We start from the raw sequence: 40590 nt of genomic DNA on the forward strand, positions 1-40590 counted from the left end.
CCGCCATGTCGGTCTCCGCACCGAACGTCGTCGTCTCCGCCGAGGAACTCCTCACCCTGCTCCCGCTGGTGCGCCGCACCGCCGACGCCATCAGCCGGGAGTACTCCGGCAGTACACCGACCAAGGAAGCACGCGCATGAGCGAGAAGACCGCCCTCACCCCGGCCACCCACACCACCCCGCCCGCGAAGTTCTCCCACGGCGTGAAGAAGGGCAACATCCTCCAGGTCGCGGGCCAGGTCGGCTTCCTCCCCGCGGCCCCGGGCCAGGCCCCCACCCCGGCCGGTCCGACCCTGCGCGAGCAGACCCTGCAGACCTTCGCCAACGTCCGGGCGATCCTCGAAGAGGGCGGTGCCACCTGGGACGACGTGATGATGATGCGCGTCTACCTCACGGACACCGACCACTTCGCCGAGATGAACGAGATCTACAACCAGTACTTCGAGGAGCAGGGCCTCACCCAGCCTCCCGCCGCCCGCACGACCGTCTACGTCGGTCTCCCCGCGGGCCTGCTCATCGAGATCGACGCGCTCGCGGTCCTCGGCTGAGCCTCCCTACCCCACCAGCAAGCCGTACGTCGTCACGGCCCGGCACACCAGCGCGGTGTGCCGCGCCGCGATCCCTCCTGCCCTCCTGCGAAAGACTCATGGAATTACGAGGTCCCCCCGCATGCCCCTGTTCCCCCTTGCCGCGGCCGCCCCCGCGCCGGCTCCCGCGCCACCCCACACCGGCGGCATCCTTCCCCTGATCGGCGGCACCGCCGGGCTGCTGACCGTGGCCGCGCTCGGCATCGTGCTGCTGCTCCTCCTGATCATCAAGGTCAGACTCCAGCCGTTCGTGGCCCTCCTCGCCGTCTCCATAGCCGTCGGACTCGGCGCCGGCCTCTCCGTCACCGAACTCTTCGGCACCGTCCAGAAGTCCGACGCCGTCTCGCTCATCGAGTCCGGTATGGGCGGCACCCTCGGCCATGTGGCGATCATCATCGGCCTCGGCACCATGCTCGGGGCGGTGCTCGAAGTCTCCGGCGGCGCCGAGGTGTTGGCGTCCCGCCTGCTGAACCTCTTCGGCGAGCGGCGGGCGCCGCTCGCCATGGGCCTGACCGGCCTGATCTTCGGCATCCCGGTCTTCTTCGACGTCGGCATCTTCGTCCTCGCACCGATCGTCTACGCGGCCGCCAAGCGGGGTGGCAAGTCGATCGTCCTCTACTGCATGCCGCTGCTCGCCGGTCTGTCCATGACCCACGCCTTCCTGCCGCCGCACCCGGGCCCGGTGGCGGCGGCGGGCCTGCTCCACGTCGACCTCGGCTGGGTCATCCTCATGGGCATCGTCTGCGGCATCCCCGCCGTGCTCGCCGCCTGGGGCTGGGCCGCCTGGATCGGCAAGCGGGTCTTCGTGCCCGTACCGCAGGACATGGTCGAGGCCGCGGCGGAGGCGAAGGCCGCGCTCGCCGAGGAACAGCGGAAGGCCGGTGTCACGCCGACCGAGAAGCCGGTCCCGCTCGGCACCGTCTTCGCCATCATCGGCACCCCGCTCGTCCTGATCCTCCTCGCCACCTTCTCCTCGATCGCCTTCGGCCCTTCCCCCGGCTCTCCGGCCGGCTCCGAGCCGGGGATACCCCGGACCGCCCGCTCGGTCGTCGAGTTCTTCGGCCACCCCTTCGTCGCCCTGACGATCGCGCTGCTGCTCGCGTACTACCTGCTCGGCATCCGCCGCGGCTGGTCCCGCAAGTCCCTGGAGACGGTGTCCACCGCCGCACTGAAGCCGGTCGGCAACATCCTGCTGGTCGTCGGCGCCGGCGGGATCTTCGGCGCGGTCCTCAAGGGCAGCGGTGTCGCCCAGGCGCTCTCCGACACCTTCAAGGGCATCGGCCTGCCGGTGATCGTCCTCGCGTACCTGATCTCGCTGGTCCTGCGGGTGGCGCAGGGCTCGGCGACGGTCGCCATCGTCACCACGGCCGGTATCGTCTGGCCGCTGATCGAGGCGGGCCACCACTCGCAGCCCTTCGTCGCCCTCGTCATCATGGCGATCTCGGCGGGCTCGATCTTCGCCTCGCATGTGAACGACGGTGGCTTCTGGATGGTCAGCAAGTACTTCGGCATCACCGAACGCGACACGCTGAAGACCTGGACGGTCCTGGAATCCGTCCTCTCGGTCGCGGGGTTCGCGGTGGCGGCGCTGGTGAGCCTGCTGGTGTGAAGCGCCGGTGAGCCTGTGGGTGTGACGGGTACGGGCCGCCGCGTGCGCTCGGCGACGCGGCGGCCCGTACCTGCCGTACGACCTCCCGGCTCAACTGCCCTTGCAGTACTGCCCTTCCTTGCCGATCACGCGGTACATGCAGTCCGCGGTCTCCAGCAGCTGGAGCACCGGCTCACGGTTGCGCGAGGTCTCCTTCGCGATCACCGAGTCTTTCGGATAGAAACCGCCGTGGCCCGACGACGGATACATCTCGAAGGTGTAGGCGAAGACCTTCTGGTCCCCCCACAGCCAGTCGTCGATGGAGCCGTCGGTGATGTAGAGCTCGCTGGACTGCTCCGGGGTGTAGCCGTTGGCGGCGGCCATCTTCTTGCCGAGGGTGGCGAAGGTGTCGTGCTCGTCCTGCGTCATCCCGGGGCCCGTGGGGTCGTTGGTGAACCCGAAGGGCCACAGGACGAGTTCGCTGTACGTGTGGAAGTCGATGGCGGCCTTGATCTGCTGCACACCGCCGACGACGCGGCTGTGGACGAACTTCGAGACGACCTGCACCTCGGGGGCGGAGGCGGGGGAGGCGCCGCGGTAGGTCTCGTCGCCCGGGTCGTCGGAGGATCCGCCGCAGCAGCCCCACTTGAAGTCCCAGTTGCGGTTGAGGTCGGTGCCGACCTCGCTGCTCCCGGCGTTGGGCTGCCGGTTCTTGCGCCAGCTGCGGAACGACCCGGAGGCGATGTCGTACTCCCCGCCGTCGGGGTTGAGGTCCGGCACGATCCAGACCTCCCGCGAATCGAGGATCTTCGTGATGCGCGGATCCGAGCCGTACTTCGAGGTGAATTCGTTGAGGAGGTAGAGGGCCATCTCGACGGTGAGGTGTTCCCGGGCGTGCTGATGGGCCGTGAAGAGCACCTCGGGTTCGTTCTCGTCCTTGCTGACGTTCTTGCTGAGCTTGAGGGCGAGGATGTCGCGGCCCTCGTGGGACCTGCCGATGACCTGCTTGGACAGGATCTGCGGGTACTTGGCGACGAGGGTGTTGATCTCCTTCGTGGCCTCGGCGTAGGTGTGGTAGCCGGTGTAGCCGGGTGGGAAGTCCTTGACGCGGGCGCCGGGAGCGGTCGGTGCCGCCGCCGGATTGTCCGGCAACTGCCGCACCGAATAACCGAGTTGGCGTACGGCGGCGGCCTGGGTCCGGTCGGCCGTGATGACGACGGCCCGGGCGTGCACCTCGTCGATGCTGACGCCGGTCGCCGCCAGCGCGGTACGGGCGGCCGGCGTGGCCGGCCCGGTCACCTCGTACTGATGGGGCTGCCGGTCCGGTGCGTTCTGCTGCTCCGCGCCACCCGTCGCCGTGGCATCGACGGCGGCTCCGGCCGGAGAGTCCAGGGCCTGCGCGGCGGTGATCGGGGCGGCGAGCGCGAGGGAGAGCAGCGCGGCGAGGACGGTCGTCCGTCCGCCGCGTATCCGTGGTCGCATGCGGTCTCCTGTGGGGGTGTGAGTCGAAGCGACGCCGCCATTGTTTGGGGTTGGCATGGGCGGGTCAAGGTGTGGGATGGCCAGATGTGGCGGGGCAGGCGGAGCTCGGGGTCGCCGTCGAGTCCGTCAACTTCCCATCGTTATGGGGGAATTGCTTGCCGTGGTGGGGTCTGGCGCTGACAATGCGCACGACAAAACCGAGGGTTCGTGCGGACCCCCGGTGACCGAAGCTGAGAGGACCCCCACATGAATCGACCTCTCGTCGGCACCCTGGCCACGGCCGTACTGGGAGCCGCGGCCCTGGTGGGCACCGTCGGAACGGCGCAGGCGGCGCCCGAGCGGACGGCGTCGCACCACGGGCAGCACACGACCAAGGCGGTGGACTTCGCCGGCACCGTGGCGCTGAGCAACTGCTCCGGCTCGGTGGTGCGGATGCCCACCTCGCAGGCGAACGACCCGGCGCTGGTGATGTCCAACGGCCACTGTCTGGAAAGTGGTATGCCCGGCGCGGGCGAGGTGATCGTCGACCAGCCGTCCCGCCGCAGCTTCACCCTGCTCGACAAGTCGGCGCGCGGCGTGGGCACGATCAAGGCCACCAAGGTCGCCTACGCGACGATGACCGACACCGACGTCACGATCTACCAGACCAGCTCCACGTACGCCCAGATCCAGCAGAAGTACGGGATCAAGCCGCTGGAACTGGCCACCGAGCACCCGGCCAAGGGTGCCGGGATCAGTGTGGTCTCCGGCTACTGGAAGAAGATCTACACCTGCAGCGTCGACGGGTTCGTGCCCACCCTCAAGGAGGGTGACTGGACCTGGAAGGACTCGGTCCGCTACACCCCGGAGTGCAAGACCATAGGCGGCACGTCCGGTTCGCCGGTGGTCGACACCACGACGGGCAAGGTCGCGGCGATCAACAACACGGGTAACGAGGACGGCGAGAAGTGCACCGTCAACAACCCGTGCGAGGTCGACGAGAACGGCAACGTCACGGTGCACCAGGGCACCAACTACGCCCAGGAGACCTACGGGATCCCGAAGTGCTTCGGCGCCGGGAACAAGCTCGACCTGAGCGCGGAGGGCTGTGCGCTGCCGAAGCCGGCGGGCGCGCGGAGGTGATCCACCGCAGGCGCTGACAGGGCAGCACGCCAGGTCCCGGGCACGGTGTGCGCGGGACCTGGCCGTGGGGGGTGGCGGCCGAGGGTCTCCTCAGGGCCCTGTATCCCCTACGGGAGGCCGTGGACGTGGGCGCCCACCTGTTGGGCGAACTCATTGCCGTTGGCGGCGTCCCAGTTGGTGGACCAGGTCATCGCGCCGCGCAGCCCGGGGTACGTCTTCGCGGGCTTGAACGCGCCGCAGCCGCTGCCCTTCGTCAGGCAGTCGAGCGCGTCGTTGACGACGGACGGGGCGACATGCCCGCTGCCGGCCGCCCGGTCGGACGCCGGGACGCCGATGCCGACCTGCGACGGGTCCAGGCCGTTTTCGAGCTGGATACAGGCGAGCGAGGTCAGGAAGTCCACCGAGCCCTGGGCGTAGACCTTGCCGTCGCAGCCGTTCATGGAACCGCTGTTGTAGTACTGCATGTTGACGGCGGTGAGGAAGTCCTTGATGCCGAGCGCCGTCTTGAAGTACTCGTTCCGCGGTGACTGCATGTCGACGGTCTGCGGGGCCATGGTCACCACGACGTCGCCGTGCGCGGCGTGCACGGCCTTCAGCGCCTGGGTCATGTACGTCGCGTTGAGGCCGTTCTCCAGGTCGATGTCGACGCCGTCGAAGCCGTACTCGTCCATGAGCGTGTTGATCGAGTCGGCGAAGTTCTTCGCGGAGGCGTCGTCGTTCACCGAGATCGCCCCCTTCTCGCCGCCGACCGAGATGATCACGGACTTGCCGGCCGCCCGCTTGGCCTTGATGTCCGCCTTGAAGTCGTCGACGGAGCCGTAACCGACGGCCGGGTCGAGGTGGAAGGTGACGGCCCCGGGCCGGTCGGTGGCGTCGGCGAACGACACCGCGATGATGTCGTAGGCGTCGTCGACGTCCTTGAGTTTCTGCACCGTGGCGCCGTTGTTGAAGTTCTGCCAGTAGCCGGTGAGGGCGTGGGCGGGGACGGCGGCGGGGTGCGCCGCGGGGCCGGCGGCCGGGGCGGCTGCCGCGGCCGGGTGGCCCTCCGAGGCCCGGGCGGTGCCGGCGGCGACCAGACCGGCCGAGGTCAGCAACGCCGCGGCCAGTCCGGCGAGCAGCCTCCTCCTGACCTTGCGTCCGTCCGTACCTGACCGGGCGCCAGAAGCGCCCGGCCGAACGCCGGACGGACCTGAACCTGGGCGAACCGCATCGGATCGTGCGCGAACCACGACTGCCTCCGTGTGGGGGGAGTGGGGGGTGAAGGTGGGGGGTGGTGCGGATGCGCGTTCAGGGGCCCCTGTACGTGTGCCGTACAACGTGGTCCAGACCAATGCGCCTGTCAAGGGCCTTGCCGGAAGCGGGAGTTCCTGCCTTTGCCGTTCGCGGCGGTATGCGCGCTTTCCCGCCGGCCCGAAGACCATCACGAAGGTCATCGCGAAGGTCGTCGCAATGGTCGTCGCGAAGGTCATCACGGCGGTCGTCACGTGGGTCACCGCGACGGTCATGACGAGTAGCCCAGAACGTGTTCTCCGGGACGTATCTCTGTGGATAAAGTGCTGAGCGTATGGCGCCGATGGCGCAGAGCTGTGCCGATCCGCGGTCCCGGGACCCCCGGCGGCCGGAGGGAGTGGGGGAGCGACGTGCCGACCGCGATTGCAGTCACCAGCCCTGACCTCACGCTGCCGGTGACCGATCGGAAGACACCCGCCGCCGTCGTCCTGCCCGCCCCACACCTGGCGCCCCTGGACGACGCGCTCACGGAGACCAGCGCGGTGCTGGAGCACCACGGCCACCTCGTCGCCCTGTACTCCTCCGCCTGCCCGCCCGAGCACATCCGGCGGCTGCACACCCTGCGCGCCGTCCTGGAGAGCGACCGGATCGCCATCGTCCCGGTGTCCCTGCCGCCGCTCGGCGTCGCCCTGCTGGCCCGCCAGCTACGGCAGTTGTCCCTGTGCGACTTCAGCCCCGGCGTACTGGCCAGCGCGGCCCGGCTGCTGACCCATTACATCCACGCCGGTGCCCTGCTGGGCAGCGTCACCGGGCTGGACCACATCGAGGTCGATCTGCGCGCCCATGTGAAGTCCTGGCTGCCCGGCGCCCACTTCGCCGTCCTGGCCCACCCCGAACCGCAGCTGGTGCACCTGGACCGGCACGCCACCGAGGCCGGACTCCGGCCGCCCGGCTTCGCCACCGAACTCGCCGTCGCCCGCGGCCAGCTCACCACGGACTGGGTCACCGGCGCCCTCGCCCCGGCCTGGCAGGTCCAGGGGGCGTACGAGGTGCGGCTGCCCGCCGAGTCCGCGCGGTGGTGGGGCACCCAGAAGCTGGTCGAATTCGCCGCGGGCATCCCGGACCCGGCGGTGCTCCGCCAACTGGTCGCTTCGGTACGGCGCGAGGAGTGCGGCTGGTGCGGGCTGGAGGTGCTGGGCGACCGGTGCGCGTTCTGCACGGCACCGCTGGCCAGGGACCGGGCGGCACGGGGCGGCGGCCCGGCCGGTCGCGGCCCCGCGGCCATAGCCGGGCCGGGAGCGGGGCCGGCCAACGCCCCGCGCCCGGCGGCCGATCAGCTGCCGGCCCGGGGCCCGGAGCCGCAGCCGCTCGCGGCCCCGGACCCGGCGGGTGAGGCGCCGGCGGCCCCGGCCCCGACCCCGGCACAGGAGCCGCCCTCGGCCCCGGCCCCGTCCCCCGACCCGTATCCCCACCCTTCCGCCGCCCCCTCTCCGTCCCCCTCCCCGTCCCCGGCACCGCCGTCCGGTCCGTCGCCGTCCGCGCCCTGGACCGAGCGGGGGCTGTCACGGGTCGCGCCGTCGGGCGTGCCCGGCGCCCCGGGGATGACGGACGGCTACGGTGACGCGCCCGCCGGCTGGGGCGTACCGGGGCAGCTGGACGTCCGGGGGCCGGACCTCCCGAACGGCGTCCCCGGCACCGGAGTTCCGGGGAACCCCTACGGGTCCGGCCGTCCCGTCCCGGGGAACCCGTACGCGACCGACGGGCCGTGCGCCGCGCCCGGCCGCCGCCACCTCCCCGGCCACCCCGACTTCGCCGGTGAACCGGACGTGCCCGGTGCCTCCGGAGCTGCCGGCACCCCACGGACGGTGGCCCGCGCCCGCTGACACCCTTCCCCGTCCCCTCCCCGCCCCCGTCCCGATCGAGGTCCCTCCCCCATGAACTCACGCCAGCGCCGCGGAGTGATCCTGCTGCTCCTGTCGGTCCTCTGCGCGGTCGGCGCGTTCGTCGGCGTGCTGTCGGTGATCAGGAACGTCGAGTCCAAGGTCGGTCCCGAGAAGACCGCCTACCGGCTGAAGACGAACGTCGCGGCCTATAAAGCGCTGGATCCGGGGCAGTTCGAGAGGGTGAAGATGCCGCAGCGCTGGCTGCCGCCCACCGCCGTGACCGATCTGGACCAGGTCAGCGGCAAGATCGCGGTGACCCCGCTGAAGAAGGGGTCCCTGCTCCAGGACGACATGATCGTCGAGCGGCCGGCGCTGAAGGCCGGCCAGCAGGAGATCGCCATCATGATCGATGCCGCGACCGGTGTGGCCGGCAAGATCAACCCCGGTGCCCGGGTGAACATCTACGCCACCTTCGAGGGCAAGCGCCCCGAGGACAAGCCGGTCTCCAAGGTCATCGTGGCCGGCGCCCAGGTCATCGACGTCGGCAAGCTGACGCCCCTGGAGGCCAAGGACCCCGGCGACACCCGCGCGACCGGCCGGCAGGCCGGCGAGGCGGTGCCGATCACCTTCGCGCTCAACACCCAGGACGCCCAGCGGGTCGCCTACGCCGAGTCGTTCGCCTCCCACGTACGGCTGGCGCTGCTCGCGCCCGGCAGCGAGGCCGCCATCCCGCCGAGCCAGCGCACCTACACCCTCGACGGCGACAAGTGACCCGGAGGCCCAGGTGACCATCCGCATCCTCCCGGCGATCGGCGACCCGGACGCCGCCCGCGCGGTGACCTCGCTGCTCAACCAGCTGCCGGACGCCGAGCCGGCGCCCGCGGTCGGCGACGCCACCGCGCTGCTCGACGCCCTGGCCGGCGCCGCGGCCCGGCCCGCCGTGGACACCGGCCCGGGCCCCGCCGTCGAGGCGCTGCCCGAGGTCGTCCTGGTCCACGAGCGGATCGGGCCGACGCCGGCACTGGAGCTGATCCGCGAGATCGCGCTCCGTTTCCCCGCCGTCGGCGTCGTGCTGATCACCACCGACGCCGGACCCGCGCTGTTCTCCGCGGCGATGGACGCCGGCGCCCGCGGCGTCGTCGGACTGCCGCTCGGCTACGACGAGTTGGCGGCCCGGGTGCAGGCCGCCGCCCAGTGGGCCGCCGGCGTACGGGTGCACCTGGGGGGAAACCCGGAGGCCCGGCCCGGACCGGCCGGCCGCCTGGTGACCGTGACCGGCGCCAAGGGCGGGGTCGGCACCACCGTCGCCGCCGTCCAGCTGGCGCTGGCCGCCCGGGCCGCTGGCCGCAGCGTCGCGCTGGTGGACCTCGACCTGCAGTCCGGGGACGTGGCCTCCTACCTGGACGTCCAGTTCCGCCGCTCGATCGTCGACCTGGCGGGCATCCAGGACCTGTCCGTACGGGTCCTCCAGGACGCGGTGCACGACCACCACACCGGCCTGGCGCTGCTGCTGGCGCCGGAGGAGGGCGAGCGCGGCGAGGAGGTCGACGACCGGGCGGCCCGGCAGATCCTCGGCGCGCTGCGCTCCCGCTACGAGGTCGTGGTGGTCGACTGCGGCGCCCAGATGCAGTCGGCGAACGCCGCGGCCGTCGAACTCGCCGACGTGGCCCTGCTGGTGACCACCCCCGACGTGGTCGCCGTACGGGCCGCCAAGCGGCAGGTCCGGCTGTGGGACCGGCTGCAGATCCGCAAGGCGGAGGACACCACCACGGTCGTCAACCGGCTCACCCGCAGCACCGAGATCCAGCCGCCGGTGGTCGCCAAGGCCACCGGCACCCGGACGGCCCGGGCGCACGTCCCGGCGGCGTACAAGGAACTCCAGCCGTGCGTGGACGCCGGCCGGATCCAGGACCTGGACGCCCGGTCGACCGTCAAGCAGGCGCTCTGGGCGCTCGCCGGTGAGCTGGGGCTGGTCGAGTCGCCGGCCGCGCGGCAGGGCCGGGGCAGCCACCGGGCGCGTCCGACGCTGACGGGGCGCAAGCGCAAGGCACTGACGACGGGGGCGGCTTCCGGTTCCGGGACGGGTCCGGGCACGGCCTCCGGGACCGCGTCGGGGTCGGCCTCGGGGTCGGGCGCCGGACGCTTCGGCGTCCGGCGGGGGCCGGCGACGGCGGCCGGCGGGCCCGGGCCGTTCGACCCGGCCGGCCCGTACGAGGAGGGCTGAGCGGTGCGGCGCCCGCTGGGCGGCGACGACCGCGGGCAGGTCTCCGTGGAGTTCCTGGGACTGCTGCCGCTGATCCTGCTGGTGCTCGTGCTGCTCTGGCAGTTCGTGCTGGTCGGGTACTCCTACTCGCTCGCCGCGCACGCCGCCGACCGGGGCGCGCGGGCGGCCACCGCCACCCGGGACGGCGGCGCGGGCGCCTGCCGTACCGCCGCCGAGGACCAGCTGCCGCCCGCCTGGCAGGCGGGCTCCTCGGCCTCCTGCACCACCGAGGCCGGTCTGTGGAAGGCCACCGTCCGGATCAGCGTCCCGGTGCTCTTCCCCGGCCTGGCCAGCTTCCCGGGGCAGGTCACCGGCTCGGCCGGCGCCGCGAAGGAGGACAGCCGATGAGGACGGTACGCCGCCCCCGAGCCGTATCCCGTCGTCGTGCCGCCGGGGCCCCTGGTCCGCGCCGGGCCCCCGGTCCGCGCCCGGCCCCCGCCCGGCCGCGCCGCCCAGGGACCGGTGGCCGCGACCGGGGCCAGGTCTCCATCGAGTTCCTCGGCTTCCTGCCGATCCTGCTGGTCGTCGCCCTCGCCGTGGTCCAGCTCGGCCTGGCGGCCTACACCGTCCAGCAGGCCGGCACCGGCGCGCGGGCCGCGGCCCGGACCGCCTCGATGGACCGGGCCGACCGCGAGACCGATCCGCGGTCCGCCGGCCGGGCCGCGATGAGCGGCTGGGTCGCCGACCGCGCGACGATCTCCGTCAGCGAGGGCGGCGACGCGGTCAGCGCCACGGCCGAGGTCACGATCCCCTCGATCATCCCCGGCGTCGACGACTTCGGCTCGGCCAGCCGCAGCGCCACCATGCCCCGCCCCGCCGACACCGGCGCGCCGGGCGCGGCAGCGATGAGCACGTACGAAGGAGCAGCCCCGCGATGAGTCTGAAAGCCCGGATCGTCGCGCCCGAGCCGGCCGGCGAGCCGCGCCACGACAGCCACTTGGTCGCCACCTACCGCGCCAAGCTGCTGGAGGAGATCGACCTCGCCGAGATGTCCTCGCTGGCCGCCGCCGAGCGCCGGTCCCGGCTGGAGCGCGTCCTCGGCCACATCATCAGCCGCGAGGGCCCGGTGCTGTCCACCGCCGAACGGGCCCAGCTGATCCGCCGGGTGGTCGACGAGGCGCTGGGCCTGGGCGTCCTGGAACCGCTGCTGGAGGACGCCTCGATCACCGAGATCATGGTCAACGGCCCCGACCAGGTCTATGTCGAACGCGCCGGCCGGGTCGAACTCGTCCCGGTCCGCTTCGCCTCCCACGAACAGCTGATGCAGACCATCGAGCGGATCGTCTCCACCGTCAACCGCCGCGTCGACGAGTCCAATCCGATGGTCGACGCCCGCCTCCCCTCCGGGGAACGCGTCAATGTCATCATCCCGCCGCTCGCCCTGAACGGCGCCACCCTCACCATCCGCCGCTTCCCGCGCGCCTACACCCTGGCCGAACTCATCGGCCGGGGGACGCTCGACGAGCAGATGCTGATGCTGCTGGCCGGGCTGGTGCGCGCCAAGTTCAACGTGGTGGTCTCCGGTGCCACCGGTGCCGGCAAGACCACCCTGCTCAATGCCCTCTCCGGCCTCATCCCGGACGGCGAGCGGATCATCACCGTCGAGGACGCCGCCGAACTCCAGCTCCAGCAGTCCCACGTCATCCGGCTGGAGGCCCGGCCGCCCAACGTGGAGGGCAAGGGCCGGATCACCATCCGCGACCTCGTACGCAACTCCCTGCGCATGCGCCCCGACCGCATCATCGTCGGTGAGGTGCGCGGCGGGGAGACCCTCGACATGCTCCAGGCGATGTCCACCGGCCACGACGGCTCGCTCGCCACCGTGCACGCCAACAGCGCCGAGGACGCCCTGATGCGGCTGCAGACCCTGGCCTCCATGTCGGACGTGAAGATCCCCTTCGAGGCGCTGCGGGACCAGATCAACAGCGCCGTCGACTGCATCGTCCAGCTCACCCGGCACGCCGACGGCTCCCGCCGGATCAGCGAGATCGCCCTCCTCGACTCGCGCGGCCACGAGGACTACCGGATCGCGACGGTCTGCCGGTTCGACGCCGAACCGATGGGCGCCGACCGGATCGTGCACGGCCGCTTCCGCTACTTCCCGCTGCCCCGACGGGTGGCCGAGCGCCTCTTCATGGCGAGCGAGCCCACCCCGCCCGCCTTCGGGGTGGCCGCCACCGACGACCAACTCGCCACCCGGAAGGCCACCTCATGACCGGCTGGGCCCTGACCACCGCCGCCGGGGGGCCGAGCGCGGCCTCCTTGAGCCCCCTCGTCCAGCTCACCATCGGGGCCACGCTGCTGTGCGCGCTGCTCGCCGTCGCCGGCGTCCGCACCTTCGCGGCCGGGCGCGCCCAGCGCCAGGCCGTCGTCGACCGCCTCGCCGACGCGCACGGCCTGCCGGAGACCGGGAAACGCCGCCGCTTCCCGTCCGTGGACCGCGCCCTGCGCGGCACCCGCTTCGGCCGGCGCCTGGAACTCCGGCTGGCCGCCACCGGACTGGACGTCACGCCCGGCGAGTTCTTCGTCGGCATGCTCGTCGCGGTCGTCGCCCTGTGGCTGGTCGCGCATGCCGTGCTGGCCCCGTTCTTCGGGCCGATCGCCGCGCTGGTCGCCGTCTGGGCGGCCTTCGCGTTCCTCAACTGGCAGCGCCAGAAGCGCATCGAGAAGTTCATCAACCAACTCCCCGAACTCTCCCGGATCCTGGCCAACGCCACCCAGGCCGGGCTGGCCCTGCGCACGGCCCTGGGGATGGCGGCCGAGGAGCTGGAGGCCCCGGCCGGCGAGGAACTGGCCAAGGTCGCCGCCAAGCTCGCCGTCGGCCACTCCATCGACGAGGCCCTCGGTGAACTCGCCGAACGCCTGCCCTCCCGCGAGCTGGTCGTCCTCGTCACCACCCTCGTCCTCTCGAACCGCGCCGGCGGCACCGTCGTCGGCTCGCTGCGCAACCTCACCACCACGCTGGAGGAGCGCAAGGAGACCCGGCGCGAGGTCCGCACCCAGCTATCCCAGGTCACCGTCACCGCCTACGTCGTCCCGCTCCTCGGCGTCGGCACCCTGCTGCTGATGAACCGCATCGCCCCCGGCGCCATCGACCGCATGACGTCCTCCTTCCTCGGCCAGCTCGCGGTCGTGGTCGCCTTCGTCCTCTACGGGCTGGGCTTCTTCTTCATCCGCCGGCTGTCCAAGATCGACGTCTGAGGGGACCGGGATGGGAATCGGAATTCTGCTGGCCGGGGCCTTCGCCCTCTCGGTCGTCGGCATCTGCTGCGGGGTCGCCCTCTACCGCCGCGAGGCCCGGCTGCCGCCCGACCTGGCGCTGTCCCTGGAGGTCGGCGCGACCCGGACGACGGCCGTCGGCTCGGCCGTGGACCGCCTCGGCATGCGCTACGCCCCGCTCGTCCTGCGCCTGATGGGGGAGAAGCGCACCGCCCGCATCCGCCGCCGGATCGACCTGGCGGGCAACCCGGGCGGCCTCACCGTCGACCGCTACGCCGCCCGGCGCGCCGTCTACGGAGCCCTCGGTTTCCTCGGCGCCCTGGTGATGTTCCTGCGCGGTCAGCCGGTTCTCGGCGTCCTGATGGTGCTCTTCGGCCTTTTCTGGAACGAGGTCGGCATCTGGGCCGCGATCCGCCAGCGCAAGGACACGATCGAGCGGACCCTGCCGGACTTCCTGGACGTGCTCGCGGTCGTCGTCAGCGCCGGGCTGAGTTTCCGCCAGGCACTCGACCGGGTCGCGGACAAATACGAGGGCCCGTGGGCCGATGAACTGCGGATCACCCTGCGGCAGATGGACATGGGGGTCAGCCGCCGCGCCGCCTTCGAGGAACTGCGCAAACGCAACGACTCCGAACAGGTCGCCCAGTTCGTCACCGCCCTCCAGCAGGGCGAGGAGCTCGGTTCCCCGATCGTCGACACCCTCATCCAGATCGCCAACGACATGCGCCGGACCGACGCCCAGAACGCCCGCCGCCGCGCCGCCCGGGCCGTCCCCAAGGCCACCATGGTCGTCACCACGTTCATGGTGCCGGCGACGATGATCCTGCTCATCGCGGGTTTCTTCCTCGGCTCCGGCACCAATTTCGGTTCGCTGATGGGCGATTGAGGCGGCGCCCGCACGGCACCGCGGAAGGCGGACGGTCCCCGCGTGCGGCCGGCGCCGGAGTGCCGTGCCGGGCCCGGCCGGATGCGTGCGGTGCGCGGCCCGCTTTCCCGTCAACGCCTTCGCAACAGCAACGAGTTGTGTCACAGTGGGTGGGCCGGCGGTCACCACCGTGCTGGGGCGCGGAGCGGCCGGCCGGTCCGCATGGGCATCGGCGCGGGAAGCGGTCCGGAGGGGGAGCGGGGTGGACGAGGTGCGTAAGCCTGGCCGAAACGCGCCGTTGTATCTTCCGCCTGTGTCCCCGAAAGAGGATTGGGTACGGAATCCCTGTCCGGGGAACACCGTTCCGGCGTACTTTTCTGGTGTCATGAGCGCGGCCGAACGCGCCGACACCACGGGGGCAGACCAGCCGGACCAGAGCGGTGCGGCCGCCCATGGAGGGGAAGACGATGGCGAAGCGGATTTTGGGGAACGACCGGGGACAGACCTCGATCGAGTACCTCGGCATCATCGCGGTGGTCGTGGCGATCGTCCTGGTCCTGTCGACCACGGACTTCGGCAGCCAGATCGCCAACGCCATCGCCAACAAGATCTCCGACGTCGTCGGTATCTAGGGCCCCGAGCCGCCTCCGCCATGACGGTCGCCAATCCGCGCCGCGGCGCGCGTGACGCCGGGCAGGCCTTCCCGCTCTACCTCGTGGCGGTCGCGGGCCTGCTCTTCCTCGCGCTCGCCTTCTTCGCCGTCGGACAGGCGGCGGCCACCCGTAACGGCGCCCAGACCGCGGCCGACGCGGCCGCGCTCGCCGCCGGGCAGAAATACCGCGACCTGCTCACCAAGGGCCTGCTCGACGGCGTCCGCGACGGCAGTTACGAGACCGACAAGGCCGCCTGGGAGGACCTGCTGAACGGGCGCGGCGCCCCCTCCGGGGCGGCCTGCGAGAACGCGGGCTGGTTCGCCGGGCGCAACGACGCCGAGGTCTCCGGCTGCGTTCCGGACTCCTGGCCGACCTCGTTCGCCGTCACCGTCCGGACCCGGAACACCGTGGGGGCCTCGGTCATCCCCGGCACCGCGGGCAAGCACGCGTCGGCCGAGGCGACCTCGGTGATCGGCCCGCGCTGCACGCCCGCACCGGCCGGGAGCGACCAGGGCGGAAAAGGCGAGAAGGACGGCGAGGGCGGCAAGGGCGGCAAGGACGGGGGAGTGGGCAAGGGCGGCGGCAAGGACGGGCCCGCCCCCGTCACGATCACCTGCGACGGCAAGGAATGGACACTCGACGCCGGCGACCTGACGCACCTCCCCGAGGCCTCCGACCTCTTCTCCGTACGGCTGGCCCACTGACCGCCCACCGACCACCACACCGACCCGCACCGGGCACCCGACGATCGAAGGAATCGCATCCATGAGCATTCGGCGCAGCACGAAGGCCGCCAGGGGAGCGGTCGCCACGGCGAGCGCTGTCGGCCTGGCTCTCGTCGTGGCCGGCTGCGGTGGGGGCGGCGGGGACGGCGGCGGGCGGCCGGACGACAAGAAGCCGCCGGCCCGCAGCAGTACGCCCAAGGACGGCGGCCCCGGGACCCCGGCGGCCGACTCCAGCAAGGTGATCGGCGAGATGAAGGGCCCGGACGGCGTCGTGGTCACCCTGAACTCCGTGGTCCGCGACTCCGGCGGCTTCGTCACCGTCAACGGCACGGTCACCAACCACGGCTCCCGCGCCTTCAACGCCATCGACTGGCGCTCCAACGAGACCGAGCTGCGCTCCCGTTCGTCCATCTCGGGCGCCACCCTCGTCGACAAGGCGGGCAAGAAGCGCTATCTGGTGCTGCGGGACACCAACGGCGAGTGTCTGTGCACGACGGGCCTGAGCGGGCTGATGCCGGGAGCGAGCCGCCCGATATTCGCGCAGTTCCCGGCGCCACCGGCCAAGGTGACCGAGGTCGACTTCCAGTTGCCGACCATGCCGCCGGCGACCGTGCAGATCACGGACTGAGCGGGCCGCCCGATGACCGTGAACCCCGCGCCCTGTCACCCCCGTTCGCGCCGCATGCCCCGTGGCGCCGTCACCGCGACCGTCGCGGTACTGCTGGCCGCCGTGCCGTCGGCACCGCCCGCCCATGCCGATCCCCCGGGGGTCACGGAGGACTCCAGCCCGCCGGTCCGCATCGACCCCAACGATCCCGATCTGCGGATGGTGCAGGGCGCCAAGCTGGCGCCGGCGAAGGTGCTGAACATCAAGTCGATCGTGGAGACCGACGACGGGTCGGAGCGGCGGCAGGACACCAACGACAACGTGACGTTCGCGCTGCAGGCCGAGGTGCTGTTCGGCAAGGACAGCGCCGAGCTGACGGCGGACGCGCTGGCCCGGATCGGCACCATCGCCGACGAGGTCAGGAAGCAGCACGCCAGCAGCCTGCGGGTCTTCGGGTTCACCGACAACCTCGGCTCGGCGAGCCACGGGCTGGTGCTGTCCAAGAAGCGGGCCACCGCCGTCCAGCAGGAGCTCGCCAAGGACCTGGGCTCGGAGGTCAGCTTCCAGATCCGCGGCTACGGCGAGCAGTACCCGATCGCGGACAACACCACCGAGGACGGCCGCAAGAAGAACCGCAGGGTCGAGGTCAGCTTCCCGCGGGCGAATTGATAGCCCCCGACGGATGGTTGGCCGACGGCGGGTACGGCGGCAGGACCGACGGGGCGGGCACCCGGGTGCGCAGGACCAGGGTGCCCACGGCCTTGTCGTGCAGGCACTGCCGGTACGGCCGGTCCCAGACGCAGAACAGCGCATCGAGCTGACTGAGCACCGGCACCACCCACATCCCCAGGTGCGCGAGGTGCCGTGCCAGGGCCGTCCCGTAGGACGGCCGGCAGCCGTCGGCCACCCGGACGACGGTCATCCCGCAGATCAGCTTGCCCACCGTGCCGCCGCAGGTGGCCGTCAGCAGCGGCGAGTAGAGGAACACCATCGCCACGGCCGTCACGAGGGTGAGGTAGAACGGCGAGTTGTCCGCCGAGCCGCCGAAGGTGACGAACAGGCCGATGGCCGCCGAAATGACCGACAGTGCGACGGCGGCGAGCACGGTGTCGATGAGGACGGCGAGCAGCCGCCGGCCCGGGTTGGCGATGACGGGGCGTGAGGCGTTCATGGCGCGCATGTGATCACCCGCGGGCGTGGGGCGGCAACTCGGGGCGCCGCGCCGTGCGCGGAGGAAGGGTCCGGACAATATTGGACCGAGCGATTCAATTGGTGTTATGTTGCTGTCATGGCGCGACCCAGGCAGTTCGACGAGGACCGGGCGCTCGATGCCGCGATGGAAGCGTTCTGGATCACCGGCTATGAGGCGACGTCCACCCAGGACCTCTGTGACGCCACCGGGCTGGGACGCAGCAGCATCTACAACACCTTCAAGAGCAAGCACGACCTCTTCGAACGGGCCCTGGCCCGGTACATGGAGCGCAAGAACGGCGAGATGCGCGCGCTGCTGGAGAGTGAGCTGCCGACCCGGGAGAAGATCCGCGCACTGCTCCAGCGGACGATCGACGACGAGTGCGCGGCCGGTGCGGACGGCCGCGGCTGCCTGGTCGTCAACACCTGTATCGAGGTGTCGGCCCATGACCCGTCGGTCGCGGCCACGCTGGAACGGGACTACGGCGCACGGCTGGAGTCGGTCCGGGCGGTGATCGAGTCGGGCCAACGGGCCGGCGACATCACCGCGCGGACCGACGCCGGCACGCTCGCCCACCTCCTCATCGCCACGATCGGCGGGCTCCGGGTCTCGGCCCGCGCCGGGCTCGGACGCGCGGCGCTGGAGGGCGTGGCCGACGCGGCGATGAGCGCGTTCTGAGCGGACGGTTGCGGGGGATGGCCGGTACGGGCCGGAGGCCGGACCGTACCCTCCCCCTTACGCCCCCGGACCACCCCGCCCCGCTCGCTACCGCGCGTCCCCGCCCCGTAGGGCCACCAGCGCCGCACCCACCGCGGCCAGTGCGGCGACGGCGATGCCGAAGGTGGTGGCCGCCGCCGGCAGGCCGATGGCGTCGCTGAGGTAGCCGTCGGCGACCGGGAGGGCGCCCGCCAGGAGGTAACCGCCGGCGTTCAGCGCGGCGTTGGCCTCCGCCCGGCGGGCGGCCGGGACCTCGCGGCTCAGCAGCGTCAGCCCGCCCAGCTGGCCCGCGCCCTGGCCCGCGCCGGCCAGCAGTACCGCGACGACCAGCGGCGCCAGGGTGCCGGTGTGGATCGCGGTGACCAGGGCGAGCGTGCCGGTGACGGTGGCCGCGCCGGACGCCAGCAGGACGGTACGGACCGCCGGGCGGCGCAGCGCGAACTGCACGCCCGTGGCGGACAGGAACATCGCCAGCGCCAGCCCGCCGGCCAGCGCCCGGTCGGTCGTACCGAGCAGTCCGGCGAGCAGCGACGGGCCGAGCGACAGGACGAAGGCGGTGGCGCTGATGCCCGGCGCGAACGCGGCCAGTCCCAGGGCGAGATGGCGGCGGTTGGCGCGCGGCACGGCGGGCAGCCGTACCCAGGCGCCCGGCGCGCCGCCGGCCGTACCGCCGCGCCGCGGCAGCGGCATCCGGACCACCGCCGCCAGCGCCGTGACCAGCAGGACGCCCTCGACGACGAAGACGGTGACGGTCGGCGCGGGTGCGGTCTCCGACAGCACCCCGGCCAGTACGGGGCCGATCCCCGCGCCCAGCACCATGGCGGTGGAGGCCAGCAGCGGGCCGATCCGGCGGCCGGCGGCCAGGTCGGTGACCGCTGCCATCCCGGCCGAGACGGCGGCGCCGGTGGCCATGCCGGTCAGCAGCCGGGCGAGGGCGAGCGCGGCCACCGAGGGTGCGGTGGCGTAGACGAGGCAGGCGACGAGGGCCAGCAGCAGCGCCGGGACCAGCACCGGCTTGCGGCCGAGCCGGTCCGAGGCGACGCCCGCCACCAGCAGCGCGCCCAGCAGTCCGACCACGTACGCGGCGTAGATCAGCGTCAACGTGCCGGAGCTGAAGACGAGTTGGCGCTGCCAGACCGCGTACAGCGGCATCGCGGCGTTCGACAGCACGAAGATCGCGACCACCGGCCAGGCGGCGAACCACACCTCCCGGACGGGCGGTACGACGGTGGTGGCGGCCGGTGCCGGGCTCGCGGTGGGCCTGGTCCCGCGCTGCGCGGTGGGTGTTCCGGGCATGGGTGTCCCCTCCTCATCCATGACTGTACGAATCGAGTCGTACAGTCAGTACGAAGAGATTCGTACAGCCATACCGCAGTACGATGCAAGTCGTACTGCAAGATGGGTCGTGCCGGGAGCGTCGAATCGGCCCGTCAACTGCCGCCCGACCGCCCCGCATCGGAGGAGTACCGGATGTCGTCCACCACACCCGCCTGGATCGAGCGCGCGCAGCGACCGGTGCCCGCCGGGGCGCCCGAACCGCTGCCGGAACCGGCGCGGGACGCGCTGCGGCTGGAGGTCGTCATGGGCGCGCTGAGCGATCCGCTGCGGATGCACATCGTGCGGACGCTGCTGCTGGAGTCCGAGGAGTTCGACCACACCTGCGGCTGGTTCGGCCTGGACCGGCCCAAGTCCTCGCTCACCCACCACTTCCGCACGCTGCGGGAGGCCGGACTGATCCGGCAGCGGCAGTACGGGCTGGAGCGGCGCAGCCACGTCCGGGTGGACGACCTCCAGGCGCGCTTCCCCGGGCTGCTGGCGCTGGTGGCCGACTGGCGGCAGTGACCGCGGCCTGCCGGAACGGGGTCAGCGCCCGGCGGCCTCCGGCGCGGGCGTCGGCTCGACGCGCAGCCGCATCCCCGGGCGCAGGCCCCAGTCCGTCATCGCACCGGCCGCCGCCTCCAGGACGTGCCGGGCGCGCAGCCGCGGGCGGCCCAGGCGGCCCGGCGGCATGGTGCGGACCGCCAGCACCCTGAAGTCCCGGCCCAGATAGGCCACATCGATGGCGAACCGCATCCGGAAGGTGTGCACCCCGCTCGCCGGGGTCAGCAGCAGCGCCCCCTCGATGCCGTCGCGGCCCAACAGCCCGCGGGCGCGGGCACGGTAGGAGGCCGCGATCTCCACCGGAACCGCACGGTCCGCGCCGTAGAGCATCCCCGGTCCGTTCCTCCAACGCGCCATGCCCCGCGTTCTATCAGCTCCCGGCGTGCCGGGGGAGAGGCCCCCGTAGGGTCGACGCGTGTCATGGACGCTGATGGTGCTCGCCGCCGCCTACGGGGCCGCGGCCGGGCTGCTCATACCGCGACCCGCCCACCGGATGGCCGTGGAGCCCGAGGAGGAGTGGCGCGCACACTGCCCGGGGGGACATCCGATCACCGGGGCGGCGCGCGGCTGGCTGGGACCGGGGCGCTGCCCGGCCTGCGGGACGTACGGGCCCGCCGGGCCGCCGACGGCGGTGGTCACCGCACTGGTCTGCGCGGCCCTGGCCGCGGCCACCGGACCCCGGCCGGAACTCGCCGCCTGGCTGCTGGCGGCGCCGGCCGCGGTGCTGCTGGTGATCGTCGACCGGCGGGTGCGGCGGCTGCCGGACGTGCTGACCCTGCCGCTGGCCGCGGTCCTCGCGGCCGCCCTGGGCCTTGCCGGCCGGTTCACCGGCGACACCGGCGCCTGGTGGCGGGCCCTCCTGGGCGGTCTCGTCCTCGCCGCCTGCTACCTGCTCCTGCACCTCGTCAACCCCGCGGGCCTCGGGCTGGGTGACGTCAAGCTGGCGCTCGGGCTGGGGGTCGCCCTTGGGTGGTACGGCTGGCGCACCCTGGTCACCGGCGGCGCGGCCGGGGTGCTGCTCGGCGGGCTCTACGGCGCCGGGCTGCTGATCGTCCGGCGCGGCGCCCGGAAAACCGCCGTACCGCTGGGGCCTTTCATGATCGTCGGGGCGTTCTGTGCTCTGTTGCCGGCCGCGCTGGCGGCCCGCTGACCCCGCCCGCCGGGGTGCCTGCGGGCCCGTACGCCCGCGCGGGCGCAGGGGCGCGGGGCCCGCTTTCCACCCCCGCCGCCGCGCCCGAGCCACGCCGTGGCGCGCGCCGGTGCACACAGCACCCCTTCCGCGGGGTTATGGTGGAAACCCCCCCTCGGGCCGGTCCGTATCCCCCCCACGGACCGGCCCGCTTTTCTTTGCGGTCCGTGGGCGGGCGGACGGGCCGCTTGCGAAAGTGGCCGGAAAGCAGTGCCCGGGCAGTGCCCCGGCGGCCCTCGGTCAGCCCCGGCGGGCCCAGATGTTGACCCCGTCCGTGGTCGTCGCGAACTGATCGATCTCGGCGAGCTCGGCGTCCGTGAGGGCCGGGGCGTCCAGGGCCGCGACATTGGCCTCCAGCTGGGCGACGCTGCTGGCGCCGATCAGCGCGGAGGTCATCCGCTCGTCGCGCAGCACCCAGCCCAGGGCCAGCTGGGCCAGCGACTGCCCGCGCCGGGCGGCGATGTCGTTCAGGCCGCGCAGCCGGCGGACGACCTCCTCGGAGAGCAGGTTCGGGTCCAGGGACTTGCCCTGGGAGGCGCGCGAGCCCTCGGGGATGCCGTCGAGGTACTTGTCCGTGAGCATGCCCTGGGCCAGCGGCGCGAAGGAGATGCAGCCCATGCCCTCGTCCTCCAGGGTGTCCAGCAGCAGGTCGTCCTCGGTCCAGCGGTTGATCATCGAGTACGAGGGCTGGTGGATCAGCGGCCGTACGCCCATCTCGCGCAGTATCCGGGCGGCGTCCCGGGTCTGCTCGGCGTTGTAGGACGAGATCCCGACATAAAGGGCCTTGCCCTGCGCGACGGCGGAGGCCAGCGCACCCATCGTCTCTTCCAGCGGGGTGTCCGGATCGAAGCGGTGCGAGTAGAAGATATCGACGTAATCGACACCCATCCGCTCCAGTGACGCATCCAACGACGAGAGGAGATATTTCCGTGAACCCCATTCGCCGTAGGGGCCCGGGTGCATCAGATATCCGGCCTTCGTGGAGAGAATCATCTCGTCGCGGTAGGCGCGGAAGTCCTGCGCGAAGATCTTTCCGAAGTTCAGCTCGGCGGAGCCGGGCGGCGGGCCGTAGTTGTTGGCCAGATCGAAGTGGGTGACACCCAGGTCGAAGGCGCGTCGCAGGATGGCCCGCTGGGAGCTCAGGGTGCGGTCGTCCCCGAAGTTGTGCCACAGTCCAAGGGAGATAGCGGGGAGTTTGAGTCCGCTGCGGCCCGTTCGCCGGTACTTCATCGAGTCGTAGCGGGAATCCGCGGCGCGGTAGTCGGTGCCAGTCATGCTCATCTCCCTATCACGTACCTGTGACCTACCTGATGGGGCTGTCTCGACAGCCGAGAAGTAAAGTTGCCCACTTGAGGCGACGGGGCGACCGCCATTGGCACGGAGGGGCTGGACCACACATGCTGCGATCTTCCGGGATGCGCATCCCGTATCCGCCTGCACTGCGGAATCTGGTTTACCGGCTTTACGCGCGGCGGGTGGAGGGTCGCCTGGATCACACCCAGGTGCCCAAGCACATCGGCGTCATCCTCGACGGCAACCGGCGCTGGGCGCGGGCCGACGGGCGGACGACCGAGCAGGGCCACCAGGCCGGCGCGGCCAAGATCGACGAGCTGCTCGGCTGGTGCGCGGAGACCGATGTGGAGGTCGTCACGCTCTGGCTGCTGTCGACGGACAACCTCGACCGGCCCGAGGACGAGCTGAAGCCGCTGCTCGGCATCATCGAGAACACCGTGCGGGACCTGGCCGCCGACGGCCGCTGGCGGGTGCACCACGTCGGCAACCGCGACCTGCTGCCCGAGGCCACCCAGAAGGTCCTCAAGGAGGCCGAGGCGGCCACCCTCGACAACAAGGGCATCCTGGTCAACGTCGCGGTCGGCTACGGAGGCCGGCAGGAGATCGCGGACGCGGTGCGCTCGCTGCTGCTGGACCACGCCGAGCGCGGCACCTCCTTCGAGGAACTGGCCGAGATCGTCGACATCGACCTGATCTCGGAGCACCTCTACACCCGCGGCCAGCCCGACCCGGACCTGGTGATCCGCACCAGCGGTGAGCAGCGGCTCTCGGGCTTCATGCTCTGGCAGAGCGCCCATTCGGAGTACTACTTCTGCGAGGTCTTCTGGCCGGCGTTCCGGAAGGTCGACTTCCTGCGCGCACTGCGCGACTACGCGGCCCGGCACCGCCGCTACGGCTTCTAGCAGGCAGCGGCGTCCTCGTGTGAAGCCCCCGCCGGCCCCGAACGGGCCCCGGCGGGGGCTTTTCTGACGTCGCCTCCGGCCGGAACCACCCGGCCGGCCCAGCGCCAGGCCCCGCGACGGCCGGCCGCGGGAGAGATCGACGCGTAACCCAAGGTTCATCGACCGTGCGTCATATGCCGTGGCATGGCCACGCGGGTTCGAGGGAATATCCCATCCAGGTCGGCGTCCGGAACAAGCCATCGGGCGCCGCATCTCAGCGGACGGCACGGTGCCGTCCGCCCGGGAGGCCCTTTGCACATCACGGAGATCCGTGCGCACCGCACGGGCGACGCGAGGGGCCGGCGCTCGGCCCACGCATCGTGGCCTGAGCCCGGTCCGGTCATGAGATGGCCGGGGGTCCCGAGGACGCTGCCCAGCAGCCGCTGGGCGTACCCCGTCCCCGGGAGCACACCGCCCCGCGACGCCGTCGCACCCCAACCTCATCCGAGGGGGTTCGTCCACCCGTGGTGAACAGCAAGCAGCGCCGTGACAACGACCGGCGCACTTATGTCCTCGACACCAGTGTGCTGCTGGCCGATCCAGGCGCCATGGCCCGCTTCGACGAGCACGAGGTCGTGCTGCCGGTCGTGGTGGTCACGGAACTGGAGGCCAAGCGACACCATCCCGAGCTCGGCTACTTCGCCCGGCAGGCGCTGCGCCGGCTGGACGAATTCCGGGTGCAGTACGGGCGGCTGGACTCGCCCATCCCCATCGGCGAGCTCGGCGGGACACTCCGGGTCGAACTGAACCACTCCGACACCGGCATCCTGCCCCCGGGCTTCATCAACGGGCACAGCCGGCTGGGTGACAACGACTCGCGGATCCTCGCCGTCGCGCGCAACCTCCAGGCCGAGGGGTTCGACGTCACGGTCGTCTCCAAGGACCTGCCGATGCGCATCAAGGCGTCCTCGGTGGGCCTGCTGGCCGAGGAGTACCGCGCCGAGCTGGCCATCACCGACTCCGGCTGGACCGGGATGGCCGAGGTGACCGTCCCCGCCGACCAGGTCGACGACCTGTTCTCCGCGGAGACCGCGTACGTGCCGGAGGCCGCGGAGCTGCCGGTGCACACGGGCCTGGTGCTGCAGTCCGAGCGCGGCAAGGCGCTCGGGCGGGTCACCGCGGACGGCACGGTCCGGCTGGTCCGGGGCGACCGGGAGGCGTTCGGCATCCACGGCCGCAGCGCCGAACAGCGGATCGCGCTGGACCTGCTGCTCGACCCGGACGTCGGCATCGTGTCGATGGGCGGGCGGGCCGGTACGGGCAAGTCGGCGCTGGCGCTGTGCGCGGGCCTGGAGGCGGTACTGGAGCGCCGGCAGCACCGCAAGGTGATGGTGTTCCGCCCGCTGTACGCGGTCGGCGGGCAGGAGCTGGGCTATCTGCCGGGCAGCGAGGCGGAGAAGATGAGCCCCTGGGCGCAGGCCGTCTTCGACACGCTGTCCGCGGTGACCACCAAGGACGTCATCGAAGAGGTGGTCGGCCGCGGCATGTTGGAGGTGCTGCCGCTGACCCACATCCGCGGGCGGTCGCTGCACGACGCGTTCGTCATCGTGGACGAGGCCCAGTCCCTGGAGCGCAATGTCCTTTTGACGGTTCTGTCCCGTATCGGGGCCAACTCCCGGGTGGTACTCACCCATGACGTCGCCCAGCGGGACAACCTCCGGGTCGGGCGCTACGACGGAGTGGTCGCGGTCGTCGAGAAGCTGAAAGGACATCCGCTTTTCGCCCATGTCACCCTGAACCGCTCGGAACGGTCGCCGATTGCGGCACTCGTGACCGAAATGCTGGAGGACGGCAGGGTCTGACCCATCAGACCTGGACAACCGCTTGGATCAGGCCAGTTGTCCGGATCTGACCCGCTGTGAAGCGGCGCCGCCCGGCGAAGCGAAGGAGCTTAGCCGGGCGGCGTTCTGCTGCGCGCCGATATCCGAAAATACTCTGGGGTAAACGAGGTGTGAGCTTTCACACCCGGCCGGGAATTGATTCCCGGTGTGTCGTTCGGGCAGAGTCTGGGTCCTGTCAGGCCCCGCATACGGCATCCGCACCCCCAGCGGTGCAGAACAACCGAACTTCATAGTGAGTCGCCGTATGCCGCCCGAGCACCACGCGGACCCCGAGGGGGACGTACCGGGCCAGTGCCTCCCGTGACCAGCCGGTCCCGCCCGCTCAACTAGGGCCCGGAACAAGGGGAGGTCAGCGCCAGGGGCACGATTGCGTCCGCGAGGTCACCTAAGCGGGCGATGCTGGAAGGAAAACGTGTGAGCCGGATCTCGGTCCGGGGATTCGCCGTGGCCTCCGCCACCGCGGTCACCACCGTCGGCGCCGTCGTCGGCGTCGCTGCAGGGCAGCCCGCCACGGTCAACGCCGAGGCCACCGCTGCCGACGCGACGACCATCGCTGACATCCCCGCAGGCGCCCAGGCCCAGGTGCAGACGGCTTCCCTGACGCAGCAGGCGGACGACCAGTCCACCCAGGCGGACACGGCAGCCCTCAAGTCTGCGCAGGAGGCTGCGCGCAAGGCTGCCGCGGAGACCGCGCAGAGCAAGAAGGATGCCGCGGAGGAGCAGGCCAAGAAGGAAGCCGAGGCGCGCAAGAAGAAGGAGCAGGCCGCGTCCCGCTCCTCCTCCCGCGCGGACCTGGGCGACCTGGTGGGCAAGAGCTCGTACACCATCGCCGAGACGCAGGCCATCGCACGCCAGATGATGGCCGGCGACCAGTTCCAGTGCTTCAGCAACATCGTGGACCACGAGTCCGGCTGGAACTACAAGGCCACCAACGCCTCTTCCGGCGCCTACGGCCTCGTCCAGGCACTGCCCGGCTCGAAGATGTCCTCCGCGGGCTCCGACTGGCAGACAAACCCGGCAACCCAGATCAAGTGGGGCCTGAACTACATGAACGACCGCTACGGCAGCCCCTGCGGCGCCTGGTCGTTCTGGCAGGCCAACAGCTGGTACTAGGCCCGTCGGCCGCACACAGCACCTCTCGAAACCCCCGAACGCACCGCGTCGGGGGTTTCGTGCGTCGCGCCCGGGTAACGTCGTGCCCGTCAACGTGGCGCACGGGAGGGGAAGAGGAAGGCAGATGTCCAGATTGCCTCAGTGGGTCGGTGGCCTCGGCGCCGGTCTGACGCGGCTCTCGCAGCGGCTGGAGGAACAGCGCCGCCGCGCGGAGGCCGCTGCGGCGGCCGGTGACCCCGACGAGCTGAGGCGTGCCGACCGCCCGGTGCCGCCGGTGCCCGCCGGGCCGGTGGCCGACGCGACGGTGCCGGACGGGCCGGTGGCCACGCTCGCCGTGCCCCGTACCCAGCTGCCGGAGGCCGGGGACGGCGTACCGCATCCGGGGGCGGCCGCGGACGGTGCGCCGCCGGCCGTCCCGCGGGTTCCGGACTCGGTCCCCGCGCCGCCCTCGTACGCGCCGGCCGTGGCGGCCCGTCCCGATCCGGTCGACGCCGTGCCGTGGGGCGTACGGGTCGCCGCGGAGGCCGGCTGGCGGCTGCTGGTGCTGGCCGCCACGCTCTGGGTGCTGGCGCAAGTGATCACCAGTATCCAGCTGGTCGTGCTGTCCTTCATCGCGGCGATGCTGATCACCGCGATGCTCCAGCCGACGGTCGGCTGGCTGCGGCGGCGCGGGCTGCCGCGCGGGCCGGCCACCGCACTGACCTTCATCGGCGGCTTCGTGGTCATGGGCCTGGTCGGCTGGTTCGTGGTGTGGCAGGTCCAGGACAACATCGACTCGGTCTCCAGCCGCATCCAGGAGGGCATCAGCGAGCTCAAGGACTGGCTGCTGAAGAGCCCGTTCCATGTGACCGAGGGTCAGATCAACAGCATCGCCAAGAACCTGCAGGACGCCATCGGCGCCAACACCGAGGCGATCACCTCGGCCGGTCTGGAGGGCGTCACCGTCGTCCTGGAGGTCTTCACCGGCATCCTGCTGGCGATGTTCACCACCCTCTTCCTGCTCTACGACGGGCGGCGGATCTGGGAATGGGTGCTCAAGCTCGTCCCGGGCGCGGCCCGCGAGGGAGTGGCGGGCGCCGGGCCGCGGGCCTGGCGGACCCTGACCGCCTACGTGCGCGGCACGGTCATCGTGGCGCTCATCGACGCCATCTTCATCGGCATCGGGCTGTACTTCCTCAATGTGCCGCTGGCCGTCCCGCTCGCCGTCTTCATCTTCCTGTTCGCCTTCATCCCGCTGGTCGGCGCGGTGGTCTCGGGCGCGCTGGCGTGCGTGGTCGCGCTGGTCACCCAGGGCGTGTTCACGGCGCTGATGGTGCTGGCGGTGGTGCTGGCCGTGCAGCAGATCGAGGGCCATGTGCTGCAGCCGTTCATCCTGGGCCGGGCGGTCCGGGTGCACCCGCTCGCGGTGATCCTCTCGGTCGCGGCCGGCGGGCTGATCGCCGGGATCGGCGGCGCGGTGGTCGCCGTGCCCCTGGTGGCGGTCACCAACACGGTCGTCGGGTATCTGCGTTCATACTCACGGGAGCAGGCGCTGCGGATGTCGGTGGCCCCGCGCGGCGCCACCGCGCTCGGGGTGGCGCCGACCCCGCCGCCGGTCCGGCGGACCCGGGACGGCGGCGACGAAGACCAGGAGTAACACCCGAACAAAACGAGAACCCCGCGGACGACGAAGCGTCCGCGGGGTTCCGCGCGTTCGGGCGCCGTACGGCTACCGGGTCACTCGGCGAGTGCGGCCTCGGCGTCCAGGGTGGCGCCGACGGCCTGCAGGACGGCGGCGATCTTGACCGCCTCCTGGATCGTCTCGCGCTCCACACCGGCCTTGCGCAGCACCTGCTCGTGCGAGTCCAGGCACATGCCGCAGCCGTTGATGGCCGAGACGGCCAGCGACCACAGCTCGAAGTCGACCTTGTCGACGCCCGGGTTGCCGATGACGTTCATCCGCAGGCCGGCGCGCAGGTTGCCGTACTCCGGGTCCGACAGCAGGTGCCGGGTCCGGTAGAAGACGTTGTTCATCGCCATGATGGCGGCGGCCGACTTGGCGGCGGTGTACGCCTCGGCGGAGAGGTTCGCCTTCGCGTCGGGCTCCAGCTCGCGCAGCACCTTCGGCGAGCGGGTGGCGATCGCGCAGGCCAGGACCGTGCCCCACAGCTGCTGCTGCGGCAGGTCGCTGTTGCCGATCACCGAACCGAGGTTCAGCTTGAGGTCCTTGGCGTAGTCCGGGACCGCGGACTTCAGGTCATCGAGGGCCATGGGTCTCACTCACCGGCCAGCAGCGCGACCGGGTCCAGGGTGTCCTCGCCCTTGCTCCAGTTGCACGGGCACAGCTCGTCCGTCTGGAGGGCGTCGAGGACCCGCAGGACCTCCTTGGGGTTACGGCCGACGGAGCCGGCGGTCACCATCGTGAACTGGATCTCGTTGTTCGGGTCGACGATGAAGACGGCGCGCTGCGCGAAGCCGTCCTCGCCCTCGATGCCGAGGTCACGCATGAGCTCGTGCTTCGAGTCGGCCAGCATCGGGAAGGGCAGGTCGGTCAGGTCCGGGTGGTCCTTGCGCCAGGCGTGGTGCACGAACTCGGAGTCGCCGGAGAAGCCGAGGATCTGCGCGTCACGGTCGGCGAACTCCTCGTTCAGCTTGCCGAACGCGGCGATCTCGGTCGGGCACACGAAGGTGAAGTCCTTGGGCCACGCGAAGACGATCTTCCACTTGCCCTCGTAGGTCTTGTGGTTGATCTGCTCGAATTCGTTGCCCTTCTCCAGCGAGACACAGGCAGTCAGGTCGAACTCGGGGAACTTGTCACCGACAGTGAGCACGCGCTCTCCTTGTTGCGTAGAAAGTCCCTTTTAGGGTCTTTCCTTGAGGCTTGGACGGAACTCACAGTGCCACAGGGGGCATTGATCAGTGAAATAGCTAGACTGGTTCCCGTTGATCGGAGGTGGTTATCAGTGGCTTCACCAGCCAACCAGGGCGGCCGGCCCCGCCAGCCCAGCCTGGCCCAGCTGCGGGCGTTCGCGGCGGTGGCCGAACATCTGCATTTCCGCGAGGCGGCGGCCGAGATCGGCATGAGCCAGCCCGCGCTGTCCGGTGCGGTCTCCGCGCTGGAGGAGGCCCTCGGGGTGCAGCTGCTGGAGCGTACGACGCGCAAGGTGCTGCTGTCGCCCGCGGGGGAGCGGGTGGCGGCCCGGGCCCGTACGGTCCTGGAGGCCGTCGCCGACCTGATGGAGGAGGCCGAGGCGGCCCGCGCGCCGTTCACCGGCGTCCTGCGGCTCGGCGTCATCCCGACCGTGGCGCCGTACCTCCTCCCGGCCGTGCTCCGCCTGGTCCACGACACCTACCCCGACCTGGACCTCCAGGTCCACGAGGAACAGACCGCGTCCCTCCTGGACGGCCTGGCGCACGGGCGCCTCGACCTGCTCCTCCTCGCGGTCCCGCTCGGCGTCCCCCAGGTCACCGAACTCCCGCTCTTCGACGAGGACTTCGTGCTCGTCGCCCCCAAGGACCACTGGCTCGGCGGCCGCGCCGACATCCCCCGCGGGGCGCTCCAGGAACTCGACCTGCTGTTGCTCGACGAGGGTCACTGCCTGCGCGACCAGGCCCTGGACATCTGCCGGGAGGCCGGCCGCGACGAGAACACCCCCGTGACGACGAGCGCGGCGGGCCTCTCCACCCTGGTCCAGCTGGTGGCCGGCGGACTGGGCGTGACCCTGCTGCCGCGCACCGCCCTCCGCGTCGAGACCGGCCGCAACGACCAGCTCACCACCGGCTACTTCGCCGACCCGGCCCCGTCCCGCCGGATCGCCCTGGCCATGCGCGCGGGCGCGGCCCGCCAGGAGGAATTCGAGCAGTTCGCCCAGGCCCTGCGCCAGGCACTGCGGGGACTGCCGGTGCGGATCGCGCAGGGGTGAGGGTCAGGGGCGGGGAGCCCGCGGCCGGGCGTCGTCCAGGACTTGCCCCACGTCCAGAGTGACTTCGGCGCCGATTGACTTCGGCAGGGTCACCTTCTCGTCGGCCATATGGATGCGGTGCACGGCATAGCCGTCGACCATCGGCTCGGTGAGGACGTGCAGACGTTCGTGCCTGCGGTCGACGATCACGTACACCGGGACCCTCGCCGCGCCGTAGGCGGCCACCTTCGTGCGCAGGTCGTTGGCGTAATTCGCGGACGTGACCTCGAGCACCATTCGGAAGACCGCCGGGTCGCAGCACCCGTACTCGATGACGTGATCCTCAAAGTCGGCGTCCACCACGGAGAGGTCGGGAATGGCGAAATTCTCCGGGCCGTCCGGCAGCCACAGGCCGAGACCCTCCAGCACCTCCGTTCGGCCGCCGTCCAGCCCGGCTGCGACGAAGGGACGCCGGAGGCGGGAGAGCCCCTTTGCGTGGGCAGGGTCAGGGGGTGGGGTCACGGTGAGGACGCCTCCGAGGATCTCTACGCGGTGGCCAGGGAGCTGCTTCATGAGCTGGTCGGCCTGTTCGAGGAGCGTCAGAGGCTCGCGGCCGTGCGCGTAGGGACCCTCGACAGCTGCTGCGGACATGCATGCCTCCCGTTGGCTGGTGCCGAGGTCATCATCGTAGGCAGGAGCAGCCGCGCACGTCTCGTACGACAGCGTTCACCCGTTCGAGCACACCGCCCCGCCTCACTCCGTTCGCAGGCCCTCCGGCCGCATCATGCGCCACAGTGGCGGCAGGCTCAGGGCGGTGACGAAGAGGATGACGGCGGCGCCGGTGGCGGTCATGGCGAGGATGACCGGCCAGTCGACGGTCACCGCGGTGTCGATCATGGTGAGGAGCAGGGCGCCGAGGGAGAGTCCGCAGGTCAGGGCGAGGATCAGGCCGAGGAGGACGGGGAGGGCGGTCTGCCAGAGGAGGGACCGGGCGAGGGTGGCGCGGCGGGTGCCGTGGGCGTCGAGGGTGGAGAGCAGGCGGCGGCGCTCGTGGAGTTGCTCGACGGTGGTGATGACCAGGCCCGCGCCGATCAGCAGCAGGGTGACCACGGCGCCGGCGAACAGGGCGTTGCGGACGCTTGCGTACTGGCCGTCGTGCGGGTTGTCGACCGTGGACGACTCGTTCATCGTCGGGTCGAGCCGGAACGCGGTGGTGCGGATGTGCTCCACCGCGTCGGGGACGGAGCGGTCGAAGTCCACCTGGAGCTCCAGACCGGCGCCGGCGAGCCGGCCCGGGTCGAGCGCGGACGGGGTGGCCAGCAGGTCGTAGGAGGCCAGGTTGGGGCCGTGGCCGGGGGAGAGCAGCCGGGCGGTGCGGGCGGGCCGGGGGACCGTCCACGGGTGCGGGTCGGACCGGTCGCCCTGGACGATCGGCGGGTTGAGGTCGAGCCGGGCCCCGGGCACCAGCGCGGGGTCGCGGTCCGGGGAGTTGGAGGTGAGGAAGACCTCGCCGTCCCGGCAGGAGGGCAGGTGGGCGAGCCGGCGCAGTTCGGCGCAGCTGCCGAGGGCCAGGGTGGTGAGGTGGGTGTCGGGAGCCGGCGCGCGGCCGGCGGGGAGCGGGCCGGCGAGGCCGTCGACGATGCCGCGGGCGCGCGTCACGCCAGGGGTGGCGCGCAGCGCGGTGAGCGCCCGCTCGGCCGTGGACCAGTCCTTGGCGTTGCTCCACAGGCTGATCCGCGGCAGCTTGCCGGACTCCGCGTAGGCCGCGGCGTACCCGGCCTGCATCCCGGTCATCAGCATGTGGATGGCGATCGCACCGGCCACCGCGACGGTGATCCCGCTGACCGCCCGGGTGGCCGAGCCGCTGCTCAACTGCAGGCGGCGGACGGCCAGTTGCCAGGAGACGGGCCCGCCGTGCAGCCGGCCGACCACCGCGTCCACCAGCCAGGGCAGCAGTGCGGTGACGCCGAGCAGCAGCAGCATCGCGCCGGCCGCGAGGCGGACGGTGTTCAGCGGGCTGTCGGTCCACGGCCCCTCCCAGGACAGCGGGACCAGCAGCAGGGCACCGACGGCGGGCAGCGCCGTCCGCCACAGCAGCCGGCGGCGGACCGGTCGGCGGTGGTGGACCACACCGAGCGGATCGACGGTGACCGACCGCTGGGCGAGGAGGGTGACCAGGACCGCGGTGGCCGGGACCAGCAGCGTGATCAGGGCGGCGGCGAGCGGGCCGGGGGTGATGTCGGCGGGGAAGACGTTGATGTCCCACAGCGTGATCAGCGGGGCCAGCCCGCGGGCCGCCAGGAACAGCGCGGCGCCGCCGGCCACCCCGAGCAGCGCGCCGAACAGCGCCTCGCCGGAGGCGATCCGGCGGGTCGTGCGGACATCGGCGCCGACCAGCCGCAGCGCCGCCAGCCGCCCCTCGCGGCGCTCGTTGCCGAACCGCACCGACGTCCCGATGAAGACCATCACCGGCGTCATCAGCGCCACACACGTCATGATCACCAGCAGCACGGCCGGGGCGCTCATCGGCCGCGGCTCCCAGTCCTTGCCGAAGCGGTCGATGCGGTAGCCGTCGGGCGCGGCCAGGGTGGCGCTCCGCGCGACGTAGGTGAGCTCCTTCGGGCCGAGCAGCCCGGCGTCGCCGATGGTGCCGGCGATCTCGTACGGCAGGCGGTCGCGCAACAGGGCGCCGCCGGGGGAGTCGAGCAGGTCCTTCAGGGCGGGGGAGACCAGCATCCGGCCCGGGCCGGGGAGGTGGTCGATGCCGGGCGGGACCGGCGGGTGCGTGCCGTCGGGGCGGACCAGCCGGCCGCGGATTGGGGTGCCGTGGAAGGTGGTGTCGGCGGAGGCGTAGCGCAGGGTGGTGTCGGAGGGCCGGGGCGGGTGCTGCTGGCCGAGGTTCTCGCGGGCCTTCTCGCGGCCGTGCCAGGCGTCCATCAGGTGCGGGACGGAGGCGCCGAGCAGCAGGACGGCCACGCCCAGGGCGACCCCGGCGGCGGTCAGGGCGGTACGGATCCAGCCCTCGCGGCCGCCCCCGGCCGCGAACCGCATGCCCATCGCGAGGTCGCGGGCCCAGGCGCCGGGGCCGGACCGGGCGGCACCGAACGGGTCGCGGCCGCCACTGCCCGCGCCGCAGCTGCCGGTACGGGAGCGCGGCAGGCTCATCTCAAGCCCGCCAGCATGTCCTTCACCGTGCCGTCGCGGACGACGATCTCCCGGTCGGAGTACGCGGCCACCCGGGCCTCGTGGGTGACCAGGACGACGGCGGCGTGGGTGTTCCGCGCGGCGTCGGTCAGCAGGGTCAGCACCCGCTCGCCGTTGAGGGAGTCCAGTGCGCCGGTGGGTTCGTCGGCGAAGATCACCCGGGGCCGGGTGACGAGCGCACGGGCGACCGCGACCCGCTGGCCCTGTCCGCCGGAGATCTCGCCGGGCCGGTCGGCGGCGACGGCTTCCACCTCCAGGCGCTCCAGCCACTCACCGGCCCGGCGTTCGGCCTCCTTGCGCCTGGTGCCGTTCAGCCGCAGCGGCAGGGCGACGTTCTCCAGGCAGGTCAACTCCGGTACCAGCCGGCCGAATTGGAAGACGAAGCCGAAGTCGGTACGGCGCAGGGCGCTGCGCCGGGCGTCGGACAGGTCGGTGAGGGTGTGCGGGCCGTAGCGGACCGTGCCGGAGTCGGGGGTGACGATCCCGGCCAGGCAGTGCAGCAGGGTCGACTTGCCGGAGCCGGAGGGGCCCATCACGGCGACGACCTCACCGGGGTGGATCGAGAAGTCCGCGCCGGCGAGGGCCGGTGTGCGGCCGTAGGTCTTGTGCAGCCCCTCGGCGGCGAGCAGGGATCCCTCGGGCGTCATGCCCGGACCGCTTCCGCCAACTTGTCGAGCCGGGCGGCGGTCAGCTCCAGCCAGCGCAGATCGGCCTCCAGATGGAACAGCGCGTGGTCGCAGATCAGCTGGTCGGCGAGGTCGCCGGTGCGCTTGCGCTCGGTCAGTCCGCGCATCATCCGCAGGTGCTCGGCGCGCTGGGCGTCGAGGAGTTCGGCGGCGTCGCGGTCGGTCAGCAGGGCCAGGACGGTCTTGGTGTAGAGCGTCGACTGCAGGTACGGCTCGGGCTTCTCCGGGCGGGCCAGCCACTGTGCGACATCGGTGACGCCGGCGTCGGTGATCGCGTACCGCTTGCGCTCCGGGCCGGCGCCGGGCTCCACGGCGTCCACCTCGACCAGGCCGTTCTTCAGCAGCCGGGACATCGTGGCGTAGACCTGCCCGTAGTGCAGCGGGCGGTCCTGGCCGAAGTGCGCGTCGAAGGCCCGCTTGAGGTCGTAGCCGTGGCGGGGGCCGGACTCCAGAAGGCCCAGCAGCGTATGACCGATTGACATGCCGACCACCCTACCCGGGGGTGTAACGGCTGTGTATACCCGTGGTGTATAGGCGCAGCGGCCGACCGTGGCGGGCGGGCGGCGCTACTCGTCGGCCGGCTTCTTCGGCGGGCGGCCCCGGCGCGGGATCGCCCCCGCGCCCCGGGGCAGCCGCCCCGCCTCGGACAGCGCCTTGCGGAGCAGGAACTCGATCTGCGCGTTGGCGCTGCGCAGTTCGTCGTCCGCCCAGCGGGCCAGCGCGTCATGGATCAACGGGTCCAGCCGCAGCAGCACCTGCTTGCGCTGCTGCGGCCGTCGCGCGGGGGTCCGTCCACCTTCGGCGCCGGACCCCTCCGGCTTTCCGGTGCTCACTGGTACAGCGAGCCCGTGTTCAGTACCGGCTGGGCGGCCCGGTCGCCGCACAGCACCACCATCAGATTGCTGACCATGGCGGCCTTCCGTTCCTCGTCCAGTTCGACGATGCCCTGCTCACTGATCCGTGCCAGTGCCTGCTCCACCATGCCGACCGCGCCCTCGACGATGTGCTGGCGGGCCGCGACCATCGCGCCGGCCTGCTGGCGCTGGAGCATCGCTGAGGCGATCTCCGGGGCGTAGGCGAGGTGGCTGAAGCGGGCCTCGATGATCCGCACGCCGGCCGCCTGGACCCGCGCGGTCAGCTCCAGGGCGAGCTTCTCGGTGATCTCCTCGGCGTTGCCGCGCAGCGACAGGGCGTCCTCGTCGTGGGCATCGTAGGGGTACTCGATCGCGATGTGCCGGACCGCCGCCTCGGCCTGGGTGGCGACGAACTCCAGGAAGTCGTCGACCTCGAACAGCGCCTGGGCGGTGTCCTCGACCTGCCAGACCACGACCGAGGCCAGCTCGATCGGGTTGCCGTAGGCGTCGTTGACCTTCAGGACCGCGGTCTCGTGGTTGCGCACCCGGGTGGAGATGCTGCGCGCGGTGGTCAGCGGGTTGACCCAACGCAGGCCGTCGGTGCGGATGGTGCCGACGTACCGCCCGAAGAGCTGGATGACCCGGGCCTCGCCGGGGGCGACCATCTTCACGCCGGTCATGCAGAAGAGGGAGCCGAGCAGGATCACGCCGCCGGCCAGGATCAGCGGTACGCCGGCCGCCTTGTTGCCGCCGTCGGCGAGGAAGCCGCCGACGGCGATCGCGCCGACGCCCAGGGCCACGCCGAGCACGGTCAGCAGCAGGGCCAGCCCGCCCGCGATGCTGTGCGCCCTGACCTCGCGGATCTGCGGGCGGGGCATCTCGGGCGCGCTCACCGCGAGGTCGTCGCCGGAGGTGGCAGCGGGGCCTGAGGTGGGGCCGGTGAGGTGGTCGGCCGTTGGCGTCTCGGACATGGTGATCCCCGTTTCTCCCGATGTGGCGCGTGATGTCCGCCGCATTCGATGATTTCGCTGGTCTAGCAAAGTGATAGCACTTTAACGGACGGGCGGCCGGGTCGTCCAGTCCCCGTGCCGAGCCCGATTTACGACAAGTGTGCAGGTGAGCGCCGGGCGACGCAGAAAACCCACCCCCTGGTTCCGTCCGGCCCAGTGCTCTTTGTCACGTCGGGGAAAGCCGTGATCGATGAGTATTTGTTGACAGATGCGGTGTTAGCTTCAACAGCTGAGTTAGCTGGGGGCGGAACGACTGGAGTTGTCGAAGCGATGGGCCGAGCGGAAGCGAGACGGGCGCGACAGGGGAGCGCTCGCCGGGCCAGAACGAAGCAGAAGAAGTCCGGCATACGCCGCCTCTTCACCTGGAAGAAGATCCTCGGGACGTTCCTCGGGGTGTGCCTGCTGGGCATGGCCGCCTTCATCGGGCTGTACCTGTACGTGGACATTCCCGCCAAGGGCAATGAGGACTCGGGCAAGCAGGCCAACGTCTTCAAGTACGCCGACGGCAGCGTCTTCGCCCGCGGCGGCAAGCTCAACCGCGAGGCCATCAGCCTCAGTCAGATCAACACGAAGGTGCAGCACGCCTTCGTCGCCGCGGAGAACAAGAGCTTCTACCACGACTCCGGCGTCGACCTGTGGGGCACCGCCCGCGGCATCCTCAACACGCTGATGGGGCACGGCAAGCAGGGCGGCTCGACGATCACCCAGCAGTACGTCAAGAACTACTACCTGAGCGACGAGCAGACGGTCAGCCGCAAGCTGCAGGAGATCGTCATCTCGCTCAAGGTGGACGACAAGATGTCCAAGAGCCAGATCCTCGAGGGCTATCTCAACACCAGCTACTACGGCCGCGGCGCCTACGGCATCCAGGCCGCCGCCCAGGCGTACTACCGCAAGGACGCCGACAAGCTGACCGTCTCGCAGGGCGCCTACCTCGCCTCGCTGCTCCAGGCGCCGAGCCAGTACGACTGGCAGAACGCCACCCCCACCGGCCAGAAGCTGGTCAAGCAGCGCTGGGCGTACACGCTCAACAACATGGTCGAGATGCACTGGCTCTCGTCCGACGAGCGCGCCCGGCAGCGTTTCGAGAAGCCCAAGCCGCCCAAGCCGATGCCCGGTGTGACCGGCCAGAAGGCCTACATCCTCGAAGCGGCCAAGCAGGAGCTCTTCGCCCAGGGCGTCGACCCGAAGCAGTTCGACGCCGGCGGCTGGACCGTCACCCTCGGCATCGACCCCAAGAGGCAGAAGGCGCTGGAGAAGTCCGTCCAGCGCAAGCTCACCGCCGACCTCAACCCCGACAAGCGCAAGGTCGACGCCGACGTCCAGCTCGGCGCCGCCTCCGTGGACCCCAAGACCGGTCATGTCGTCGCGATGTACGGCGGTGCCGGCTACCCGAAGCACTACCGCAACAACGCGACCCGCTCCGACTACCAGGCGGCCTCCACCTTCAAGCCGCTGATCCTCGCCTCGGCGATGCAGAACCACGCGGTCACCCAGGACGGCGTGCAGATCACCCCGAACGCGATCTACGACGGCCACAACCGCCGTCCGGTCGTCGGCGGCACCATCCCCTTCGCGCCGCCCAACGAGGACGAGCGGGACTACGACAAGATCACCGTCCAGACCGCCACCAACAACTCCGTCAACGCGGTCTTCGCGCAGATGGGCGCGGACGTCGGCCTGGACAACGTCAAGAAGACCGCGGTCAGCCTCGGCATGGACGGCTCCAGGATGGACGTCAAGCCGGCCATGACCCTGGGCACCATGGGTGCCAGCCCGCTCCAGATGGCCGGGGCCTACGCCACGCTCGACAACCACGGCGTCAAGGTCACCCCCACGATGGTCACCAAGGCCGTGCACAGCGTCGACGGCGTGGAGAACGAGCTGAAGCTCAAGGACCCGATCGGCCAGCAGGTCCTCGAGCGCAGGACCGCCGACACCGTGACCTCCGTCCTCACCGGCGTGGTCAACGACGGCACCGCCTCGGAGGCCGTCAAGAACACCGCCTACAAGGCGGCCGGCAAGACCGGCACCTCCGACGACGACAAGTCGGCCTGGTTCGTGGGCTACACGCCCAAACTGGTCACCGCGGTCGGCATGTTCGGCGAGTCCCCCCACGGCGGCGCCCAGGTGACCCTCAAGGGCGCCGGTGGCGGCGGCCGGGTCAACGGCGGCGGCTACCCGGCCAAGGTGTGGGCGGACTACACCCAGAACGCGCTCGGCGGCAGCACCGGCGGCGACTTCGACCTGGAGACGGACATGGGCGCCGCGGTCCCGCCGACCACCAGCCCGACGCCGACCGTCACCCCGTCGACGACCCCGACGCCGACCGGCACCCCGAGCAACACGCCCAGCAGCACCCCGTCCTCCCCGTCCGGCCGCCCGTCGCACACCCCGAGCGGCCGCCCGAGCAGCCCGACCACCCCGAGCGACACGGCCTCCCCGCCGGACGGCGGCGTGGACGGCGGTGACACCACCGGCACCACCAGCGGCGCCGACGGCGGAACCGGCGGCACCGGCAACGGCGGCAGCAAGGGCGCCAACAGCTTCCCCGGCTTCAACTGACGCCGGCAGCCGTCCGGAACGACCACAGCGCGGCCCCCGCCGAACCGGGGGGGGCCGCGCTGTCGCCGTGCGGGTCTGCGCCCGGCCGGGTCAGCGGCGCGGCGTCCCCGGCGGCATGCTCAGCTCGAACCAGACCACCTTGCCCATGCTCAGCCGGGTCGCGCCCCAGCGCCGGGCCATCCGGTTGACGAGGTAGAGCCCCCGCCCGCCCTCGTCCGACGGCCGGGCCTGCCGCAGCCGCGGCAGCTGCGGCACGTCGTCCCCGACCTCGCAGCGCAGCACGTCCGTGCGCAGCAGCCGCAGCGTGATCGGCCGCTCCGCGTACCGCACCGCGTTCGTCACCACCTCACTGACCAGCAGCTCCAGCTGATCGGTGAGGTCGTCCAGACCCCAGCGCGCCAGCGCCCGGCGGGCCAGCCGGCGGGCCTGCCCGGCGGTCTGCGCCTTCGGATCCAGGTACCAGTACGCGACGTCGCTCGGCGCGATCCCGTCGAACCGGGCCGCCAGCAGCGCGATGTCGTCGTCCCGGTCGCCCGGCCCGAGCATGTCCAGCACCTCGTCGCACAGCGGCTCCAGCGGCGGCGGATGCGGACCCGTCAGCCGGGCCGTCTCCGCCAGCCGCTCCCGCAGCTGCTCGATGCCGGTCCACACGTCCCGGATCCGCGACTCCACCAGACCGTCGGTATAGAGCACGAGCGTGGCCCCCGCCGGGGCGTCCAGCTCCACCGCCTCGAAGTCCACCCCGCCGACGCCGATCGGCGCACCCGGCGGCACCCGCAGCACCTCGGCGCGCCCGCCGCGGTGCAGCATCAGCGGCGGCGGATGACCCGCGTTGGCGATCGTGATCCGGTGCGCGACCGGGTCGTACACCGCGTACAGGCACGTCGCCATGCGGTCCGAACCCAGCCGCTGGGCCTGCTCGTCGAGGTGGTGCAGCACCTCCTGCGGCGGCAGATCTAGCCCGGCCAGGGTCTGCGCGGTGGTGCGCAGCTGGCCCATGATCGCCGCCGAGGTCATCGAACGCCCCATGACGTCACCGACCACCAGCGCCACCCGGCTGCCCGGCAGCGGGATCGCGTCGTACCAGTCACCACCCACCCGGGCCGTCTCGGCGGCCGGCAGATAACGGCTGGCCAGCCGCACCCCGGTCGGCTGCGGCAGCGAGTCCGGCAGCATCGTGCGCTGCAGCGCATCGGCGATGTACGCCTCCCGGCCGTACAGCACCGCCTTGTCCACGCCCAGCGCGGTGTGCGTCGCCAGCTGGGCCGCGACCAGCAGGTCGTCCGGCTCGAACGCCGGCCGGTCCGGCCGGCGCAGGAACACCGCCGCACCGATCACCCGCCGCCGGCCGCGCAGCGGCGCCAGGATCACCCGGTGGCCGCCGGGCAGCCGCGGATCCGGCCCCAGCAGCTCGGGCAGCGCGGTCCGGGCCGCCTGCGCCTCGCCGAACAGCGGCCGGACGCCCCGCAGCACCTCCGCCAGCGGACCGCCGGGCCGCACCTCGGCCAGCTCCGCGGCGCTGCCGCCCATCGCCGGGCCCAGATCGGGCTGCGCGGGCAGCACCGGCAGCCGCCCGCCGTTGGTGTCCGGCTCCTCCGGGATCCGGTCGGTGCGGCGCAGCCGCAGCACCACCGGCCCGGTGGGCCGCTCGTCGCCCACCGGCAGCGGATCGCGCAGATACACCAGGATCGCGTCGGCGAAGGTCGGTACCGTCGCCCGGCACAGCCCCAGCACGATCTCGTCGAGGTCGATACCGCGGGCGATCCGCCGGGTCGCCGCACCGATGAACCGCAGCCGGTCGCCGCCGGCCTGCCGGGCCGCCGCGACCTCACCGCTCTCGCCCGGATGCGCCGAGCGCGCCGGACCGGCGGGCGGCAGCGGAGCCGGCGGCGGTCCCGGTGGTGGCCCGGCCGGCGCCGGTACCTGGGCCCCGGTCGTCTCCCCGGCCGGCGCGCGGCCCGGCACCGTCCCGCCGGCGTCCCCGCCGCGCGGCCGGGACC

General features: G+C 71.9%; 40 protein-coding genes (1 of these 40 cut by a window edge). 25 read left to right on the forward strand and 15 right to left on the reverse strand.

Features of this window, described 5'->3' with window-relative positions; genetic code table 11:
* The 3 genes from ACFV1J_RS15615 to ACFV1J_RS15625 form a co-directional block, all read left to right on the forward strand.
* Positions 1-140: the final stretch of an IclR family transcriptional regulator gene (locus ACFV1J_RS15615; protein ID WP_385858156.1), read on the forward strand. Its footprint begins 625 nt before the window's first position; the window shows 140 of its 765 coding nt (coding positions 626-765); its start codon lies off the left edge, out of view; the stop codon is at positions 138-140.
* The gene (locus ACFV1J_RS15620; RefSeq protein ID WP_385858158.1) at positions 137-547 is read left to right on the forward strand and encodes a RidA family protein; all 411 of its coding nucleotides are present in this window, start codon (positions 137-139) and stop codon (positions 545-547) included. The genes ACFV1J_RS15615 and ACFV1J_RS15620 overlap by 4 nt, the downstream gene beginning before the upstream one ends.
* 121 nt (positions 548-668) lie before the next feature.
* Complete coding sequence (locus ACFV1J_RS15625; RefSeq protein ID WP_385858160.1) at positions 669-2195, forward strand: GntP family permease; 1527 nt, start codon at positions 669-671, stop codon at positions 2193-2195.
* Positions 2196-2285: 90 nt separating this feature from the next.
* On the opposite strand, the gene ACFV1J_RS15630 is transcribed toward ACFV1J_RS15625, so the two are convergent.
* Positions 2286-3656, reverse strand: coding sequence for a M14 family metallopeptidase (locus ACFV1J_RS15630; protein ID WP_385858163.1), 1371 nt, complete (start codon positions 3654-3656; stop codon positions 2286-2288).
* 246 nt (positions 3657-3902) lie between these two features.
* Here ACFV1J_RS15630 and ACFV1J_RS15635 point away from each other — a divergent pair, with 246 nt between their 5' ends.
* Entirely contained in the window at positions 3903-4778 is an 876-nt protein-coding gene (locus ACFV1J_RS15635; protein WP_385858165.1) for a serine protease, read from the forward strand.
* Between the two features lie 107 nt (positions 4779-4885).
* Here the strand turns inward: ACFV1J_RS15635 and ACFV1J_RS15640 are convergent, their stop codons facing one another.
* On the reverse strand, positions 4886-5896 hold the full coding sequence (locus ACFV1J_RS15640; RefSeq protein ID WP_385858271.1) for a chitinase: 1011 nt from the start codon (positions 5894-5896) through the stop codon (positions 4886-4888).
* 522 nt (positions 5897-6418) lie between these two features.
* Between ACFV1J_RS15640 and ACFV1J_RS15645 the strand changes: the two genes are divergently transcribed.
* From ACFV1J_RS15645 to ACFV1J_RS15700, 12 genes are all read left to right on the forward strand, one after another.
* Entirely contained in the window at positions 6419-7891 is a 1473-nt protein-coding gene (locus ACFV1J_RS15645; RefSeq protein ID WP_385858167.1) for a hypothetical protein, read from the forward strand.
* A gap of 51 nt (positions 7892-7942) precedes the next feature.
* A complete protein-coding gene (cpaB, locus tag ACFV1J_RS15650; RefSeq protein WP_385858170.1) occupies positions 7943-8662 on the forward strand; it encodes a Flp pilus assembly protein CpaB in 720 nt (239 codons plus the stop codon).
* A 13-nt stretch (positions 8663-8675) separates the two neighbouring features.
* Positions 8676-10115, forward strand: coding sequence for a CpaE family protein (locus tag ACFV1J_RS15655; protein WP_385858173.1), 1440 nt, complete (start codon positions 8676-8678; stop codon positions 10113-10115).
* Between the two features lie 3 nt (positions 10116-10118).
* Positions 10119-10502 carry a TadE/TadG family type IV pilus assembly protein gene (locus ACFV1J_RS15660; RefSeq protein WP_385858176.1) on the forward strand — a complete coding sequence of 128 codons (384 nt, stop codon included), beginning with the start codon at positions 10119-10121 and terminating at the stop codon, positions 10500-10502.
* On the forward strand, positions 10499-11032 hold the full coding sequence (locus ACFV1J_RS15665; RefSeq protein ID WP_385858179.1) for a TadE/TadG family type IV pilus assembly protein: 534 nt from the start codon (positions 10499-10501) through the stop codon (positions 11030-11032). The genes ACFV1J_RS15660 and ACFV1J_RS15665 overlap by 4 nt, the downstream gene beginning before the upstream one ends.
* Complete coding sequence (locus ACFV1J_RS15670; RefSeq protein WP_385858183.1) at positions 11029-12369, forward strand: CpaF family protein; 1341 nt, start codon at positions 11029-11031, stop codon at positions 12367-12369. Before ACFV1J_RS15665 ends, ACFV1J_RS15670 begins: the two co-directional genes overlap by 4 nt.
* Positions 12366-13355 carry a type II secretion system F family protein gene (locus tag ACFV1J_RS15675; RefSeq protein WP_385858185.1) on the forward strand — a complete coding sequence of 330 codons (990 nt, stop codon included), beginning with the start codon at positions 12366-12368 and terminating at the stop codon, positions 13353-13355. Before ACFV1J_RS15670 ends, ACFV1J_RS15675 begins: the two co-directional genes overlap by 4 nt.
* A 10-nt stretch (positions 13356-13365) precedes the next feature.
* A complete protein-coding gene (locus ACFV1J_RS15680; RefSeq protein ID WP_385858187.1) occupies positions 13366-14259 on the forward strand; it encodes a DUF5936 domain-containing protein in 894 nt (297 codons plus the stop codon).
* Between the two features lie 446 nt (positions 14260-14705).
* Positions 14706-14870 carry a membrane protein gene (locus ACFV1J_RS15685; RefSeq protein ID WP_018089307.1) on the forward strand — a complete coding sequence of 55 codons (165 nt, stop codon included), beginning with the start codon at positions 14706-14708 and terminating at the stop codon, positions 14868-14870.
* Positions 14871-14890: 20 nt separating this feature from the next.
* A complete protein-coding gene (locus ACFV1J_RS15690) occupies positions 14891-15595 on the forward strand; it encodes a pilus assembly protein TadG-related protein (RefSeq protein WP_385858191.1) in 705 nt (234 codons plus the stop codon).
* Positions 15596-15656: 61 nt separating this feature from the next.
* Entirely contained in the window at positions 15657-16244 is a 588-nt protein-coding gene (locus ACFV1J_RS15695) for a hypothetical protein (RefSeq protein ID WP_385858193.1), read from the forward strand.
* Between the two features lie 54 nt (positions 16245-16298).
* Positions 16299-16892 (forward strand): OmpA family protein, encoded by a 594-nt coding sequence (locus ACFV1J_RS15700; protein ID WP_385858194.1) that lies wholly within the window; start codon positions 16299-16301, stop codon positions 16890-16892.
* Here ACFV1J_RS15700 and ACFV1J_RS15705 read toward each other — a convergent pair.
* Entirely contained in the window at positions 16870-17394 is a 525-nt protein-coding gene (locus ACFV1J_RS15705; RefSeq protein WP_385858195.1) for an RDD family protein, read from the reverse strand. The genes ACFV1J_RS15700 and ACFV1J_RS15705 overlap by 23 nt on opposite strands.
* Positions 17395-17511: 117 nt before the next feature.
* Between ACFV1J_RS15705 and ACFV1J_RS15710 the strand changes: the two genes are divergently transcribed.
* Positions 17512-18093 (forward strand): TetR/AcrR family transcriptional regulator, encoded by a 582-nt coding sequence (locus ACFV1J_RS15710; protein WP_385858197.1) that lies wholly within the window; start codon positions 17512-17514, stop codon positions 18091-18093.
* An 87-nt stretch (positions 18094-18180) separates the two neighbouring features.
* Here ACFV1J_RS15710 and ACFV1J_RS15715 read toward each other — a convergent pair whose 3' ends face one another.
* Complete coding sequence (locus ACFV1J_RS15715; protein WP_385858199.1) at positions 18181-19428, reverse strand: MFS transporter; 1248 nt, start codon at positions 19426-19428, stop codon at positions 18181-18183.
* A 174-nt stretch (positions 19429-19602) separates the two neighbouring features.
* Here ACFV1J_RS15715 and ACFV1J_RS15720 point away from each other — a divergent pair, with 174 nt between their 5' ends.
* A complete protein-coding gene (locus tag ACFV1J_RS15720; protein ID WP_385858201.1) occupies positions 19603-19974 on the forward strand; it encodes an ArsR/SmtB family transcription factor in 372 nt (123 codons plus the stop codon).
* A gap of 21 nt (positions 19975-19995) precedes the next feature.
* On the opposite strand, the gene ACFV1J_RS15725 is transcribed toward ACFV1J_RS15720, so the two are convergent.
* Positions 19996-20370: a DUF192 domain-containing protein gene (locus tag ACFV1J_RS15725; RefSeq protein ID WP_385858204.1), complete on the reverse strand. Its 375-nt coding sequence runs from the start codon at positions 20368-20370 to the stop codon at positions 19996-19998.
* 58 nt (positions 20371-20428) lie between these two features.
* Between ACFV1J_RS15725 and ACFV1J_RS15730 the strand changes: the two genes are divergently transcribed.
* Positions 20429-21163: a prepilin peptidase gene (locus ACFV1J_RS15730; protein WP_385858206.1), complete on the forward strand. Its 735-nt coding sequence runs from the start codon at positions 20429-20431 to the stop codon at positions 21161-21163.
* A 279-nt stretch (positions 21164-21442) separates the two neighbouring features.
* Here the strand turns inward: ACFV1J_RS15730 and mgrA are convergent, their stop codons facing one another.
* A complete protein-coding gene (mgrA, locus tag ACFV1J_RS15735) occupies positions 21443-22477 on the reverse strand; it encodes an L-glyceraldehyde 3-phosphate reductase (RefSeq protein WP_385858208.1) in 1035 nt (344 codons plus the stop codon).
* Between the two features lie 140 nt (positions 22478-22617).
* Here mgrA and ACFV1J_RS15740 point away from each other — a divergent pair, with 140 nt between their 5' ends.
* The 4 genes from ACFV1J_RS15740 (at position 22618) to ACFV1J_RS15755 (ending at position 28026) form a co-directional block, all read left to right on the forward strand.
* Positions 22618-23397: an isoprenyl transferase gene (locus tag ACFV1J_RS15740; protein ID WP_385858273.1), complete on the forward strand. Its 780-nt coding sequence runs from the start codon at positions 22618-22620 to the stop codon at positions 23395-23397.
* Between the two features lie 503 nt (positions 23398-23900).
* Positions 23901-25238, forward strand: a complete 1338-nt coding sequence (locus tag ACFV1J_RS15745) for a PhoH family protein (RefSeq protein WP_385858211.1) — start codon at positions 23901-23903, stop codon at positions 25236-25238.
* A 453-nt stretch (positions 25239-25691) separates the two neighbouring features.
* The gene (locus ACFV1J_RS15750) at positions 25692-26390 is read left to right on the forward strand and encodes a transglycosylase SLT domain-containing protein (protein ID WP_385858214.1); all 699 of its coding nucleotides are present in this window, start codon (positions 25692-25694) and stop codon (positions 26388-26390) included.
* 124 nt (positions 26391-26514) lie between these two features.
* A complete protein-coding gene (locus tag ACFV1J_RS15755; RefSeq protein ID WP_385858217.1) occupies positions 26515-28026 on the forward strand; it encodes an AI-2E family transporter in 1512 nt (503 codons plus the stop codon).
* 80 nt (positions 28027-28106) lie between these two features.
* Here ACFV1J_RS15755 and ACFV1J_RS15760 read toward each other — a convergent pair whose 3' ends face one another.
* The gene (locus ACFV1J_RS15760) at positions 28107-28640 is read right to left on the reverse strand and encodes an alkyl hydroperoxide reductase (RefSeq protein WP_385858219.1); all 534 of its coding nucleotides are present in this window, start codon (positions 28638-28640) and stop codon (positions 28107-28109) included.
* Positions 28641-28645: 5 nt separating this feature from the next.
* Entirely contained in the window at positions 28646-29200 is a 555-nt protein-coding gene (locus ACFV1J_RS15765) for a peroxiredoxin (protein ID WP_385858221.1), read from the reverse strand.
* Positions 29201-29332: 132 nt separating this feature from the next.
* Between ACFV1J_RS15765 and ACFV1J_RS15770 the strand changes: the two genes are divergently transcribed.
* Positions 29333-30292: a LysR substrate-binding domain-containing protein gene (locus tag ACFV1J_RS15770; RefSeq protein WP_385858223.1), complete on the forward strand. Its 960-nt coding sequence runs from the start codon at positions 29333-29335 to the stop codon at positions 30290-30292.
* Positions 30293-30295: 3 nt separating this feature from the next.
* On the opposite strand, the gene ACFV1J_RS15775 is transcribed toward ACFV1J_RS15770, so the two are convergent.
* The 6 genes from ACFV1J_RS15775 to ACFV1J_RS15800 all read right to left on the reverse strand — a co-directional run bounded on the left by ACFV1J_RS15775 (position 30296) and on the right by ACFV1J_RS15800 (position 35986).
* Complete coding sequence (locus ACFV1J_RS15775) at positions 30296-30922, reverse strand: Uma2 family endonuclease (protein WP_385858225.1); 627 nt, start codon at positions 30920-30922, stop codon at positions 30296-30298.
* Between the two features lie 102 nt (positions 30923-31024).
* Positions 31025-33436, reverse strand: coding sequence for an ABC transporter permease (locus tag ACFV1J_RS15780; protein WP_385858227.1), 2412 nt, complete (start codon positions 33434-33436; stop codon positions 31025-31027).
* Complete coding sequence (locus tag ACFV1J_RS15785) at positions 33433-34122, reverse strand: ABC transporter ATP-binding protein (protein ID WP_385858229.1); 690 nt, start codon at positions 34120-34122, stop codon at positions 33433-33435. The genes ACFV1J_RS15780 and ACFV1J_RS15785 overlap by 4 nt, the downstream gene beginning before the upstream one ends.
* Positions 34119-34643, reverse strand: a complete 525-nt coding sequence (locus ACFV1J_RS15790; RefSeq protein ID WP_385858231.1) for a PadR family transcriptional regulator — start codon at positions 34641-34643, stop codon at positions 34119-34121. Before ACFV1J_RS15790 ends, ACFV1J_RS15785 begins: the two co-directional genes overlap by 4 nt.
* Positions 34644-34727: 84 nt before the next feature.
* The gene (locus tag ACFV1J_RS15795; protein ID WP_385858233.1) at positions 34728-34994 is read right to left on the reverse strand and encodes a hypothetical protein; all 267 of its coding nucleotides are present in this window, start codon (positions 34992-34994) and stop codon (positions 34728-34730) included.
* Positions 34991-35986, reverse strand: coding sequence for an SPFH domain-containing protein (locus ACFV1J_RS15800; RefSeq protein WP_385858235.1), 996 nt, complete (start codon positions 35984-35986; stop codon positions 34991-34993). Before ACFV1J_RS15800 ends, ACFV1J_RS15795 begins: the two co-directional genes overlap by 4 nt.
* 309 nt (positions 35987-36295) lie before the next feature.
* Between ACFV1J_RS15800 and ACFV1J_RS15805 the strand changes: the two genes are divergently transcribed.
* A complete protein-coding gene (locus tag ACFV1J_RS15805) occupies positions 36296-38590 on the forward strand; it encodes a transglycosylase domain-containing protein (RefSeq protein WP_385858238.1) in 2295 nt (764 codons plus the stop codon).
* Between the two features lie 90 nt (positions 38591-38680).
* Here the strand turns inward: ACFV1J_RS15805 and ACFV1J_RS15810 are convergent.
* Positions 38681-40590: SpoIIE family protein phosphatase (locus ACFV1J_RS15810; RefSeq protein WP_385858240.1), on the reverse strand; the 1910-nt coding region annotated here is incomplete at its 5' end.

This window comes from Streptomyces sp. NPDC059649 (assembly GCF_042734445.1).
Classification (GTDB): domain Bacteria; phylum Actinomycetota; class Actinomycetes; order Streptomycetales; family Streptomycetaceae; genus Streptomyces.

Bases quoted from the DNA above. Each gene is read 5' to 3' on its own strand.
- ACFV1J_RS15695 (WP_385858193.1), top strand. From the start codon at position 15,657: ATGAGCATTCGGCGCAGCACGAAGGCCGCCAGGGGAGCGGTCGCCACG.
- ACFV1J_RS15670 (WP_385858183.1), top strand. From the start codon at position 11,029: ATGAGTCTGAAAGCCCGGATCGTCGCGCCCGAGCCGGCCGGCGAGCCG.
- ACFV1J_RS15760 (WP_385858219.1), bottom strand. From the start codon at position 28,640: ATGGCCCTCGATGACCTGAAGTCCGCGGTCCCGGACTACGCCAAGGAC.
- ACFV1J_RS15720 (WP_385858201.1), top strand. From the start codon at position 19,603: ATGTCGTCCACCACACCCGCCTGGATCGAGCGCGCGCAGCGACCGGTG.
- ACFV1J_RS15805 (WP_385858238.1), top strand. From the start codon at position 36,296: ATGGGCCGAGCGGAAGCGAGACGGGCGCGACAGGGGAGCGCTCGCCGG.
- ACFV1J_RS15665 (WP_385858179.1), top strand. From the start codon at position 10,499: ATGAGGACGGTACGCCGCCCCCGAGCCGTATCCCGTCGTCGTGCCGCC.
- cpaB (WP_385858170.1), top strand. From the start codon at position 7,943: ATGAACTCACGCCAGCGCCGCGGAGTGATCCTGCTGCTCCTGTCGGTC.
- ACFV1J_RS15785 (WP_385858229.1), bottom strand. From the start codon at position 34,122: ATGACGCCCGAGGGATCCCTGCTCGCCGCCGAGGGGCTGCACAAGACC.
- ACFV1J_RS15635 (WP_385858165.1), top strand. From the start codon at position 3,903: ATGAATCGACCTCTCGTCGGCACCCTGGCCACGGCCGTACTGGGAGCC.
- ACFV1J_RS15710 (WP_385858197.1), top strand. From the start codon at position 17,512: ATGGCGCGACCCAGGCAGTTCGACGAGGACCGGGCGCTCGATGCCGCG.
- ACFV1J_RS15790 (WP_385858231.1), bottom strand. From the start codon at position 34,643: ATGTCAATCGGTCATACGCTGCTGGGCCTTCTGGAGTCCGGCCCCCGC.
- ACFV1J_RS15625 (WP_385858160.1), top strand. From the start codon at position 669: ATGCCCCTGTTCCCCCTTGCCGCGGCCGCCCCCGCGCCGGCTCCCGCG.
- ACFV1J_RS15755 (WP_385858217.1), top strand. From the start codon at position 26,515: ATGTCCAGATTGCCTCAGTGGGTCGGTGGCCTCGGCGCCGGTCTGACG.
- ACFV1J_RS15775 (WP_385858225.1), bottom strand. From the start codon at position 30,922: ATGTCCGCAGCAGCTGTCGAGGGTCCCTACGCGCACGGCCGCGAGCCT.
- ACFV1J_RS15675 (WP_385858185.1), top strand. From the start codon at position 12,366: ATGACCGGCTGGGCCCTGACCACCGCCGCCGGGGGGCCGAGCGCGGCC.
- ACFV1J_RS15685 (WP_018089307.1), top strand. From the start codon at position 14,706: ATGGCGAAGCGGATTTTGGGGAACGACCGGGGACAGACCTCGATCGAG.
- ACFV1J_RS15705 (WP_385858195.1), bottom strand. From the start codon at position 17,394: ATGAACGCCTCACGCCCCGTCATCGCCAACCCGGGCCGGCGGCTGCTC.
- ACFV1J_RS15740 (WP_385858273.1), top strand. From the start codon at position 22,618: ATGCGCATCCCGTATCCGCCTGCACTGCGGAATCTGGTTTACCGGCTT.
- mgrA (WP_385858208.1), bottom strand. From the start codon at position 22,477: ATGACTGGCACCGACTACCGCGCCGCGGATTCCCGCTACGACTCGATG.
- ACFV1J_RS15690 (WP_385858191.1), top strand. From the start codon at position 14,891: ATGACGGTCGCCAATCCGCGCCGCGGCGCGCGTGACGCCGGGCAGGCC.
- ACFV1J_RS15715 (WP_385858199.1), bottom strand. From the start codon at position 19,428: ATGCCCGGAACACCCACCGCGCAGCGCGGGACCAGGCCCACCGCGAGC.
- ACFV1J_RS15620 (WP_385858158.1), top strand. From the start codon at position 137: ATGAGCGAGAAGACCGCCCTCACCCCGGCCACCCACACCACCCCGCCC.
- ACFV1J_RS15725 (WP_385858204.1), bottom strand. From the start codon at position 20,370: ATGGCGCGTTGGAGGAACGGACCGGGGATGCTCTACGGCGCGGACCGT.
- ACFV1J_RS15630 (WP_385858163.1), bottom strand. From the start codon at position 3,656: ATGCGACCACGGATACGCGGCGGACGGACGACCGTCCTCGCCGCGCTG.
- ACFV1J_RS15800 (WP_385858235.1), bottom strand. From the start codon at position 35,986: ATGTCCGAGACGCCAACGGCCGACCACCTCACCGGCCCCACCTCAGGC.
- ACFV1J_RS15700 (WP_385858194.1), top strand. From the start codon at position 16,299: ATGCCCCGTGGCGCCGTCACCGCGACCGTCGCGGTACTGCTGGCCGCC.
- ACFV1J_RS15680 (WP_385858187.1), top strand. From the start codon at position 13,366: ATGGGAATCGGAATTCTGCTGGCCGGGGCCTTCGCCCTCTCGGTCGTC.
- ACFV1J_RS15780 (WP_385858227.1), bottom strand. From the start codon at position 33,436: ATGAGCCTGCCGCGCTCCCGTACCGGCAGCTGCGGCGCGGGCAGTGGC.